70 protein-coding genes (1 of these 70 cut by a window edge) are annotated in these 53,680 nt (G+C 64.8%); 13 read left to right on the forward strand and 57 right to left on the reverse strand.

From position 1 onward, the window contains the following. Positions 1-308 precede the first annotated feature (308 nt). Together HMPREF3174_RS09550 and HMPREF3174_RS04085 are read left to right on the forward strand one after the other, a co-directional pair. Entirely contained in the window at positions 309-584 is a 276-nt protein-coding gene (locus HMPREF3174_RS09550) for an ATP-binding protein (RefSeq protein WP_244899250.1), read from the forward strand. After that, entirely contained in the window at positions 568-1,419 is an 852-nt protein-coding gene (locus HMPREF3174_RS04085; RefSeq protein WP_246783059.1) for an ATP-binding protein, read from the forward strand. The genes HMPREF3174_RS09550 and HMPREF3174_RS04085 overlap by 17 nt, the downstream gene beginning before the upstream one ends. A 27-nt stretch (positions 1,420-1,446) precedes the next feature. Here HMPREF3174_RS04085 and HMPREF3174_RS04090 read toward each other — a convergent pair whose 3' ends face one another. From HMPREF3174_RS04090 to groES, 11 genes are all read right to left on the reverse strand, one after another. Further along, the gene (locus tag HMPREF3174_RS04090) at positions 1,447-5,181 is read right to left on the reverse strand and encodes a phosphoribosylformylglycinamidine synthase (RefSeq protein ID WP_246783060.1); all 3,735 of its coding nucleotides are present in this window, start codon (positions 5,179-5,181) and stop codon (positions 1,447-1,449) included. A 9-nt stretch (positions 5,182-5,190) separates the two neighbouring features. Next, positions 5,191-6,465 (reverse strand): phosphoribosylamine--glycine ligase, encoded by a 1,275-nt coding sequence (gene purD / locus HMPREF3174_RS04095; RefSeq protein WP_068538506.1) that lies wholly within the window; start codon positions 6,463-6,465, stop codon positions 5,191-5,193. Further along, on the reverse strand, positions 6,462-7,031 hold the full coding sequence (gene purN / locus HMPREF3174_RS04100; protein WP_068538507.1) for a phosphoribosylglycinamide formyltransferase: 570 nt from the start codon (positions 7,029-7,031) through the stop codon (positions 6,462-6,464). Before purN ends, purD begins: the two co-directional genes overlap by 4 nt. Then, positions 7,028-8,059, reverse strand: a complete 1,032-nt coding sequence (purM, locus tag HMPREF3174_RS04105) for a phosphoribosylformylglycinamidine cyclo-ligase (protein WP_062613866.1) — start codon at positions 8,057-8,059, stop codon at positions 7,028-7,030. The genes purN and purM overlap by 4 nt, the downstream gene beginning before the upstream one ends. Next, positions 8,056-9,555 carry an amidophosphoribosyltransferase gene (gene purF / locus HMPREF3174_RS04110; protein ID WP_070448038.1) on the reverse strand — a complete coding sequence of 500 codons (1,500 nt, stop codon included), beginning with the start codon at positions 9,553-9,555 and terminating at the stop codon, positions 8,056-8,058. The genes purM and purF overlap by 4 nt, the downstream gene beginning before the upstream one ends. 25 nt (positions 9,556-9,580) lie before the next feature. After that, entirely contained in the window at positions 9,581-10,291 is a 711-nt protein-coding gene (gene purC, locus HMPREF3174_RS04115; protein ID WP_070444876.1) for a phosphoribosylaminoimidazolesuccinocarboxamide synthase, read from the reverse strand. 86 nt (positions 10,292-10,377) lie between these two features. Further along, entirely contained in the window at positions 10,378-10,869 is a 492-nt protein-coding gene (gene purE, locus HMPREF3174_RS04120) for a 5-(carboxyamino)imidazole ribonucleotide mutase (protein ID WP_062613864.1), read from the reverse strand. Between the two features lie 196 nt (positions 10,870-11,065). After that, positions 11,066-11,425: a hypothetical protein gene (locus HMPREF3174_RS04125; RefSeq protein ID WP_062613863.1), complete on the reverse strand. Its 360-nt coding sequence runs from the start codon at positions 11,423-11,425 to the stop codon at positions 11,066-11,068. Positions 11,426-11,526: 101 nt separating this feature from the next. Then, entirely contained in the window at positions 11,527-12,078 is a 552-nt protein-coding gene (locus tag HMPREF3174_RS09660) for an amidase domain-containing protein (protein ID WP_145989875.1), read from the reverse strand. After that, positions 12,038-12,649, reverse strand: coding sequence for a hypothetical protein (locus tag HMPREF3174_RS09230; protein WP_145989874.1), 612 nt, complete (start codon positions 12,647-12,649; stop codon positions 12,038-12,040). The genes HMPREF3174_RS09660 and HMPREF3174_RS09230 overlap by 41 nt, the downstream gene beginning before the upstream one ends. A 428-nt stretch (positions 12,650-13,077) precedes the next feature. Next, positions 13,078-13,374 (reverse strand): co-chaperone GroES, encoded by a 297-nt coding sequence (gene groES, locus HMPREF3174_RS04135; protein ID WP_062613530.1) that lies wholly within the window; start codon positions 13,372-13,374, stop codon positions 13,078-13,080. Between the two features lie 181 nt (positions 13,375-13,555). Between groES and HMPREF3174_RS04140 the strand changes: the two genes are divergently transcribed. Then, entirely contained in the window at positions 13,556-14,734 is a 1,179-nt protein-coding gene (locus HMPREF3174_RS04140) for a class I SAM-dependent methyltransferase (RefSeq protein WP_101923786.1), read from the forward strand. A gap of 56 nt (positions 14,735-14,790) precedes the next feature. Next, positions 14,791-15,609 carry a zinc transporter ZupT gene (zupT, locus tag HMPREF3174_RS04145; RefSeq protein ID WP_070448040.1) on the forward strand — a complete coding sequence of 273 codons (819 nt, stop codon included), beginning with the start codon at positions 14,791-14,793 and terminating at the stop codon, positions 15,607-15,609. Positions 15,610-15,716: 107 nt separating this feature from the next. Here zupT and tsaD read toward each other — a convergent pair whose 3' ends face one another. Beyond that, positions 15,717-16,760 (reverse strand): tRNA (adenosine(37)-N6)-threonylcarbamoyltransferase complex transferase subunit TsaD, encoded by a 1,044-nt coding sequence (gene tsaD / locus HMPREF3174_RS04150; protein WP_070448042.1) that lies wholly within the window; start codon positions 16,758-16,760, stop codon positions 15,717-15,719. Positions 16,761-16,765: 5 nt separating this feature from the next. Beyond that, positions 16,766-16,951 carry a hypothetical protein gene (locus HMPREF3174_RS04155; protein ID WP_062613534.1) on the reverse strand — a complete coding sequence of 62 codons (186 nt, stop codon included), beginning with the start codon at positions 16,949-16,951 and terminating at the stop codon, positions 16,766-16,768. Positions 16,952-16,971: 20 nt separating this feature from the next. Here HMPREF3174_RS04155 and HMPREF3174_RS04160 point away from each other — a divergent pair, with 20 nt between their 5' ends. Together HMPREF3174_RS04160 and HMPREF3174_RS09235 are read left to right on the forward strand one after the other, a co-directional pair. Next, positions 16,972-18,510: a sodium-dependent transporter gene (locus HMPREF3174_RS04160; protein WP_070448046.1), complete on the forward strand. Its 1,539-nt coding sequence runs from the start codon at positions 16,972-16,974 to the stop codon at positions 18,508-18,510. Positions 18,511-18,520: 10 nt separating this feature from the next. Then, entirely contained in the window at positions 18,521-18,625 is a 105-nt protein-coding gene (locus HMPREF3174_RS09235) for a methionine/alanine import family NSS transporter small subunit (protein ID WP_143602046.1), read from the forward strand. 107 nt (positions 18,626-18,732) lie between these two features. On the opposite strand, the gene HMPREF3174_RS04165 is transcribed toward HMPREF3174_RS09235, so the two are convergent. The 9 genes from HMPREF3174_RS04165 to HMPREF3174_RS04205 form a co-directional block, all read right to left on the reverse strand. Further along, positions 18,733-19,476, reverse strand: coding sequence for a succinate dehydrogenase/fumarate reductase iron-sulfur subunit (locus HMPREF3174_RS04165; protein WP_062613536.1), 744 nt, complete (start codon positions 19,474-19,476; stop codon positions 18,733-18,735). Further along, positions 19,473-21,443: a fumarate reductase/succinate dehydrogenase flavoprotein subunit gene (locus HMPREF3174_RS04170; protein ID WP_062613537.1), complete on the reverse strand. Its 1,971-nt coding sequence runs from the start codon at positions 21,441-21,443 to the stop codon at positions 19,473-19,475. Before HMPREF3174_RS04170 ends, HMPREF3174_RS04165 begins: the two co-directional genes overlap by 4 nt. 13 nt (positions 21,444-21,456) lie before the next feature. Further along, entirely contained in the window at positions 21,457-22,182 is a 726-nt protein-coding gene (locus tag HMPREF3174_RS04175) for a succinate dehydrogenase cytochrome b subunit (protein ID WP_236698670.1), read from the reverse strand. 175 nt (positions 22,183-22,357) lie between these two features. Next, positions 22,358-22,870 (reverse strand): GNAT family N-acetyltransferase, encoded by a 513-nt coding sequence (locus HMPREF3174_RS04180; protein WP_083200579.1) that lies wholly within the window; start codon positions 22,868-22,870, stop codon positions 22,358-22,360. Then, positions 22,870-23,529: a tRNA (adenosine(37)-N6)-threonylcarbamoyltransferase complex dimerization subunit type 1 TsaB gene (gene tsaB / locus HMPREF3174_RS04185; protein ID WP_062613540.1), complete on the reverse strand. Its 660-nt coding sequence runs from the start codon at positions 23,527-23,529 to the stop codon at positions 22,870-22,872. Before tsaB ends, HMPREF3174_RS04180 begins: the two co-directional genes overlap by 1 nt. After that, positions 23,510-24,364 carry a hypothetical protein gene (locus HMPREF3174_RS09390; RefSeq protein WP_062613541.1) on the reverse strand — a complete coding sequence of 285 codons (855 nt, stop codon included), beginning with the start codon at positions 24,362-24,364 and terminating at the stop codon, positions 23,510-23,512. The genes tsaB and HMPREF3174_RS09390 overlap by 20 nt, the downstream gene beginning before the upstream one ends. Continuing rightward, positions 24,364-24,870: a tRNA (adenosine(37)-N6)-threonylcarbamoyltransferase complex ATPase subunit type 1 TsaE gene (gene tsaE / locus HMPREF3174_RS04195; RefSeq protein WP_062613542.1), complete on the reverse strand. Its 507-nt coding sequence runs from the start codon at positions 24,868-24,870 to the stop codon at positions 24,364-24,366. The genes HMPREF3174_RS09390 and tsaE overlap by 1 nt, the downstream gene beginning before the upstream one ends. A gap of 38 nt (positions 24,871-24,908) precedes the next feature. After that, a complete protein-coding gene (gene alr / locus HMPREF3174_RS04200) occupies positions 24,909-26,006 on the reverse strand; it encodes an alanine racemase (protein ID WP_068538844.1) in 1,098 nt (365 codons plus the stop codon). After that, the gene (locus tag HMPREF3174_RS04205) at positions 25,999-27,465 is read right to left on the reverse strand and encodes an NAD(P)H-hydrate epimerase (protein ID WP_062613544.1); all 1,467 of its coding nucleotides are present in this window, start codon (positions 27,463-27,465) and stop codon (positions 25,999-26,001) included. The genes alr and HMPREF3174_RS04205 overlap by 8 nt, the downstream gene beginning before the upstream one ends. Before the next feature lie 87 nt (positions 27,466-27,552). Here HMPREF3174_RS04205 and coaA point away from each other — a divergent pair, with 87 nt between their 5' ends. Then, entirely contained in the window at positions 27,553-28,488 is a 936-nt protein-coding gene (gene coaA, locus HMPREF3174_RS04210; RefSeq protein ID WP_062613545.1) for a type I pantothenate kinase, read from the forward strand. A 72-nt stretch (positions 28,489-28,560) separates the two neighbouring features. On the opposite strand, the gene glmM is transcribed toward coaA, so the two are convergent. The 4 genes from glmM to HMPREF3174_RS04230 all read right to left on the reverse strand — a co-directional run bounded on the left by glmM (position 28,561) and on the right by HMPREF3174_RS04230 (position 32,118). Then, a complete protein-coding gene (gene glmM / locus HMPREF3174_RS04215) occupies positions 28,561-29,889 on the reverse strand; it encodes a phosphoglucosamine mutase (RefSeq protein ID WP_062613546.1) in 1,329 nt (442 codons plus the stop codon). Positions 29,890-30,057: 168 nt separating this feature from the next. Next, positions 30,058-30,540 carry a 30S ribosomal protein S9 gene (rpsI, locus tag HMPREF3174_RS04220; RefSeq protein ID WP_062613547.1) on the reverse strand — a complete coding sequence of 161 codons (483 nt, stop codon included), beginning with the start codon at positions 30,538-30,540 and terminating at the stop codon, positions 30,058-30,060. Between the two features lie 21 nt (positions 30,541-30,561). Next, positions 30,562-31,002, reverse strand: coding sequence for a 50S ribosomal protein L13 (gene rplM, locus HMPREF3174_RS04225; RefSeq protein ID WP_062613548.1), 441 nt, complete (start codon positions 31,000-31,002; stop codon positions 30,562-30,564). Positions 31,003-31,185: 183 nt separating this feature from the next. Then, complete coding sequence (locus HMPREF3174_RS04230; protein WP_062613549.1) at positions 31,186-32,118, reverse strand: LysR family transcriptional regulator; 933 nt, start codon at positions 32,116-32,118, stop codon at positions 31,186-31,188. Positions 32,119-32,189: 71 nt separating this feature from the next. Between HMPREF3174_RS04230 and HMPREF3174_RS04235 the strand changes: the two genes are divergently transcribed. Beyond that, on the forward strand, positions 32,190-32,573 hold the full coding sequence (locus HMPREF3174_RS04235) for a CBU_0592 family membrane protein (protein ID WP_143602044.1): 384 nt from the start codon (positions 32,190-32,192) through the stop codon (positions 32,571-32,573). Positions 32,574-32,651: 78 nt separating this feature from the next. Here HMPREF3174_RS04235 and HMPREF3174_RS04240 read toward each other — a convergent pair whose 3' ends face one another. Then, positions 32,652-33,095 carry a methylglyoxal synthase gene (locus tag HMPREF3174_RS04240; protein ID WP_062613551.1) on the reverse strand — a complete coding sequence of 148 codons (444 nt, stop codon included), beginning with the start codon at positions 33,093-33,095 and terminating at the stop codon, positions 32,652-32,654. Between the two features lie 335 nt (positions 33,096-33,430). Beyond that, positions 33,431-34,273: a tRNA pseudouridine(38-40) synthase TruA gene (truA, locus tag HMPREF3174_RS04245; RefSeq protein ID WP_062613552.1), complete on the reverse strand. Its 843-nt coding sequence runs from the start codon at positions 34,271-34,273 to the stop codon at positions 33,431-33,433. A gap of 73 nt (positions 34,274-34,346) precedes the next feature. On the opposite strand from truA, the gene HMPREF3174_RS04250 reads away from it, so the two are divergent. The 5 genes from HMPREF3174_RS04250 (at position 34,347) to HMPREF3174_RS04270 (ending at position 38,986) form a co-directional block, all read left to right on the forward strand. Next, positions 34,347-35,114, forward strand: a complete 768-nt coding sequence (locus tag HMPREF3174_RS04250) for an ROK family protein (RefSeq protein ID WP_070448048.1) — start codon at positions 34,347-34,349, stop codon at positions 35,112-35,114. 174 nt (positions 35,115-35,288) lie between these two features. Beyond that, on the forward strand, positions 35,289-36,188 hold the full coding sequence (locus HMPREF3174_RS04255) for an ABC transporter substrate-binding protein (protein WP_062613554.1): 900 nt from the start codon (positions 35,289-35,291) through the stop codon (positions 36,186-36,188). Between the two features lie 79 nt (positions 36,189-36,267). Further along, the gene (locus HMPREF3174_RS04260; protein ID WP_062613555.1) at positions 36,268-37,245 is read left to right on the forward strand and encodes an amino acid ABC transporter permease; all 978 of its coding nucleotides are present in this window, start codon (positions 36,268-36,270) and stop codon (positions 37,243-37,245) included. A 44-nt stretch (positions 37,246-37,289) separates the two neighbouring features. Next, complete coding sequence (locus HMPREF3174_RS04265; RefSeq protein ID WP_062613556.1) at positions 37,290-38,048, forward strand: amino acid ABC transporter ATP-binding protein; 759 nt, start codon at positions 37,290-37,292, stop codon at positions 38,046-38,048. A 161-nt stretch (positions 38,049-38,209) separates the two neighbouring features. Continuing rightward, on the forward strand, positions 38,210-38,986 hold the full coding sequence (locus tag HMPREF3174_RS04270) for a MerR family transcriptional regulator (protein ID WP_068538843.1): 777 nt from the start codon (positions 38,210-38,212) through the stop codon (positions 38,984-38,986). Between the two features lie 169 nt (positions 38,987-39,155). Here the strand turns inward: HMPREF3174_RS04270 and rplQ are convergent, their stop codons facing one another. From rplQ to rplC, 29 genes are all read right to left on the reverse strand, one after another. Beyond that, a complete protein-coding gene (gene rplQ / locus HMPREF3174_RS04275; protein ID WP_062613558.1) occupies positions 39,156-39,662 on the reverse strand; it encodes a 50S ribosomal protein L17 in 507 nt (168 codons plus the stop codon). Between the two features lie 93 nt (positions 39,663-39,755). Next, positions 39,756-40,751, reverse strand: coding sequence for a DNA-directed RNA polymerase subunit alpha (locus HMPREF3174_RS04280; protein ID WP_062613559.1), 996 nt, complete (start codon positions 40,749-40,751; stop codon positions 39,756-39,758). A gap of 110 nt (positions 40,752-40,861) precedes the next feature. Then, positions 40,862-41,254 carry a 30S ribosomal protein S11 gene (rpsK, locus tag HMPREF3174_RS04285; RefSeq protein ID WP_062613560.1) on the reverse strand — a complete coding sequence of 131 codons (393 nt, stop codon included), beginning with the start codon at positions 41,252-41,254 and terminating at the stop codon, positions 40,862-40,864. A gap of 17 nt (positions 41,255-41,271) precedes the next feature. After that, positions 41,272-41,640: a 30S ribosomal protein S13 gene (gene rpsM, locus HMPREF3174_RS04290; protein ID WP_062613561.1), complete on the reverse strand. Its 369-nt coding sequence runs from the start codon at positions 41,638-41,640 to the stop codon at positions 41,272-41,274. Positions 41,641-41,773: 133 nt separating this feature from the next. Continuing rightward, positions 41,774-41,887, reverse strand: coding sequence for a 50S ribosomal protein L36 (rpmJ, locus tag HMPREF3174_RS08995; protein ID WP_009748913.1), 114 nt, complete (start codon positions 41,885-41,887; stop codon positions 41,774-41,776). A 40-nt stretch (positions 41,888-41,927) separates the two neighbouring features. Continuing rightward, on the reverse strand, positions 41,928-42,149 hold the full coding sequence (gene infA, locus HMPREF3174_RS04295) for a translation initiation factor IF-1 (RefSeq protein WP_062613562.1): 222 nt from the start codon (positions 42,147-42,149) through the stop codon (positions 41,928-41,930). Positions 42,150-42,269: 120 nt separating this feature from the next. Next, entirely contained in the window at positions 42,270-43,097 is an 828-nt protein-coding gene (map, locus tag HMPREF3174_RS04300; RefSeq protein ID WP_083200578.1) for a type I methionyl aminopeptidase, read from the reverse strand. Further along, a complete protein-coding gene (locus tag HMPREF3174_RS04305) occupies positions 43,094-43,678 on the reverse strand; it encodes an adenylate kinase (RefSeq protein ID WP_062613563.1) in 585 nt (194 codons plus the stop codon). The genes map and HMPREF3174_RS04305 overlap by 4 nt, the downstream gene beginning before the upstream one ends. After that, the gene (gene secY / locus HMPREF3174_RS04310) at positions 43,675-44,961 is read right to left on the reverse strand and encodes a preprotein translocase subunit SecY (protein WP_062613564.1); all 1,287 of its coding nucleotides are present in this window, start codon (positions 44,959-44,961) and stop codon (positions 43,675-43,677) included. Before secY ends, HMPREF3174_RS04305 begins: the two co-directional genes overlap by 4 nt. A gap of 218 nt (positions 44,962-45,179) precedes the next feature. Continuing rightward, positions 45,180-45,653, reverse strand: coding sequence for a 50S ribosomal protein L15 (rplO, locus tag HMPREF3174_RS04315; protein WP_068538839.1), 474 nt, complete (start codon positions 45,651-45,653; stop codon positions 45,180-45,182). Beyond that, positions 45,653-45,832, reverse strand: coding sequence for a 50S ribosomal protein L30 (gene rpmD / locus HMPREF3174_RS04320; RefSeq protein ID WP_068538838.1), 180 nt, complete (start codon positions 45,830-45,832; stop codon positions 45,653-45,655). Before rpmD ends, rplO begins: the two co-directional genes overlap by 1 nt. Further along, positions 45,829-46,518, reverse strand: coding sequence for a 30S ribosomal protein S5 (rpsE, locus tag HMPREF3174_RS04325; protein ID WP_062613567.1), 690 nt, complete (start codon positions 46,516-46,518; stop codon positions 45,829-45,831). The genes rpmD and rpsE overlap by 4 nt, the downstream gene beginning before the upstream one ends. 22 nt (positions 46,519-46,540) lie before the next feature. Continuing rightward, positions 46,541-46,897: a 50S ribosomal protein L18 gene (gene rplR / locus HMPREF3174_RS04330; protein WP_062613568.1), complete on the reverse strand. Its 357-nt coding sequence runs from the start codon at positions 46,895-46,897 to the stop codon at positions 46,541-46,543. Beyond that, a complete protein-coding gene (rplF, locus tag HMPREF3174_RS04335; RefSeq protein WP_062613569.1) occupies positions 46,897-47,433 on the reverse strand; it encodes a 50S ribosomal protein L6 in 537 nt (178 codons plus the stop codon). The genes rplR and rplF overlap by 1 nt, the downstream gene beginning before the upstream one ends. A gap of 14 nt (positions 47,434-47,447) precedes the next feature. Next, on the reverse strand, positions 47,448-47,846 hold the full coding sequence (rpsH, locus tag HMPREF3174_RS04340; protein WP_062613570.1) for a 30S ribosomal protein S8: 399 nt from the start codon (positions 47,844-47,846) through the stop codon (positions 47,448-47,450). A 55-nt stretch (positions 47,847-47,901) separates the two neighbouring features. Beyond that, positions 47,902-48,087: a type Z 30S ribosomal protein S14 gene (locus HMPREF3174_RS04345; protein WP_024963318.1), complete on the reverse strand. Its 186-nt coding sequence runs from the start codon at positions 48,085-48,087 to the stop codon at positions 47,902-47,904. Continuing rightward, positions 48,087-48,632: a 50S ribosomal protein L5 gene (gene rplE / locus HMPREF3174_RS04350; RefSeq protein ID WP_062613571.1), complete on the reverse strand. Its 546-nt coding sequence runs from the start codon at positions 48,630-48,632 to the stop codon at positions 48,087-48,089. Before rplE ends, HMPREF3174_RS04345 begins: the two co-directional genes overlap by 1 nt. Continuing rightward, entirely contained in the window at positions 48,629-48,967 is a 339-nt protein-coding gene (rplX, locus tag HMPREF3174_RS04355; protein ID WP_062613572.1) for a 50S ribosomal protein L24, read from the reverse strand. Before rplX ends, rplE begins: the two co-directional genes overlap by 4 nt. A 1-nt stretch (position 48,968) precedes the next feature. Next, complete coding sequence (rplN, locus tag HMPREF3174_RS04360; RefSeq protein WP_062613573.1) at positions 48,969-49,337, reverse strand: 50S ribosomal protein L14; 369 nt, start codon at positions 49,335-49,337, stop codon at positions 48,969-48,971. Positions 49,338-49,418: 81 nt separating this feature from the next. Next, positions 49,419-49,700 (reverse strand): 30S ribosomal protein S17, encoded by a 282-nt coding sequence (gene rpsQ, locus HMPREF3174_RS04365; protein WP_062613574.1) that lies wholly within the window; start codon positions 49,698-49,700, stop codon positions 49,419-49,421. 10 nt (positions 49,701-49,710) lie between these two features. Continuing rightward, positions 49,711-49,944 (reverse strand): 50S ribosomal protein L29, encoded by a 234-nt coding sequence (gene rpmC, locus HMPREF3174_RS04370; protein WP_062613575.1) that lies wholly within the window; start codon positions 49,942-49,944, stop codon positions 49,711-49,713. Beyond that, entirely contained in the window at positions 49,944-50,360 is a 417-nt protein-coding gene (gene rplP, locus HMPREF3174_RS04375) for a 50S ribosomal protein L16 (RefSeq protein WP_070448050.1), read from the reverse strand. The genes rpmC and rplP overlap by 1 nt, the downstream gene beginning before the upstream one ends. Before the next feature lie 5 nt (positions 50,361-50,365). Continuing rightward, positions 50,366-51,187: a 30S ribosomal protein S3 gene (gene rpsC / locus HMPREF3174_RS04380; RefSeq protein WP_062613577.1), complete on the reverse strand. Its 822-nt coding sequence runs from the start codon at positions 51,185-51,187 to the stop codon at positions 50,366-50,368. A gap of 2 nt (positions 51,188-51,189) precedes the next feature. Continuing rightward, entirely contained in the window at positions 51,190-51,543 is a 354-nt protein-coding gene (rplV, locus tag HMPREF3174_RS04385; protein WP_062613578.1) for a 50S ribosomal protein L22, read from the reverse strand. 18 nt (positions 51,544-51,561) lie between these two features. Continuing rightward, complete coding sequence (rpsS, locus tag HMPREF3174_RS04390) at positions 51,562-51,843, reverse strand: 30S ribosomal protein S19 (RefSeq protein WP_024963327.1); 282 nt, start codon at positions 51,841-51,843, stop codon at positions 51,562-51,564. Between the two features lie 12 nt (positions 51,844-51,855). After that, entirely contained in the window at positions 51,856-52,695 is an 840-nt protein-coding gene (gene rplB / locus HMPREF3174_RS04395; RefSeq protein WP_070448052.1) for a 50S ribosomal protein L2, read from the reverse strand. 27 nt (positions 52,696-52,722) lie between these two features. Further along, complete coding sequence (gene rplW / locus HMPREF3174_RS04400; RefSeq protein ID WP_236698671.1) at positions 52,723-53,034, reverse strand: 50S ribosomal protein L23; 312 nt, start codon at positions 53,032-53,034, stop codon at positions 52,723-52,725. Then, positions 53,031-53,669 carry a 50S ribosomal protein L4 gene (gene rplD, locus HMPREF3174_RS04405; RefSeq protein WP_062613581.1) on the reverse strand — a complete coding sequence of 213 codons (639 nt, stop codon included), beginning with the start codon at positions 53,667-53,669 and terminating at the stop codon, positions 53,031-53,033. The genes rplW and rplD overlap by 4 nt, the downstream gene beginning before the upstream one ends. A 2-nt stretch (positions 53,670-53,671) precedes the next feature. Then, positions 53,672-53,680, reverse strand: partial view of a 50S ribosomal protein L3 gene (gene rplC / locus HMPREF3174_RS04410; protein WP_062613582.1) — the 3' end only. 654 nt of this gene lie beyond the right edge of the window; 9 of the gene's 663 nt are visible here — the last part of the coding sequence; the start codon falls outside the window, past its right edge; it ends in the stop codon at positions 53,672-53,674.

The raw sequence follows: 53,680 nt of genomic DNA on the forward strand, positions 1-53,680 counted from the left end.
CATATGGGGAGATCGCCCCGAAAACGTCCAAGATATTTTAATCCGGCGCCGGCGGCGAGGGTGATTCACCCGAGGCGACATAGCCACACAGCCTCGAACCGACCGATTTTATCCATTTATCGCTATTTTATGTATTTATGGGCGCTTTAGCTTAGTTAGATAAAATGCCCATAAATGCATAAACCTGATAAAATTAGTACGTACAGTACGTCGATGACCCGTACACCCCCAATGCAGGTGCGAAACCCACCGTTCTTGCTGGCCGTGAGGATGAACTGAATAGATTTGAGATTCTCTTGGCTAGGAGCATGAAAGGCCGCCCCGCCCGCTCGATGATCATCACCGGGTTGCGCGGAGTTGGCAAGACTGTTCTGCTTAACGAGTTTCGTGAGCGCGCCGAGTATTCGGGGTGGGTCACTGTCGAGTTCGAAGCATCAAAACACGATGAGAATCGGTTCCGGCAGCAGATTGCCATGAGGCTTCGTACCACACTGTTGCGTATTTCGCCCTCGAAAAAGATGGGACGCTCGCCTCGAAAGGGCGGCACGGGTCCTCGGCTCATTTTCTATGAGCTTCGATCCTGATGGAGCTATCAGCGCAGGCCTCAATATCACTGATTTTGACGGTCTAGCTGATTCACAAGTACTCGAATATGACTTGACCGAGCTTCTCGTGAGCGTCGGAGAAGCAGCCCAAGCACATAAGTGCGGAGTGGTCCTACTGATCGATGAAATCCAGTTCCTGGATCGCAACCAGTTGGAATCCCTCATCATGGCCATTCACAAGACCGTTCAGCGCGCTCTGCCTATCACTTTGGTGGGAGCTGGCCTACCACAGATCGCCGAGTTGGCTGGAGATGCGAAATCGTATTCGGAGCGCCTGTTTACTTTTCCAAAGATTGACTCGCTTGACGAAGACGATGCACGCAAAGCGTTCGCTGATCCAGCACGCCAAGAAGGTGTGATTTGGGAAGAAGACGCACTGCAATGCGCGATCGACGTCACTGAGGGGTACCCCTATTTTATTCAGGAGCTTGGATCTGCTGTGTGGGGGGTGGCACCGGAATCCCCGATTCGACGCCACGATGTCGAGAGGTCGATCCCGATTTTCGAGTCAGGTTTGGATGTGTCGTTCTTCCGCGTTCGCCTTGACCGCGCCACCCCACTTCAAGCTGCTTATCTCCGCGCTATGGCAGAGCTCGGACCCGGTCCTCAAAAGGCTAGTGCTGTAGCTAAGGTGATGCATCGCGATTCACAAAGCCTCGGGCCCACGCGGTCAGAGTTGATCAACATGGGCTTGCTTTACACTCCTACACACGGCTACGCGTCACTCACGGTCCCCCAGTTTGACCGCTTCATGCAACGCGAGATACCCGACGTCGTCGTACCCCAGAAGCGCCACCGCAAGGGGCAAAAGTAGGTTTGTGCGCCGGTGTCGGTGGCCTCCCTACCCCAGGTAGGCCACCGCCGACTCGAAGAGCCTCATGTCGTAGCGGCCCGGCACGTTGCGGTAGAGGTTTGCACCGATGCGCTCGGCGTGGCCCATCTTGCCAAATACACGCCCGTCGGGCGAGGTGATGCCCTCGATCGCGGCCACTGAGCCGTTGGGGTTGGCGGCGATGTCCATGGTGGGCTCCCCCGCCAGGTCAACGTAGCGGGTGGCGATCTGCCCACCCGCGATCATCGCCTGCAGGTCCTGGTCCGACACGTGGAAACGGCCCTCGCCGTGGGAGATCGGCACCGAGTAGACCTCCCCCGGCTTGACCCCGGCCAGCCACGGGCTGGAAGTGTTCTCCACCCGCACCCGCACGATGCTCGACTGGTGGCGGCCGATCCGGTTGAAGGTGAGCGTGGGTGCCTCGGGGCGCGGCTCCACAATCTTGCCGTACGGCACCAGCCCGAGCTTGACCAGGGCCTGAAAGCCGTTGCAGATGCCAAGGATGAGACCGTCGCGATCCAGCAGTTGGCCCACGCCCTCCACCAGAGCCTCGTTGCGCAGGAACGAGGTGATGAACTTGGCTGAGCCGTCGGGCTCGTCGCCGCCGGAGAATCCGCCGGGGATGACGAGCATCTGGGAATCGGCGAGCGCGGCGGCGAATCCTTCCACCGAGCGCGCGATGTCCTCCTCGCTACGGTTCTTCACCACGAACACGTTTGCCTTGCCGCCCGCGGCTTGAACGGCCCGCGCGGTGTCGTATTCGCAGTTCGTGCCAGGGAACACGGGGATGAGGGCGCTCACGCCGGCCCTTGCCGCCCCCTTCGTATTGACGACGCGCGGCTGGCTCCCCACGTTCGCCGGCACCTCGCCGGGCTGGTCGGCGTGGCGGGGGTAGACGACGTCGAGCACGGACTCGTTGAGCTCGAAGATCTCGGCGCTGGCCACGCGCTCCTCGCCGAAGGAGAAGCCCTCCGGCGCCACGGTTCCGAGCACCTCGCCGACGACGCCGTCCGCGCCACCCCCTGCGGTACCGCCGACCCCCTCAGCCCCCACACCGTCGGCCCACTCGAGCACGAAGGCCCCGTAGGCGTAGTCGAAGAGCGAGTCGAGGTCGGCGCCCTCGAAGTCAAAACCAAGCCCCTCACCGGCGGCCATCTTCACCACGGCCTCGGCGAGGCCGCCGCGGCCGGGCGTGTATGCACTGACCACCGCACCGCTGCGTAGCAGCTCGGTGACCTGGGTAAAAACCTCGAGCAGCGACTCAGGCTCGGGCAGGCCCGCGAGCGCCCCGCCCTCAGCCATCCGCGGGCGGAGCACCGTCACCCGGTTGCCGGCGGCCTTAAATTGGTTGGGGACCATGTGCCCGGCGTCGTCCACCGCGAGCGCGAAGGACACGAGCGTGGGCGGCACGGTCAGGTCCTGGAAGGAGCCGGACATCGAGTCCTTGCCGCCGATCGCGCCGGTGCCGAGCCCGATCTGGGCCTCGAGCGCGCCGAGCAGGGCGGCCACGGGCTTGCCCCAGCGGGCCGGGTCCTCGCCCAGGCCCTCGAAGTATTCCTGGAAGGAGAGGTAGACGTCGTCGGCGCTGGCCCCCGTGGCCACGAGCTTGGCCACGGACTCGATCACCGCGAGGTAGGCGCCGTGGAAGGGGCTGGCCTCGCTGAGGTAGGGGTTGTAGCCCCAGGCCATGACGGTCGCGGCGTCGGTGGCGGCGAAGGCGGGCAGGCGGTGGGCCATCGCCTGGATCGGGGTGGCCTGGCGGGTGCCGCCGTAGGGCATGAGCACGGTGCCGGCGCCCACGGTGGAGTCGAAGCGGTCGGAGAGCCCCTTCTTGGAGGCCACGTTGAGGTCGCCCGCCACCTCGGCCAGGCGCTCGGCGAACGATCCGGCACGCCCCAGGGCGGTGGCGCGCCAGTCTCCCGCGGGCGCGACATCGGCACGAGCGCGCTGCTCGGCGCCGTTCGTGTCGAGGAAGGACCGGGCGATGTCCACGATCGGCGCCCCGCGCCAGAACATGCGCAGGCGGGCCGAATCGGTGACAGTTGCGATGATCGTGCCCTGCAGATTTTCGGAGGCGGCGAGCTCGATGAACTCCTCGGCGTCGGTGGCCTCGACCACCACGGCCATGCGCTCCTGGCTTTCGGAGATCGCGATCTCGGTGCCGTCCAGGCCCTCGTACTTCTTGGGCACGGCGTCGAGGTTGATGTCGAGCCCGTCGGTGAGTTCACCCACAGCCACGGCGACGCCGCCCGCGCCGAAGTCGTTGCATCGCTTGATGAGGCGGGAGGCGTCCGGGTTGCGGAAGAGGCGCTGGAGCTTGCGTTCCTCGGGCGCGTTGCCCTTCTGGACCTCGGCGCCGGCCGTAGTGAGGGACTCGGTGGTGTGTGTCTTGGACGAGCCGGTGGCCCCGCCGATGCCGTCGCGCCCGGTGGCGCCGCCAACTAGCACAACGACGTCGCCCGCCGTCGGCTCCTCGCGCCGCACCTGGTCGGCCGGCACGGCCGCGACCACGGCACCGAGTTCCATGTGCTTGGCCACGTAGCCGGGGTGGTAGATCTCATCTACGATGCCGGTGGCCAGCCCGATCTGGTTGCCGTAGGAGGAGTAGCCCGCGGCCGCGCGCTGGGCGATCGCGCGCTGGGGCAGCTTGCCCTCGAGGGTGTCGGACAGGGGCGTGCGCGGGTCGCCGGAGCCGGTCAGGCGCATGGCGCCGTGCACGTAGCCGCGCCCGGACAGCGGATCGCGGATGGCACCGCCGATGCAGGTGGCTGCCCCGCCGAAGGGCTCGATCTCGGTGGGGTGGTTGTGCGTTTCGTTCTTGAACAGGATGAGCCACGGCTCGGCCCTGCCGTCCACCTCCACGTCGCGGCGGATCGTGCAGGCGTTGATCTCCTCCGACTCGTCGAGATGGACGAGCTTGCCGCGCGAGCGCAGCACCTTCGCACCGATCGTGCCCATGTCCATGAGGGTGACGGGCTTGGTGCGCCCGAGCTCGGCGCGCGCGTCCACGTAGGTCTGGAAGGCCTGCTCGACCTGCGGGGCGGCGAAGGTTACCTCGTCCAAGATCGTGTTGAACGTGGTGTGCCGGCAGTGGTCCGACCAGTACGTGTCCACCACCTTGACCTCGGTCATCGTGGGCTGGCGGCCCTCGGCGGCGAAGTAGTCGCGCAGCATCGCCAGGTCCGCCTCGCTCATAGCGAGCCCCAACTCGGCGCGTAGAGCAACAAGATCGGCATCCGTCGCGCCGACCAGCTCCACGCTCACGACGTCGGCCGGCTCCGTCACGTCCGCCTCCAGGCTCTCGGGCTGGGCCAGGTCGCCCTCCCGCGCCTCCACCGGGTTGATGACGTAGCCCTTGATCGCCGCGAGCGCCGCCTCGTCCGCCTCGATCGCATAGACCTTCGCGGCCCGCACGGCCGGGCGTTGCCCGGACAGCTGGATCTGGATGCACTGGGCGGCCGAGTCGGCGCGCTGATCAAACTGGCCCGGCAGCGACTCGACGGCAAAGACGTGACCGGCCAGGTCGGCGTCGTCAAGCGAGGAGAACGTGACGTCCACGGGCGGCTCGGACAGGATCGTGGGGACGACGGCGGCAAACTCGGTGTCGGTGAGCCCATCCACGTCGTAGCGGTTGAGCACGCGCACTTGGCCGACGTTCAGGCCGAGGACGTCGCGCAGTTCGGACGCGAGGGCCGCCGCCTCGAGGCGTTCGGTGGGCTTCTTTTCGACGTAGATGCGGTGCATGATTTTCCTTTACGGGTGGCGGAACTGGTGGGCGATGTCGGTACGGTAGTGGGCTCCGGCGAAGGAGATGCGCGCGGTGCGCTCGTAGGCGAGGTCGAGGGCGCCGGCGAGGGTATCGGCTTGGCCGACGACGCCGAGCACGCGGCCCCCGTTCGTCACCAGCTGGCCCTCGTTCTCGGCCACGCCGGCCATGACCACGTGCTCCTCGAGGTCGGCGGGCAGGTCGATCGGGTCGCCCCGGCGCGGCGAGGCCGGGTATCCCTCAGCGGACATGACCACGCAGGCGGCGGCGCCGGGTGCGAAGTCGACGTCGACTTCGCCCAGCGTCCCATTCGTCGTGGCCTCAAAGATGGTGAGCAGGTCGGACTCGAGGAGTGGGAGGACCACCTGGGTCTCGGGGTCGCCGAAGCGGCAGTTGTACTCGATGACCTTCGGGCCGTCCTCGGTAAGGATCAGGCCGAAGTAGAGGCAGCCGGTGAAGGGCGTGCCCTCCTCGGCCAGGCCGTCCACGGTGGGGCGGAAGATCTCGCGCTCGCACCGCTGCGCGACCTCAGGCGTGTAGAGCGGGCTCGGGGCAATGACGCCCATGCCGCCGGTGTTCGGGCCCTGGTCGCCGTCGAGCAGGCGCTTGTGATCCATGGCGGACACCATCGGGCGGATCGCCTTACCGTCCGTGAAGGCCAGCACGGTCACTTCCGGGCCGGTCAGGAATTCCTCGATCACCAGGCGCTTGCCGGACTCGCCGAAGCGGCCCGCCATCGCCTCGCGCACGGCCGACTCGGCATCCTCACGCGTGAGTGCCACGGTCACGCCCTTGCCGAGCGCCAGGCCGTCAGCCTTGACCACCACGGGCAGCGGGCAGGTGGCGATGTGGGCGAGGGCCGCCGCCTCGTCGTCGTAGACGGCGTAACCGGCGGTGGGGATGGCGTGGCGGGCCATGAAGGCCTTCGCGAACGACTTCGAGCCCTCGATCTGGGCGGCGGCCGCGTTCGGGCCGAAGGCGGGGATCCCGGCGGCGGCGAAGGCGTCCACCGCGCCGGCCACGAGCGGGTCGTCCGGGGCGACGACGGCGAAGTCTACCGCGTTCGATGCGGCGTAGGTGACCAGCTCATCGATGTCGAGCGCGCCGATCGGCACGCGGGTGACGGCGGCTCCCCGGCCGTCCTCGCGGGCGATGCCGGCATTGCCCGGCGCCACCACGATCTCGCTCACGCGCGGGCTTTGCGCCAGCTTGCGCACGATCGCGTGCTCGCGCCCGCCCGACCCAATGACCATGACCTTCATCGGCCAGCCCCTTCCAGCTTCTGCGTTAGTTCCGCGAGCGCGGCCGGCAACAGACGCCACTCGGCCTGCTCCATCACACGCGCCTGCAACGACTGCGGGGTGTCCCCCGGCTCGACCTTCACCTCGGCCTGGCACAGGATCGGCCCGCCGTCCACCTCGTCGGTGACCAGGTGTACAGTGGCGCCCGTGACCTCCTCGCCCGCGGCCAACACGGCCTCGTGGACGCGCAGGCCGTACATGCCCGGGCCGCCATAGGCCGGCAGGAGCGAGGGGTGGATGTTGATCATGCGGCCCGCGTAGGCGCTCGTGACCTCGGCCGGCACGATCGCCAGGTACCCGGCCAGCACCACGACGTCGATCGCGGCCTCCTCGAGCACCCGGGCCAAGTCGCTGGTCGCCACGCGCACGGCGCAGATCCCGGCCCGCTCGGCGCGCTCAAGCGCGAAGCAGTCCCGGTCCGCGCCCACGAGCGCCAGCTGCGCGTGCTGGAGGCGGCCATCGGCCGCGGCGTCAATGAGCGCCTGGAGGTTGGTTCCCCCGCCCGAGCAGAGCACAGCTACCCTCACAGCTCGATGCCCTCCGACGCGGTGACCTCGCCGATCACGGTGCCCGGCTCGCCCGCGGCGGCCAGGGCGGAAAGTGCCCCATCGACGTCGTCGGGGCTGACCACCACGGCCATGCCCAGGCCCATGTTGAACGTGTTGTACATGTCGCGCTCGGGGATGTCACCCTCGCGCGCGATGAGGTCGAAGATCGGCGGGCGGGCGATCGCGGCTGTGTCGATCCGCATGCCAAGCCCGGCGGGCAGGGCGCGCGGCAGATTCTCGTACAGGCCGCCGCCGGTGATGTGGCTGACCGCCTTGACGTCCACCGCCTCGGCCAGCGCCAGGATGGGCCTCACGTAGATCTTCGTCGGCTCGATGAGCGCCTCGCCGAGCGTGCGGCCCAACTCCGGGTAGTGCGTGCCGAGGGCCTCCGGGTCCATGTCGAACACGCGGCGCACCAGCGAAAAGCCATTCGAATGCACGCCGGAGGACGCAAGCCCGATCACGACGTCGCCCGGCAGGGCCTCGTTCTTCATCATCTTCGCCTCGTCCACCATGCCCACCGCGAAGCCGGCGAGGTCGTACTCATCCTCGGGGTAGAAGCCCGGCATCTCGGCCGTCTCCCCGCCGATCAGCGCCGCGCCCGCCTGCACGCAGCCCTCGGCGATGCCGGCCACGATCTGCTCGATGCGCTCGGGAACATTCTTGCCACACGCGATGTAGTCGAGGAAAAACAGCGGGCGGGCGCCAGAGCACACGATGTCGTTGACGCACATTGCCACGCAGTCGACACCCACCGTGTCGTGGCGGTCGAGCGCAAAGGCAAGCTTGAGCTTCGTGCCCACGCCGTCCGTGCCCGATACGAGGATCGGGCGCTCCATGCCCGCCACCTCCGGGGCGAACAGGCCCCCAAACCCGCCCAAACCTGAGACCACGCCCGGGGTGCGGGTGCGCTCCACGTGCCGGGCCATGAGCTCCACAGCCCGATAACCGGCCGTGATATCGACCCCGGCCTCCGCGTAGGAATCGGAATGGGAATCGCTCGTCATGGGCGAGCCTCCTTCATCTGCCACATCGTGGGGGTGTCGTCGGTCTTGACCACGCCCGTCCTAATCGTCCGCTTGTAGCGGCTCACCTCCGGGTCGCTCACCGGGGTGGGGTAATTGCCGTCGAAGCACGCCGTGCAAAAGCCACCGATCTTCGCCGGCTCGGCCATCCGCCGCGCGTCCTCGATCGAGAGGTAGCCAAGCGAATCGGCGTCGATATCCTGCCGGATCTCCTCCTCGCTCATATGGCACGCGATGAGCTTCTCGCGCGAATCGATGTCCGTGCCGTAGTAGCACGGGTTGAGGAACGGCGGTGCCGAGACCCGGAAGTGGACCTCCGTGGCGCCTGCCTCGCGCAGCAGGCGGATGATGCGCTTGCAGGTAGTGCCACGCACGATCGAATCATCCACCAACACCACGCGCTTGCCCGCCACCACCGACGGCACCGGGTTGAGCTTGATCCGCACCCCACGCTCACGGCTGGACTGGCCCGGGGAGATGAAGGTACGCCCGATGTACTTATTCTTGATGAATCCCGTGTCGTATGGAATACCGGACTCCTGGGAGAAGCCCATCGCGGCGTCAAGCCCCGAATCGGGCACGCCCACCACGATGTCCGCCTCCGCCGGGTGTGACTGGGCGAGGAAGCGGCCCGCGCGCTGGCGGGCGGTATGCACGCTCATCCCATCCACGTCCGAATCCGGGCGCGCAAAGTAGATGTATTCAAACACGCAGGCCGTGTGCGGGGTCGTGCCGCAGTGCGTGCGAATCGAACGCAGCGAAATCGGGGCCTGCGCCCCCTCCGGCGCGCGCTCGGCGATGACGATCTCCCCCGGCTCCACATCCCGCAGGTAGGTGGCGCCCACCGCGTGCAACGCACACGTCTCCGACGCGAAGACGACTCCACCGTCGTCGAGCGTGCCGATACACAGCGGGCGAAAACCGTGCGGATCGCGAATCGCCAGCAGCTTCTGCGGCGACATCACCACCAACGAATACGCCCCCACCAGGTAGTTCATCGCCGACTCGACAGCGGCCTCGATCGACTTGGTGCGCAGACGCTCGTGGATGATCTCGTACGAGATCACCTCGGTGTCCGTGGTCGTTTGGAAGATCGAGCCGCGCATCTCCAACTCCCGGCGGAGCTCGGAGGCGTTGGCCAGATTGCCGTTGTGGGCGATCGCCAGCGTGCCCTTCATGTGGTTGACCACGAGCGGCTGGGCGTTGATCCGGCTACGCGAGCCCGTCGTGCCGTAGCGCACATGGCCCGTCGCCATCTCGCCCGTCCCCAGGCGCTCCAACACAGGGGCAGTAAAGACGTCACCGACCAGGCCGACGTCGCGGTGCTCGGCGAACACGCCGTCGTCGTTGACCACGATCCCGCAGCTCTCCTGCCCGCGGTGCTGCAAGGCGTAAAGGGCGTAGTACGAATCGTGCGCGACATAACCGGCCTCGGGCCGGAAAACCCCGAAGACCCCGCATTCCTCTTCAAGAGCCATTGGTGGCCTAAACTCCCGCTACTTGTTACTTGTTGCCCAGGGCGCGCGCCATGACCTCGGCGTAGGCCTCTTCGACGCCGCCCAGGTCGCGGCGGAAACGATCCTTGTCCAGCTTCTCGCCCGTATCCAGGTCCCACAGGCGGCACGTGTCCGGGGAGATCTCATCCGCCAGCACGATCGTGCCATCCGCGAGGCGGCCGAACTCGACCTTGAAGTCCACCAGGCGCAGGTTGAGGGTGGCGAAGTACTCGGACAGGACGCGGTTGACCGTGAACGTGTAGTCCTTGATCTGCTCGATCTCCTCAGCGGTGGCAAGCTTGAGAGCGAGGGCGTGGTAGGAGTTGATGAGCGGATCGCCCAGGGCGTCGTCCTTGAGGGAGAACTCGATCGTGGGGGCGTCGAAGACGATGCCCTCCTCCACGCCGTAGCGCTTGGCGAACGAGCCGGCCGACACGTTGCGGATGATGACCTCGAGCGGGACGATGTCCACCTTCTTCACGATCGTGTCACGGTCGCTCAGCTCCTCCACGTAGTGGGTGGGCACGCCGTGCTCCTCGAGGATGCGCATCACCAGGTTCGACATGCGGTTGTTGACCACACCCTTGCCCGCGATCGTGCCCTTCTTCTGGCCGTCGAACGCCGTGGCGTCATCCTTGTAGGACACCACAACCTGCTCCGGATTGTCCGTTGCGTAAACCTTCTTTGCCTTGCCTTCGTAAAGCTGGGGACCGTACATGTTCCTGCGATTCTCTTGATAGGTGATGGTTATCGATAAGCGCGCAACGCGCACGTGATAAGGGGCGCCTGCTGGCGCCCCTGCACTTAGTTAAACTCGGCCTCGACTTCGGCGTTCTTCTCGAGGATGGCGGCCCTTGTGGCCTCGCGATCGGCCTCGATGCGTGCGGCGAGCTCCGGGTCGGTCAGGGAAATGATCTGGGCGGCGAGGATGGCCGCGTTCTTCGCACCGTTGATCGCGACCGTGGCCACCGGCATCCCCGGGGGCATCTGGACGGTGGACAGGAGGGCGTCCATGCCATCAAGGTTGGAGGAGGTGAGCGGAATGCCGATCACGGGCAGCGTGGTGTTCGCCGCCACGGCACCCGCGAGGTGGGCCGCCATGCCGGCCGCAGCGATAATCACACCGATCCCGTTCGCGCGGGCATTCCGGGTGAAATCCGCCGCCTGATCGGGCGTGCGGTGTGCCGAGTACACGTGGACCTCGTAGGGGACTTCCAGCGTATCGAGCATGTCTGCCGCCTTGCGGACAATCGGCAGATCGCTCGCGCTTCCCATGACGATTCCAACCTTGAGCACTGTCTCTCCCTTGCTTGGCGAAGCCCCGACTCGCGCCGGCGCTCTACTATTCCAGCTCAGACGGGAGGGCTAAGCAAATTCTGTCTCAAGGGTCGAAATGCCGGTTCGACATCAGGTCTCACACCTTAGGACGGCTGGCCAGCCCGGCGTCGGTGAACCTGGGCCCACGCCCAGGCTCACCGACCGACCTTGGGCACTATCCAATCGACCGGAAATAGCGCGCCGCCTCATCGTGGCGCGCATCCATCTCAGGTGAGGGGCGATCTTCCAAGTAGTCTCCGTAGAGCGTGGCGCAATACTCGCCATCCTGGAGAGACTTAACCAGGATAAATCGACCATTGACTGCCGTGTTGCCATCCGAATCCATAGCCAGTGACGCCGCATCAACCTCGGTAGCAAGCATTCCAGTCTCGGAAGCAAAGACGAGCCTTTCACGGTCGGTGATCTCTATGATGCTCATGCAGCCATCACTGACACCCAAACCGGCCGACTCCAACCTATCGAGATAACCTTGATCCGTCGGCTCAAAGGATGTCGCGTATCCGCCATCGATCATCGCCCGAGAGAGTTTATCAAGACGTTCCTCGCTACTCGCACACGCGCTAAGTAGAAGACAGGCAGAGATAAGTACACCGACCTGCAGTAGCACACCGCCCCTCATGGCGTCACCCACCTACCTTGATCACGCCAACGCCTTGCAGCCCCACCGTCCATTGACCCGTAATAGCCATCGGTGTGTTGTGCAATTGTTAACGGTCGATACGACACACCATGATAAGAGGACGAGCCACTCTTTCCCATCACGTATCCAACATGATAGATCCGGGTGTTATTATATAATGCCACCGGCCGCCCGACGACAGCACGAGAAGTAAACGTCGTCAAAGATGTGGTCTTCCTCGTCACTCCAAATCTATTGGCAAGGCCATTCGCCACCGACCACGAATGAGTCGGATTCCCTGCGCGATAACTCCAAACTGCATTCTCTTTAAAACCACCGGCCTTCATGATCTGCGACAAAAAGTTCGCACAGTCACGACCCGCATAATACTCGTATTGCGGATTATGCGAATACGCCCAACGCTTTGCGTAGTTGTTCGCCCTCGTTAAAGAGAAACTGCTTCCATCAATTCCAGGCGTCGCAGAAAAGGGGACTACAGCACTACGGCTAGAGAGAAAAAACCTGAGCATCCTGTACAAAGTCAGCATTGTCACCTGCAAGCGCTGGCGCGTAGGTAGAAACCCGATCAAGGCTCAATGCAAATTCCTCAGATGAAGGATCCAGCCCGTCGATTACCCCGAGGGCATCATCCAATAGATCGGAGTTCTCGCCTCCTAAGAGCAAGAAACACATACTAAGGATTGAGTTCGCATCCTGAACATCACGAGGCGTAATAGCATTGCCTTCGTATTCGGTGGCAGTCATCACCGGGATAAGCGCCGTTACGTAGTCGTCTACGTTATCCATTGTCAGTGCCGAGAATCTAACTATCTCCGACATCCGATCGAGAGCAAGTTGATTCTCCGCACGAAAACGATCCAAAACTGCTTCTTCATCAAGTAGTCGAGCATCAGAGACAATGGTATAACTCTTACCACTCAACTTAACCTTATACTTGTTTGTCACCTCAACGAATCCGTCTTCATTGACGGCACTGTCACTCTGAAATCGATCAACGTGTACGACGGAATCCATTTCAGTATTCTCTTGTGATGCCAACGGCATAGGCTGAACCGCCAGCGTAAACATAGCGGCTAAGGCTAAAACTCCACGTAACATAGAGCCGCCTCATACTAACGGCGGCACCGTTGCCACCTCAACAGGAGCATGTAGCTGCTCGCGTGCTGGCGATCATATTTCAGAAATAACCACCACTTCTACACATATTTGGCAACCTTTCTACACCTCTGGTATTACGCCCCCAAACCTCAAGGCGGTAGAGGGACTCCACGAGAGTCGACATGGAAGTGGCCGCAGCAAACCGGCTCAAGGGCGGTAATTCACACCGCCCGAACCGCTTTCCATTCTATTCGGTGTGCTGGTTGCCGACGAGAGCGTTTGGCAAAGAGCGCCAAGCGAGGGCACACCCAGCGCCGAAGATATGGGCAGGGATGCCCATCTCACCCCTCCAGCGAGCCCGGGCCCACGCCAGGAGGTGGCGAGGCTCCCCGGGGCTGAACCCCGGGGAGCCTTCACCTCAGCATTACTTAGCGCGTCACGACCGCCAGCACGTCACGCTGGGAGAGGATGATGTACTCATCCGAGCCGTACTTGACCTCGGTGCCTCCGTACTTGGAGTAGATCACGGTGTCACCTACCGCGACCTCCATGGCAACGCGGTTGCCGTTGTCGTCAATCCGGCCGGGGCCAACGGCCACAACCGTGCCCTCCTGTGGCTTGTCCTTGGCGGTGTCCGGCAGAACAAGGCCAGATGCGGTGGTTTCCTCAGCTTCAACCTGCTGGATGACGATGCGGTCATCGAGCGGCTTAATGGAGACCGTCATGCGGCTCCTCCTTCTCGTCTCACAAAACTGTTCGCTGGCTAACCGCCGTCGCGGGGGCCGGTACCAGGCCGTAGCGTTTGCTACCGACATAAAGAGTAACGCCCTTTTGGCACTCCTTCAAGTAGAGTGCCAGGGAGCACGCTGAGCGCGAACACTGTGAGACGATGGGGGCGTGAGCGCGATGCTATTGACCCCCGACGGCTTGGAACTCCTCGAGTCCCTCCCGCCCTATGACCACTCCCAGGTCCTTCCCCTCTCCGAGCGCCTGCAGCGCGAGGGCTACGATCCGGACCTCATTGCCGAGGCCCTCACCCAAAGCCGTCTGCGCGAGCGCGCCCACGACAAGTTCGGCCCGTTCGCAGGGCGCATGATCTTCACGCGCGACGGCCTGGAGCAGGCCACCCGGCTCAGCGTGGGCGCCTTCCATGCCGCCCGCCTGCGCGACGCCGGCGCCACCCACGTGATCGACCTCGGCTGCGGGATCGGCGCCGACTCCCTGGCCTTCGCGGGCCTCGGCCTGCTCACCACCTCGATTGAGATGGATCCCGACGCCGCCGCGGCGGCCACCTACAACCTCACGCCCTTCCCGGAGGCGCGCGTCCTGCACGCTGACGCCCGCGACATCGACCTCGCCTCCCTCGGCGCCAACGCCGTGTGGATCGACCCCGCCCGCCGGCGCGACGGCAAGCGGCTGAAGAATCCCGAGGACTGGGCCCCACCCCTGAGCGAGGCGATTGAGATTGCCCGCACATTCCCCACCGCCGGCATCAAGGTCGCCCCCGGCATCGACTACGCCGCGATCCCCGAGGACGCGCTCGTGGAGTGGATCTCGGTGGACGGCTCGCTCGTCGAGGCCGTCATCTGGCTCGGCGACGCCGCCCCCTCCCCTGGCCGCCGCGCGCTCGTCGTCGCCGGCGCCACCAACGCAACCTGGGATGCCGGCGTCGTGAACCCGCACGTACCTCCCACGCTTCTGTCCCCCGAGCCCGTGGGGGCGTTCATCTTCGAGCCGGACCCGGCGATCATCCGCTCCGGCTCGATCGCTTCGATCTGCGCCCACCACGGCCTCGCCCCTATCGCGCCCGGGATCGCCTACCTCACGGGTAACGAACCAATCGACTCACCCTTCCTCACGCGCTTCACCGTGCTCGGCACGTACACCACGGAGCCCAAGCCGCTGCGCAAGGCGCTGGCGAAACTGAACGTCGGGCGGGCGGAGATCAAGAAGCGCGGCACCGAGCTCGAGCCGGAGGCCTTCCGCAAAAAGCTCAAGCTCGACCCGAAGCGCCCCGGCGAGGCCACCCTCATCGCCTCCCCCACGCTCACGGGCAAGCACCGCGTCTTCCTCTGCGAACGCTAGTTTGACACGACGCCCCCATCGGGCAAGACTTTCGGTGTACCGAAAAAGGGGTGCCCATGTCCAACGAAGTCTTCGCCTTCATGCTCACGCTACTCGCCGGCCTCGCCACGGGCATCGGAGCCGGCGCGGCCTTCCTCATCCGTACGCCCACCCCACGCTTCCTCTCCCTCGCCCTTGGATTTTCCGCGGGCGTCATGCTGTACGTGTCCTTCATGGAGATCATGCCCAACGCGGTGGACATTCTCTCCCGTGTCAGCGATAACGCCGAGTGGCTCATGGCGGGCGGATTCTTCGCCGGCATCGCCGTGATCGCGCTCATCGACTGGCTGGTCCCCGACGCCTCGAACCCGCACGAGTTCCACGACGCCGACGACTTCCTCTCCCAGCCCGGCGACCAGACCCTCGTCATCAAAGACGGCGCGCAGGCCAAGCTCATGCGCATGGGCCTCATGACCGCCCTCGCACTCGCCATCCACAACTTCCCCGAAGGCTTCGCCACCTTCATGTCCGGCCTGTACAGCCCCGAACTGGCGATCCCCGTGGCGGTGGCCATCGCGATCCACAACATCCCCGAGGGCATTGCGGTCTCCGTGCCGATCTACTACGCCACCGGCTCGCGCCGCCGCGCCTTCATACTTTCCTCCGCCTCCGGACTGTCCGAGCCCGTGGGCGCGCTCGTGGGCTACATCGTGTTGCGCCAGGTCATGAACGACACGATCTTCGGCATGACCTTCGCTGGCATCGCCGGTGTCATGGTCTACATCTCGCTCAACGAGCTGTTGCCCTCGGCCGAGAAATTCGGCCAGCACCACCACGCGATTGTCGGCCTCATCTCTGGCATGGCCGTCATGGCGCTGTCGCTCCTTCTGCTCTAGAGCGCGCCCGACACAACTCGTGAATCTGAGGTCCACCGGGCGCCTCTACGATCGGCAGCCGGTATATTCACGAGTTCTGACGGCCACACCCCGCGGGGAAGAGCCGGTTAGCGCAGCACCACCGTCTGGCGCGGAAGGCCCGTGTTAACTGTGACGTCAAGCGGCGAGGGCAGGCCGCCGGCGCGGACCACCGACCAGCCGAGCGCCGCGATCATTGCGCCGTTGTCAGTGCAATAGCGGATCGGCGGGATGCGCACGGTGATCCCGTACTCCTGCGCTCGCTCCTCGGCCATGGCACGCAACATGGAGTTGGCGGAGAAGCCGCCGCCCACCACTAGCGTGTCACAGCCGTGGATCTGGCAGGCCGCGAACGCCTTCTCCACCAACACGTCGCACACAGCGAAGGAGAAGCTGGCCGCGATGTCTTCCTTCGGCAGCTCCTCGCCGCGCGCTTCGAGGCCCTCAATGTAGCGGGCCACCGCCGTCTTGACTCCGGAGAAGGAGTAGTCGTACTGGTGGCGGGCCTTGAACTTGCCGCGCGAGAGGCCGCGCGGGAAGGCGATCGCGTGCGGGTCGCCCTTCTGGGAGAGCTTGTCGATATGGGGGCCGCCCGGGTAGGGCAAGCCGAGCAGGCGGCCGACCTTGTCGAAGGCCTCGCCGGCGGCGTCGTCGAGCGTGCCGCCCAGCTCCTCGATCGAGTCCGCAATGGAGTCCACCTTGAGCAGGTGGGAGTGACCGCCGGAGACCACGAGCCCGATGAAGCGCTCGGGAAACTCGCCGTGAACGAGCTGGTCCACCGCGATGTGGCCCACGATGTGGTTGACGGCGTACAGCGGCTTTTTCAGCGCCAGCGACAGGGCCTTCGCAGCCGAGACGCCGATGGTGAGCGGGCCGACCAGCCCGGGGCCGGCCGTGACCGCGATTGCGTCGACGTCGTCAAGCGCCACGCCCGCCTTCTCAAGCGCGGCATCCAGGGTGGGAACGAAGGACTCCAGGTGGGCGCGCGAGGCGATCTCTGGGATGATACCGCCGTAGCGGGCGTATTCGTCCATCGACGTGGCGGTGACGTCGGCCAGCAGCTCGCCGTCGCGCACGAGCGCCACGCCCGTCTCATCACAGGAGGTCTCAATGCCAAGAATCAGTTCATTCACGCCGACTACTCTACCGCCACGCCCTCCCCGGCAACGGCGAGGGTGCGCGGGATCATAGCTCGCCCAGGGACCAAGAGGAGGGCTCCCGACGCCGACTCCACCCCGTCCCAGCCCGTAGGATCACCGTCCACCATCTGGGCAAGCTCGCGAATGTGGGCACAACTAAAGATGATGTGCTCAACAGATACCACGCACACGAAAAGAGGACACGATGAACCCGCCAGCGAAACGTGAGCAATGGTCGGGCCAATATGGCTTCATCCTTGCCGCCGTCGGATCCGCGATCGGCCTTGGCAACATCTGGCGATTCCCCGGGGTTGCCTACACCAACGGAGGAGGGGCATTCCTCGTCCCCTACCTCGTCGCACTCCTCACGGCAGGCATCCCGATCCTGCTCCTCGACTACTCCCTCGGCCACCGCTACCGCGGATCCTCCCCTACCGTCTTCCGCCGCATCTCGCGCAAGTGGGAGGCACTCGGCTGGTTCCACGTGCTCATCTGCCTGGTCATCATGGCCTACTACGCCGTGATTTTGGCGTGGGCCGTGCGTTACATGTTCTTCTCCGTCAACGAAGCCTGGGGAGAGAACACGCTGAACTTCTTCGTGGGCGACTTCCTCCAGCTGTCCGACCCCGGCGCCAGCTCCGAGGTCGTGCCCGGCATCTTCTGGCCGCTCGTGGCCGTGTGGGCCGCCGCCGCGATCGTCATTGCCCTCGGCGTCACCCGCGGTCTGGAAAAGCTCTCTCGCTTCTTCATCCCCTTCCTCATCGTCATCTTCGCCGCCCTCGTGGTCCGCGCCCTCTTCCTGCCCGGCGCCGCCGAGGGTCTCAACGCCTTCTTTACGCCCAACTGGTCCGCGCTCGCCAACCCGCAGGTGTGGATCGCGGCCTACTCACAGATCTTCTTCTCCCTGTCAGTGGCCTTCGGCATCATGCTCACCTACTCCAGCTACCTCGGCAAGCGCACCGACGTCACTTCCACCGGCTTCGTCACAGGCCTCGCGAACTCCTCCTTCGAGATCCTCGCCGGCATTGGCGTGTTCGCCACCCTGGGCTACATGGCGATGCAGAGCGGCGTGGGGGTCAGCGAGCTCGAGGGCATCACCGGCCCGATCCTGTCCTTCGTCACCTTCCCCGCGATTATCTCGCTCATGCCCGGTGGGCCCGTCTTCGGCTTCGTCTTCTTCGCCAGCCTCACGATCGCCGGCTTCACCTCGCTCGTCTCCCTCATCCAGGTGGTCTCCGCCGCGGTCCAGGAGAAGTTCGGGCTTCGGCGCCGCCTCGCCTCACTCATCGCCACCGGCGTCGCGGGCGTGGCCTCCGTCTTCGTTTTTTCGACGACGAACGGCCTCAACGCTCTCGACGTGGTGGACAAGTTCATCAACGAGCTCGGCATCGTCACCGCCGCGATCGTCATGACCGGCCTCATCACCTTCGTGGCGGAGAAGCTACCGGAGCTGCGCCACCACCTCAACTACTACTCGTCGATCAAGATCGGATCGTGGTGGTACGCGCTGGTCGGCGTGGTGACGCCCGCGATCCTCACGGTCACGCTCGTCCTGACCGCCTACAGCCTCATCACCGAGGGCTACGATTCCTACCCCCAGACCTTCGTCTACCAGTACGGCTGGTTCATGATCGTGGCAGTCGTCTTCATCTCGTTCATCTTGTCCTTCGTGCCGTGGCGAACCAACGTGGACGACTACGATCCGGTCGCCTTCCACGACGCCGGCGCCTCACTCACCAAATAAGGAGCACACCATGGGTACCTCAGCTATCGTCATGATGATCGTCGCCCTCGTCACCGTGTGGGGCGGCCTCGGACTCGCAATCGTCCACCACGTGCGCGCCGGTAAGCGCAACTAGGGCCGGGTGGCGGGGACGAGGCGCACCTCGTCCCCGCCACGGTACGCAGTACACAGAAGGGTGCCTCCCCGCACTGGGGAGGCACCCTTCTGTGTGGCTGAACTGTTTTAGCGGCCGTGCACCTGGGCCTTCATGAGCTCGCGGTTGAGCAACGAGATCAGCTCGAGTGGCACTTCCTTCGGGCAGGCCTCATGGCATGCGCCGACGTTCGTGCAGCCACCGAAGCCCTCGGCGTCGTGCTGGGAGAGCATGTTGACCACGCGGTCGTAGCGCTCGGGCTGGCCCTGCGGAAGCAGGCCGAGGTGCATGACCTTCGCGGACGTGAACAGCATGGCCGAACCGTTCGGGCACGCGGCCACGCACGCACCACAGCCGATGCAGGCGGCCGCCTCGAACGAGCGGTCAGCGTTCTCCTTCGGGATCGGCACCGAGTGGGCGTCCGGGGCCGCACCCGTGTTGACCGAGATGTAGCCGCCGGCCTGCACGATGCGGTCGAGCGCCGAGCGGTCGACCACCAGGTCCTTGAGGACGGGGAAGGCGGTGGAACGCCACGGCTCGATCGTGATCGTGTCGCCATCCTTGAAGGTGCGCATGTGGAGCTGGCAGGTGGTGGTCACCTTCGGGCCGTGCGGATCGCCGTTGATAACAATGCCACACTGGCCGCAGATGCCCTCACGGCAGTCGGAGTCGAACGCCACAGGCTCCTTACCCTCGGCAAACAACTCCTCGTTGAGCTGATCGAGCATCTCCAGGAAGGAGGCCGTGTCGTCAACGTCGTTGATCGTGTGCGTGTCGAAATGGCCCGCCTCTGACGGTCCATTCTGACGCCAAAATTCAAGGTTAATCTTCACTTGTAGCTCCGCTGCTTCATCTCGACGAATTCGTAGTTGAGGTCCTCCTTGTGGAGAATCGGGGCGTTTCCTTCGCCCGTCCACTCCCAGGCGGCTACATACGCGTACTTGTCATCGTGACGCAGCGCCTCGCCTTCCTCTGTCTGGGACTCGGCACGGAAGTGGCCGCCACAGGATTCCTCACGATGCAGGGCATCGACACACATGAGCTCGCCAAGCTCGAGGAAGTCGGCCACGCGGCCGGCCTTCTCCAGCGACTGGTTGAGCTCTGCGACCTGGCCCGGGACGCGGACGTTCTTCCAGAAGTCTGCGCGAAGCTCGCGGATCATGCCGATCGCCTTCTTCAGGCCCTCGGCGGTGCGCTCCATACCGCAGTACTCCCACATGATGTGGCCGAGTTCCTTGTGGTAGGAGTCAACCGACCGGTTGCCCGCGTTGTTCGTGAAGAACGCGACGCGCTCTTCCACGCCCTTGCGCGCCTCGACGACGGCCGGGTGGTTCTCGTCCACCTTCTCGAACGGGCCATCGGCCAGGTAGTCGTTGATCGTGTTCGGCAGGACGAAGTAGCCGTCTGCCAGGCCCTGCATGAGCGCGGACGCGCCCAGGCGGTTGGCGCCGTGGTCGGAGAAGTTCGCCTCGCCCGTCACGTACAGGCCGGGGACCGTGGACATGAGATCGTAGTCCACCCACAGGCCACCCATCGTGTAGTGGACGGCCGGGTAGATACGCATCGGAACCTCGTAGGGGTTCTCGTCCGTGATCTGCTGGTACATGTCGAACAGGTTGCCGTACTTGGCCGAGACCGCGGCCTTGCCCATGCGCTCGATCGCGTCGGCAAAGTCAAGGTAGACGCCCCGCGCGACGCCGCCGATCTCCGGGCCGACTCCGCGGCCCTCGTCGCACATGTTCTTCGCCTGGCGGGAGGCGATGTCACGCGGCACGAGGTTACCGAAGGACGGGTAGATGCGCTCGAGGTAGTAATCGCGATCCTCTTCCGGGATGTCGCGAGGATCCTTCTTGCAGTCCTCCGCCTTCTTGGGGACCCAGATGCGCCCGTCGTTACGCAGCGACTCCGACATGAGGGTCAGCTTCGACTGCGACTCGCCGTGCTGCGGGATGCAGGTGGGGTGGATCTGCGTGTAGCAGGGGTTGCCGAAGTAGGCGCCCTTGCGGTGCGCACGCCAAATCGCGGTGCCGTTGCAGCCCATGGCGTTGGTGGACAGGAAGAAGACGTTGCCGTAGCCGCCGGTGGCGAGCACCACCGCGTCGGCCAGGTGAGTTTCGATTTCACCGGTGACCATGTCACGGGCGATGATGCCACGCGCACGGCCGTCCACCACGATGAGCTCGACCATCTCGTGGCGGCTGTACGTCTTGACCGTGCCGGCCTTCACCTGCCGCATGAGCGCCTGGTAGGCGCCGATGAGCAGCTGCTGGCCAGTCTGGCCACGCGCGTAGAAAGTACGGGAGACCTGGACGCCGCCGAAGGAGCGGTTATCCAGCAGGCCACCGTACTCGCGGGCGAACGGGACACCCTGGGCCACGCACTGGTCGATGATGTTGGCGCTGACCTCGGCCAGGCGGTATACGTTCGATTCGCGAGCGCGGAAGTCGCCACCCTTGATCGTGTCATAGAACAGACGGTAGGTGGAGTCGTTGTCGTTCTTGTAGTTCTTCGCCGCGTTGATACCACCCTGCGCAGCGATCGAGTGCGCACGGCGGGCCGAATCCTGGTAGAAGAAGGCCTTGACGTTGTAGCCCATCTCGCCAAGCGAGGCGGCTCCAGCGCCGCCGGCCAGGCCCGTGCCGACCATGATGATGTCCAGCTTGCGGCGGTTGGCCGGGTTGACCAGGCGAGCCGAGAACTTGCGCTTCTCCCAGCGCTCAGCGAGCGGACCGGAAGGAGCCTTGGTGTCCGCGATTGCGTCGCCTTCGCGGTAGAGGCCCTGAATGAGGTTGTCAGTCATTTTTCCTCCTCCTTTAAGAAATGATGCCGAAGAGGATCGCGGTGGGCGGGGTCATGAAGCCAACGAAGATCGCCAAAGCGACCACGTCGGCGATAACCTTGTACGCCTTTTCGCGGTTGGAGCGCGACAGGCCGAGGGTGGCAAGCGCCGACCACACGCCATGATGCATGTGGAAAGCCAGCGCCGCGATCGCGATGAGGTAAATGACGTAAACCCACCAGTTCTCCGGCTGGAACGAACCGATCATGCGGTAGTAGGGGCCAAGCGCCACGTAGTCCGCGCGGGTTCCACCCACAGCGTTGATGTGCAGACTGGTGAACTGCAGGATGTGGAAGACGATGAAGAAGGCGAGCGCGATGCCGCCCCAGCGCATGAGCGAACCGGTGTAGGAGTGGATCGCCGTGATCTTCTTGCCGGTGTTGACTTTGTACGCCTGACCGCGGGCCTTGCCAGCGCGCTTCCACAGCGTCACGGCTGCCCAGACGTGGATCAGGATCGAGGCAAGAAGCACAAAGCGCAGGACCCACAGGGTGCCTTCGTGCGGCAACACCGGGTAGAGGATCGTGCGCATCCAGTGCGCGTAGCCATCGTATGCCTCAGGCCCGACGAACATCTTGAGATTTCCGTACATGTGCATGAGGAGGAAGAGGACAAAAAACAGGCCCGTCACAGCCATCGCGATCTTTAATGCGACCGTGGTGCGACGACCCTTCACAGAATCAACAGTTGAAGTAGCCACGTTTTTGAATCTATCAAAAGAATAACGGGGGATATCGTTCGAACGGCCCAGATTCGCGCGGCCGTAACACCTGTCAAAGCCCGGCTTTCCCCGGTTTTCCGCGCCAATCATGGCCAAAGTGCGACTTTCGGCCCGCCTGGGCCTCCGGACCCATTTTCGTGACAATCCGAGTGCGTTAATCGCTATCCGTTTTTCCTTGGCATTCCAACGCTTGCTCCCCTTCGCGCGGGTTCAGATCCAGGCGCATGATGAGCGCGTCGTCGTCGGAGTAATACCCCTTGCGCAGGCCCACCGAGGCAAAGCCGGCGCGTTCGTAGAGACGCCGGGCTCCGGCGTCGTGGGCGCGCACCTCGAGGAAGACGACGTCGGCGCCGTGCTCGCACGGAATCTCCAGCAGCCGCGCGAGCAGGAAGGCGCCCAGGCCGCGCCCGCGCATGTGCGAGGCCACCGCGATCGTCAGGACCTCGGCCTCCGGCCCGTGCGAGATCCCGCCGAGCCCCACGACCGTGCCCTCCCCCAGCACGTCGGTGACGAGCGCGAGGTAGGTGCGGCCGGGCGCGGCTAGCTCGCTCTCCCACACGGGGGCGGGCCAGGAGTCCTGGCCAAAGTTCGCCGCGTCGAAGCTGGCGGCCTTAGGCCACCACGCCTGCGGCGGGCGGACCAGCCTCACCCCGGCGGGCGCGTCCATTAGCCCTGGTGGATGTCGGGGCGGCGCAGGTAGAGTGGCTCTGTGTCGAGCGAGAGCTCCTCACCTGCCTCGATCCGGGCCAGGCGCGAGGAGGCGATGCGGGCCATGACGGACGGGCGCGGCGCGACGACGAGGCGCTCGCCCAACTCGGGGTAGAGGTCAGCGGACATCGCGGCCAGGATCGCCGGCTCGTGGCGCAGGCGCTCGGCCAATTCGGCCGGGGTGAGGACCTCGGGCGCTTCGATGACGGCGACGTCGTCGGCACCCATTGGCCGCACGCGCATCGCGTAGACCTCTTTACGCCGCGCGTCGATAATCGGCACGACCTCCTGCGCACCCTGGTCAGAGGCGGCCAGGCCCAGAATCTCCAGGGTGGACACGCCGTAGAGCGGCACGCCCCAGGCGCGGGCAAGCGTGCGGGCGGTGACGAGCCCGGCGCGCAGGCCAGTGAAGGCTCCCGGGCCGGTGCCGACCACGATCGCGTCGGGGCGCTCGATCCCGGCCTTGGCGAGCGCGCCCTGGATGAGGGGCGTGAGCTTCTCGGCGTGCTCGCGGGTGGAGGCCGAGGTGGCCACCGCGAGGTCGCGCACCATCCCCAGCTCCTCGTGGCACACGCCAGCCTCAATGCCGGTCGATGAATCAATCGTCAGAAAGTGCACGGGATTCGTCCTTCTTCTTCGGTGACTTATACACGTTGATCTTCTTCGCCGAATCGCGAAAGCGCATCTTCGATTCGCCGATCCCCACCAGGCCTTTGCGGAGAACCGTGGAAAGCTCGCTCTGCTCGGCTTCCTCGTCCTCATCGGTGCCCTGCTCCGAGCGCAGCCACACGAGCGAACCGATGATCAGGCCGAGCACCACGAGCACGAGCATGATCGTCACCGGCAGGTTGCGCCCCGTTTCGGCCGGGGCCACGGCGCTTACCGACGGCGACTCGGGCACGGGCGTGGAGCTGGACAGGATCCGGGCGCGCTGGGCGAGGAAATCGGTGAGCGGAATCGCGCCGAGCACGATGCTGGCACCCGCGGAACCGGCGGGTTCGATGGTTGACTCGCGCATGGCGAACCAGGCTCTCAGGCGCGGGTCCCACACGAAGGTGACGTCGGCTTCGCCGCGCGCAATCGCGGTTCCCAGCCGTTCGTCCCCGCGCACGATCTCATCGGCGGCGATCCCGGAAGCGAAGTCGACCGAGACGGCGCCCACGGCGTCCGAGCCGCTCATGATGGGCGCGATCCAGCGGTCGGAGGTTTGAATGGCGTTGACTCCCGAGGTGTCGGCGAACACGGCCGTCTTTTGGGGCGCGCCCACCTTCATCGCAGCCACCTCCTCCGCGCTCGCGTCCGGGAACGCCTCGGAGGCGTGGGAACGGACGGTGGCGAGCGCCTTGTCGTTAAACCAGGCGGCCACGGACTCGGGGATCTCCGCGGGGTCGGTGGTGGCGGCGATGGGCGCCAGTGGGAGGGAGAGCACGAGCAGGAGAAGGAGGCGGTGCATTAGCGGCTCTCTAAATCTGGAACCTCGGCCCTTACAGCGCGCGCCAGCTCCTCGGCCCGCTCGCCGTAGGGGTGGAAGGTGAGGGTACGCGGCTCGTCCTCGCCAAGCTCGCCCACCGCCGCGTCAGCCCCGGTGGGGCGCACGATGTCGATCTCGAGGCGCGAGCCGGTGAGGGTTTCCACCTTGCCGCTGCCCCACTCGACCACAGTGAGCGACTCGTCGAGCGAGGCGTCCAGGTCAAGCGCGTCGAGTTCCTCCATGGAGGTGAGCCGGTAGGCGTCCACGTGCACGAGGTCGAAGCGGCCGGGGTGGATCTGAGCGATGACGAACGTGGGCGAGGACACGGCGTCCGTGACCCCGAGCCCGTCCGCGATCCCCTGCGTCATCGTGGTCTTGCCGGCGCCGAGGGGGCCGTTGAGCATGACGAGGTCCCCCGGCTGGGCGTGTGCGCCGAGGGCGCGCCCTACGCGGTGGATGTCATCAACAGTGGGTACGAGAAGCTTCATCAGCCATCCTTTCCTCCCCACATTCTACGCGGCCCCTCCTAGGGGGCGTCCACGCGGGGAACGTGGGATCCGATACGGGTGACGATCTCATAGCCGATGGTGGAGGTCGCCTCCGCCCAGTCGTCGGCGGTGGCGGCGGTGGCGGCGTCGCCGAACAGGACGGCCACGTCGCCCGGGGCCAGCTCCCCCTCCACGACGAACTGGTCCATGCACACCTTGCCGCGGATCGGACAGGTTTGGCCGGCCACGGTGACGGCGGCCGTGTTGGAGGCCATCCGCGGGATTCCGTCCGCATACCCGAGGGGCACGACGCCGAGGTGAGCGTCCCCGCCCGTGACGTACGTGTGACCATAGGACACGCCGGTGCCGGCCGGCACGTCGCGCACGGTCATGACGTCGGCCTCAAGCTGCATGACGGCCCGCAGCCCGAGTTCGGCAGCGGTGGCGACCTCCGGGTTGGGGCTGAGCCCGTAGAGCGCGATGCCGGGGCGGACCATGTCGTAGTGCGCGGCAGGGTGCCACAGCGTGCCGGCGGAAGCCGCCAGGTGCAGGCGCTGCGGGACCACGCCGGCGTCGGCGAGCACCTGCCGGGCCCGCTCGAAGCGCTCGATCTGCCGGGCGGTCTCCTCGCTGTCCGGTTCGTCGGCGCGCGCCAGGTGCGACCACAGCCCGACGACGTCGATCCGGCCTTCGCGCTCGAGGCTCGCAATGCGCTCGGCGCAACTTTCGAGTTCCGCCATGGTGAGCCCGCCGCGGGCCATGCCGGTGTCGACTTTGATGTGGACGCGGGCTCGATCGGCCCCCGCTAGCTTCTCTAGTGCCCACTGCGACCCGACCGAGAGGTCGAGTCCGGCCGCGAGCGCCTCGGCCAGATCGTCAGACGGGCTGTAGATCCACGTGAGGATTCGGGCGTCCGGGAGGTAGCCGCGCAGCTCGAGGGCCTCGGCGAGCTGTGCTACGCCGAACCAGCGCACGCCCTCCTCCCAGGCCCAACGCGCCACGCGCTCCAGGCCGTGGCCGTAGGCGTTGGCCTTGACGATCGCCATGACTTCGGCGTCAGTTGCGGCCCGCACGCGTGCGACGTTGTGGGCGAAGGCGCTGCGGGAGATGAGGGCGCGAGAAGGGAAGCTAGTCATTCATCGATCCGATCGTGGAGGCGAGCTTGCGGGCAATGTCCGTGGCGGTGATGGGGTGGCCAACCTGGCCGCCCGTCGTGCCCGCGGCGCGTGCGGCTGCTCGGGCGTGGACGTGGACGGCGGCGGCCGCATACAGCGTCGTCAGGCCGGGGTCGCGGGCGAGGGCATCGGCGTGAGCGGCGAGGATGGTGCCGGTGAGCCCGGCGAGCACGTCGCCCGAGCCCGCCGTGCCGGCCCAACCCGGCGCGCCGCTCTGCGCATAGAGCGCACCGGGGCCGGCGATGATCGTGGTGGCGAATTTGGCAACTACCGTGGCACCGGTGCGGGCGGCGGCCTCACGCGCCGCCCGCACCGGGGCGGACTCCACGCGCGTGCGATCCCACTCCTCGCCGGAGATTGCGGACATGAGCTCGGCCAGCTCGCCGGCGTGCGGGGTGAGCACCACGCGGGTGGGAAGCTCCCGATCGTAGACCAGGGCGATCGCCCCGGCGTCCAGCACCACGGGCAGGCCCTCGGCCAGCGCCTGCTCGAAAACCTCGCCGGCGCCCTCGAGGTCGGTCAGCCCCGACCCGATCACCCACGCCTGCACGCGGCCCTCGCCGGGCACCACCTCCGGGTGGGCGGCCATGACGTCCGGACTGCTCCCGAGGTAGCGCACCATGCCGGGCCCGCCGCCCAGCGCCCCGGCCGCGCTCAGCACGCCGGCTCCCGGGTAGTCGCGCGAGCCGGTGAGCAGCCCGACCACGCCGCGCGTGTACTTGTGATCCTCCCGCCCCGGCACGCGCCACAAGCCGGCCACGTCCGCGTCCGTCAGCTGCCGCGCCGCCGGCTCGCCCAGGTGCGGCCCGAGCCCGAGCTCCACCACCTCCACGGCCCCGCACGCATACCGCGCGGGCGGCAGGAGGTGGGCGGGCTTGAGGCATCCCATGGCTAGCGTGAGGTCGGCGCAAAGGACGGGACCGTGTAGATCGGCGTCGTCAGCGGCAACGCCGGAGGGCACGTCCACCGCAACGACGATTCGCCCGGCCCGCTCCTCGTTCAGCACCCGAATCCAGGAGGCATACGGCTCGCGGATAGGACCGCAGGCGCCGATCCCGAGCAGGCCGTCGATCCAGATGTCCGCACCGCGCGCGATCTCGCGCAGGGCCGCCACGCCATCGATCTCACAGATCTGCACCCCGGCACGCCTGGCGGCAGCTAGGCCCTCCGCGTGGACGTCACCCGCAATAGCGGCGCTCACCGACACCCCGCGCCGGGTGAGGTAGGCGGCAGCAAAGAGCGCGTCCCCGCCGTTGTTGCCCCGGCCCACGAGCGCCAGCGCCCGCTCACCGGGCAGCCGCAACGTAGCCACCTTTGTGGCCAGCGCGTAGGAGGCGCGATCCATGAGGGGCACGCCCGAGGCAAGCAGCGGCTCCTCGGCACGCCGCACCACATCCGCGGCAAACGCTTGATCCATCATTCCCCCTTGTCTCCCCTACTCTACGCCTGCGCGTCCACTCCAGCCCCGCGGCGTGCGAAAACCAGCACACCTTGGCACACTTAAGGAATGACCGATCTGCACTCCCCATACGTCTCCTTCACCCACGACGAGTGGGCGGAGCTCGCGGACAAGGCGCCACTGCCCCTCACCCAGCACGACCTCGACCGCATCTCCTCCCTCGGCGACCCCATCGACCTCACCGAGGCCGACGCGATCTACCGGCCACTATCCGCCCTCATGCAGACCTACGCCACGTGCACCTCCAACCTGCGCAAAGACACCAGCGCCTTCTTCGAGCGCAAAACCGAACGAACGCCCTGGATCGTGGGGATCGCCGGCTCGGTCGCTGTCGGAAAATCCACCGCCGCGCGTCTCCTGCGCGAACTGCTCTCGCGCTGGCCCTACACGCCCAACGTCGAGCTCGTGCCCACCGACGGCTTCCTCTACCCCAACGCGGTGCTCACCGAGCGCGGGATCATGGGCCGCAAGGGTTTCCCCGAATCCTACGACCGCCGGGCACTCCTCGACTTCCTCCAGCAGGTCAAATCCGGCGAGCCCCACATCGAGGTGCCGGTCTACGATCACATCACCTACGACATCGTCCCCGGCGAAACGATCGTAGTCAGCAGACCCGACATCCTCATCGTCGAAGGCCTCAACGTCCTCCAACCCGCGCGTACCGACGCGGCCCAGCAGCTCGCCGTCTCCGACTACTTCGACTTCTCCATCTACATCGACGCCGCCGAAGCTGACCTCGAAGAGTGGTACATCTCCCGCTTCCGCTCCCTGCGCACCACAGCGTTCTCTCACAAGGACTCCTACTTCCGCTCGTACGCCAACCTCACCGACGAGGAGGCCACCGCCACGGCTCGCCAGATCTGGGCCTCAATCAACCTGCCCAACCTGCGCGAGAACATCGCCCCCACGCGCTCGCGCGCCACGGTGACCCTCACCAAGGGCCCCGACCACCGCATCGAGCAGATCCAGCTGCGCAAGATCTAGCGACGCCGGGCGGCGGCAAGCATACGACAGCGCCCCGGATCCCTCCGGGGCGCCCGTGTCAATACTCGCGTTTTAGAGTGCGAGACGCTCAGCGACGACGGCCGCGAGATTCTCGGCCACCCGGTCAGTCTGCTCCTGGGTCTGGGCCTCGACCATGACGCGCACCAGCGGCTCCGTGCCCGACGCACGCAGCAGCACACGGCCGGTCTCGCCCAGCTCGGCCTCCGCGGCCGCCACCTCGGCAGCGATTTCGTCGGTGCGGTTCTTGTCCACGTTCGGCACGTTGATGAGGCGCTGGGGCAGCTCGTGCACCCACTCCACTGCGCGGTGTAGCGCCTCCTTGCGGCGGGCCACCTCCGAGGCCACGAGGATCGCAGTCAGCGTGCCATCGCCCGTGGTGGCATGGTTGAGGTTGATGACGTGCCCGGACTGCTCGCCGCCCAGCACGTAGCCGTTGGCCAGCATGTTCTCCAGCACGTAGCGGTCGCCCACGCCCGTGATCGCGTAGTCGATCCCCTTCTCATCGAGCGCCAGGCGCAGGCCCAGGTTCGACATGACCGTGATGACCAGCGTGTTGCCCGCCAGCTCGCCCTTATCCTTCATCGACTGCGCCAGCAGGCCCATGATCTCATCCCCGTTGACCAGCTTGCCGTTCGTGTCCACGGCCATGCAACGGTCGGCGTCGCCGTCGAACGCGAATCCCATGTCGGCGTCGGCGGCCTTGACCATCTGCTGGAGACGGTAGGGGTGGGTCGAGCCGGCATTACGGTTGATGTTACGCCCGTCGGGGCTGGCGTTGATGACGACGACGTCCGCGCCCAGCTCCTGGAACACCTTCGGCGCCACGCGGGAGGCCGCACCGTTCGCGCAATCGAGCACGATGGACAGGCCCGTGAGGTCCGCGCCCACGGACACGAGGTGGTCCATGTAGACCCGGTCGGAGACGGCGGCGGACTCGTCGATCATGCCCACGTCGGCGCCCACCGGGCGCTCCCAGTCGGAGGACATGGTGGCCTCAATGCGGTCCTCGATCGCGTCGTCCAGCTTAAAGCCGTTCGCGTTGATGAACTTTATCCCGTTGTCCGGCATCGCGTTGTGCGAGGCGGAAATCATGACGCCCAGGTCGTAGCCGCGCGCCGACGTGAGGTAGGCGATGCCCGGGGTGGGGATCTCACGCACGTGCTCCACGTCCACGCCCGCCGACGCCAGGCCCGCGCCCACCGCATGCGAGAGCATCGCGGAGGACTGGCGCGTGTCGCGCCCGACGATCGCCTTGGGGCGGCCCTCGGCTTCCTCGGCCAGCACGCGCGCGGCGGCCTGCCCAAGCTGGAGCGCAAATTCGGGCGTGATTTCGCGATTCGCGAGGCCACGCACACCGTCGGTACCAAACAAACGAGCCACGTTTACTCCTTTACCAAACACGTATGTCCCACCAATTATCGCACGCGGCCCGCCCGGGCCGGAGAACCCGGCGGCCCACTTTCGTGAGATAGCCTTCTTGTCCGACGAATGCAAAGGCCCCGCCCGGGCCGGCATGCGGCATGGGCGGGGCCAATGAAAAAGGTGCGATTAACGCTTCGAGAACTGCGAGGCCTTGCGCGCCTTCTTGAGGCCGGCCTTCTTGCGCTCGACAGCGCGGGCGTCGCGGGTGAGGAAGCCAGCCTTCTTCAGGGCCGGGCGGTTCGCCTCACGGTCGATCTCGTTCAGCGCGCGCGAGATGCCAAGGCGGAGCGCGCCAGCCTGGCCGGACGTGCCGCCGCCACGGATGCGGGCGACCACGTCGAAGCGACCCTTGAGGTCAAGCAGGGTGAACGGATCATTGACGAGCTGCTGGTGCAGCTTGTTCGGGAAGTAGTCCTCCAGCGAGCGACCGTTGATGGTCCACTGGCCGGTGCCAGGAACGAGGCGGACGCGAGCAACTGCTTCCTTGCGGCGGCCGAGACCAGCGCCCGGGGCGGTCAGGGAGGTACCCTGGCCGGTCTGCTCCTCGGCGGTCTCGGTAGTGTACGAGCTCAGCTCCTCGAGCTCTTCAGTTTCGGTGGTCTGTGCCACGGTTCTCCTTAAGTAAAGTGGTTACTTGGCAGCCTTGAGCTCGTAGACCTCGGGCTTCTGAGCGGAATGCGGGTGCTCAGCGCCACGGTAGATCTTGAGCTTGCTCAGCTGCTGACGTCCGAGGGTGCCCTTGGGGAGCATGCCGGCGACAGCCTTGTAGACGGCGCGCTCGGGATTCTCCTCTAGAAGCTCTGCGTACGAGGTAGCCTTCAGCCCGCCCGGGAAACCGGAGTGGCGGTAGGCCATCTTCTGCGTATGCTTCATACCGGTCAGAGCGACCTTGTCAGCATTGATAACAATGACGAAGTCACCCGTGTCAACGTGCGGAGCAAAGGTCGGCTTATGCTTCCCACGGAGCAGGGGGGCAACCTGGGCTGCCAGTCGGCCAAGGACAACATCGGTGGCGTCAATGACGTACCACTTCTTCTCGATGTCACCGGGCTTCGGTGTAAAAGTGCGCACTTGCGTAGCCTTTTCTATTCATGTTTGGCTAGCGGATGGCTTTGCCGCTATGTGCCAAATGGTCGGATTCGCCGCCGTGCCAAGACGAGTGGGAAAAGCATCAGGGCACAACGGTTTTTTATTTTAATCAGCGCGGCTTAGCGGCGTCAAAGGTGCCGCGGGCGGTGTGGCCAGTTCCACCACCTACGCACCGCCCGCCGGCGGGGTGTGCATGTTGCCCTGCTCGGAGGCCGTGAGTGCGATCTGCCGCAGGACCTTGCACGTGTGGTCAATGGTATCGGATTGGCGTGACAGGGCTGCGGACACACACAAGACGAGCCGGCGGGTGCCGAGCCCAGTGAGCATCCGCACCTGGACCCCACCCGGGAGCACCCCCAGCCCGAGTTTGGGGAGCACGGCGATGCCGAGGCCCGCGGCGACCATGTGGAGGGCGACGTCGTAGTCCTCATACACATACTTCCCCGACGGCGTGAACCCCCACTGGTGGGCCAGGCGCGTGGTGGCGATCCCGGCGGCTGTGTCCGGGTCGACTCCGAGCCAAGTCTCGCTGGCGAACTCGCGCGGATCAGCCGGCTCAGCATAGGAGGAGGGGTAGACCATGTACCACGGCTCTTGCAGGAGCGGTAGCACGTTGACCCCGCGGGGGCCACGCGGGATCTCCGAGTCATATTCGAGCACGGCGATGTCGGCCCGCCCACGACGCACGGCGGCCAGCGCGGCGTCGGTGGTGGATTCGCGCAGATGGAGGTCGATGCCGGGGGCCATCTCGGCGAAGAGGTCCAGGTTGGGCAGGACGAGACCACGGATGACGGTCTGGAAGGAGGCGAGGCGGACGATTCCGGTGGGCACCCCCTCGGCTTCGAGCAGCTCGCGCACAGTGCGATCGAGTTCACTTTCGATGCGTTCGGCACCCGCGACGACGATCTTGCCCGCCTCCGTCAGCACCGCGCCGGAGTGCGTGCGCACGAGCAGCTCGACCCCGCATTCCCGCTCCAGCTTGCGGATTTGCTGGCTTACCGCCGAGGGCGAGACACGCAGGGCGTCGGCCGCCGCTTGGATGCCACCTTCCCTCGAGACGGCCAAGAGAACGTCAAGACGTTGCACCGAAATAGCCATGAAGTAAAACTTAACCCCAACTCCAGCTAATTTCAATTGTCATTAACCTTCTGGGCCGTCACTATAGAGCTGTGAACGAAACAATGCAGACCATCGCACAGTGTCTTGGATGGATCGGCGCCGCGCTCTACCTCGGCGGGTACTACCTCGTCTCCACCGGCAAGCTCGCGGCCGATTCACTGCGCTACCAGCTCATGTGCATCAGCTCGGGGCTATTCATGGTCATCCTCGCCTCCGCCACCGGCGCCTGGCCCTCGGTGTTTTCCAACGCCATGTTCGTTCTCATCGGCTTTTACGTGGTGCTCACCGTCAAGCGCGCCTACCTGCGCCAGCTCATCGCCACCAAGGCCCGCCGCCCGCGCCGCGAGCCCCTCTACGAGCTGCCCTCCGACGACGCCCACATCACCTTCTCCTACATTGACGAGGTGGTGACCGCCCACGCCCTGGGCAAATAGGGATCAAGTGTGCGATACGGACGATCGCAACGAAAAAGCGGCGAGGAACACTCGCCGCTTTTGTTTGTTCGCTTTCCCTTAGGCCTCGACGATATCGAGCACCTCGTAGGGATCACGCAGCGCCGGATCGTACATGGCGCGCTCGTAGCCCTCGTTGTAGAACAGGGGGCTGCCGATGATGATGTCCGCAGTCGCGCGGTTCATCGCCACCGGGATGTTGTACTGGGTGGCCAGGCGCAGGAGCGCCTTGACGTCCGGATCGTGAGGCTGGGCAGCCTCCGGGTCCCAGAAGAAGAACATCGCGTCCAGACGATCTTCGACAATGCGGGCGCCGATCTGGGCGTCGCCACCCTTGGGGCCCGACTTGAGGATTTCGACGTCGAGGCCGGTTTCGTTGCGAATCAGAGTCGCGGTGGTTCCCGTACCACACAGGATGTGCTCCTTCAGCACGGGGAAGTTGTACTGAGCCCACTCGAGGAGCTCCTGCTTCTTGCGGTCATGTGCGACCAGTGCAATTCTCATCTGACACCTCCTAGGATGCCACTCATGCGGCACGTTGCCGCGCTTTCCCACCAGGGATACCCCGGGCAGGACAAAGCCCCTTGGCCATTCGACCAAGGGGCTTCCTTGCACCTTCCACGCTAGCAGGACCACCAGCCTAGGTGAAGCTGGAAAACTGTGAAGCTAACCTCCACCCACACCCAAGACGGGCCCGATCGACCGCTTCCTCAACTTCATCGAGTGGTCGGGCAACCGGTTGCCCGCCACGATCATCATCACCGCCAGCGCGTCGCACACCCATAGCCGCCGGCCGGCAGGACTAGCCACCCACTACCGCCCCTCCCTCGCGCGGGGCGCTATCCTCGGTAGCGCCGCGTGAGGGTGGCCTGCTGCCCGTAGAGCTCGGGTGCGGGGTAGCCGATTTCCTCGAGCGTGAGGGGATGAGGAGCGGCGACTACCACCTCCCCGTTACGCACCGCCTCCTTCAGGCGCGCGGCCGGCCAGCCCTCGTCGCGGGCCCCACGGCCGACCTCGATGAGGGTTCCCATGAGCGTGCGCACCTGCGAGTGGCAAAACGCGTCAGCCTTGGCATACCCCACGACCATCCCGCCCGTGCGCTCGAAGCCGAGCTCGAGCAGCGTGCGCACGGTCGACGCCCCCTCGCGCGGCTTGCAGAAGGACAGGAAGTCGTGCTCACCGAGCAGGCCCTGCGCCGCCCGGTTCATCGCGTCGACGTCGAGCGGATAGTCGAGCCAGAGCACGTCGCGCCGGCGCGGATCCCAGGCGCCCACCCCGTCGGCGATCCGGTAGGAGTATCGCCGCCACAGCGCGGAAAAACGAGCGTCGAAGTCCTGCGGGACCGCCCGGGCGTCGCCCACGATGACATCCGTGTAGCCCGGCGCCCCGCCCGCCCCGCGCGCCGTGATCGCGTTGACCTTCGCCACCAGCGCCTCGCCCGGGGTGCGACTGGAGCGCCCGGGCAGTGCCTCCCAGGCCGCGGGGGCGACGTCGAGGTGCGCGCATTGTCCGGCGGCGTGGACCCCGGCGTCGGTGCGGCCCGCCACCGTGAGCGCCACATCCTGGCGCAGGATCATCGCGAGCGCCGACTCGAGTTCGCCCTGGACCGTGCGCAGGCCGGGCTGGGCGGCCCAGCCGTGGAAGCCGGTGCCGTCGTAGGACAGATCGATGCGAATCCTCATGCCCCCAGACTACGGGGCCGGGCGGGCCTGTAGAAACTATCGAATGTCTAGACTTTTGCGCTACCGTCTAAGCATGGACGCATCCCAGATTTACACGCTCGCCGTCGACTGCGGCGGTGGCGGCATCAAGTCCTGCGTCCTGGACGCGGGCGGGTTCCAGCGCAGCGACGTGGTGCGCACCCCGGTCCCCTACCCCTTCTCCCCCGAGGACCTGCTTCAGGTCATCGAGGCCCAGCTTTCCCAGCTCGGCGCGCCGCACATCGACCGCATGACGCTTGGCATGCCCGGCATGATCCGCCACGGCGTGGTGGCCTACACCCCGCACTACATCCGCCGCGCCGGCCCCCACACGCGCATCCTGCCCAACCTCGAGCACGCCTGGAACGGGCAGGACATGCAAACCGCGCTCGAGGCGCGCTTCGGCGTGCCCGCGCTCGTACTCAATGACGCCGAGGTTGCCGCCGCGGGGATCGTGTCCGGCAAGGGGCTCGAACTCGTGCTGACCCTCGGCACCGGTCTCGGCTCGGCCTTCCTCGACAACGGCCGCCTCGCACCCCATCTCGAAATCTCACACGCCACCGTGCGCTGGGGACTCACCTTCGACGACATCCTCGGCGAACACGAGCGCGTCCGCCTCGGCGATTCGGCCTGGTCGCGCCGCGTGGCCAAGGCCGTGGAGACCCTGTGGCCCGTCTTCCGCTGGGACTCGTTGTATATCGGCGGGGGCAACGCCGCGCGCGTGACCGACTCCGTGCGCGCCCGCATGCCGCAGGCGAACTGGGTGCCCAACATGGCCGGGATGGCCGGGGGCGTGCGCGCCTGGTCGATGGTCGGCAGGTAGCCAGGCGCCATCGCGAGACCGCGTACCCGCGAAAGCCGCGCGACGGCGTCGTGAACCCTCCGAAGCGCAAGTACTGTGGGCGACCACACCATGGAACAGTTGCATACTTATTCGCTCCAACGCATATACTTGTGAGTGCGCCACGCAGGCGCACCCACGTTCTACGGAGGAATCATGAAGCGCACGATCTCGGCCATCGCAGCCGCCACCCTTGCACTCACGCTCGCGGCCTGCTCCAACGACGACGTCAACGCAAGCGACGCCACGAGCGAGGGTATGCTCGCCGCCGACCTGTCCGGCATCACCAAGGACGACAAGATCGCCGCCATGGTCCCCGAGGCGATCGCCGCCGACGGCAAGCTGGTGGTCGGCACCAACATCTTCTTTGCCCCCGCCGAGTTCTACGCCCCCGACGGCGTCACCCCGCTCGGCTACGACATCGACATGGGCAACGCGATCGGCAAGGTCTTTGGACTCGACGTCGAATTCCAGCAAGCCGAATTCGCCGCGATCATCCCCGGCATCGGCACCCGCTACGAGATCGGCATCGCGAACTTCACCATCAACGCCGACCGCCAAGACGTGGTCGACATGATCAAATACCTCCAGGCCGGCTCGTCCTGGGCCGTGCCCGCCGGCAACCCCAACGGCTTTGACCAGACCCAGCCGTGCGGCAAAGTGGTGGGCGTCCAGACCGGCACCTACCAGGAAGAAGTCCTCGCCGACATGAACGAGGGCCAGTGCAAGGACGACCCGATCCAGATCCAGTCCTTGTCCGAACAGTCCGCCGTCACCCTGCGCGTGGCGTCGGGCCAGGTGGACGCCATGTACACCGACTCCCCCGTGGCCGACTACGCCATTTCCCTCAACGAGGGCAAGATCGAGCGCATCGGCGAGGTCGAGGACTCCGCCTCGTACGGCATCGTCACCCCCAAGGACAGCGCCGAGCTCACCGCCGCCATCCAGGCCGCACTCCAAAAGCTCATGGACGACGGCCAGCTCAAGGCCATCTTCGACACCTGGGGCATCTCCGAGGGCGTAGCCGACCAGGCCGTGCTCAACCCCGCCTCCTAATCGCGCAACCCCGGGTCGGCGGCTTGGTTGCCGCCCGGGGCCTTTGCCCACCCCTCCCGTGGTCCTCAGAAAGCACACCATGCACGACAACATCGAAATCATCGACGCCGTCCCCGTCCGGCACTGGGGGCGCATCGTCTCCGCCGTCGTCGTGGGCATCTTCGCCCTCATGATCATCAACGTGCTCATCACCAACCCCAACTGGCACTGGGACGTGGTGTGGGCCAACCTCTTCCGCCCCGAAGTCATCAGGGCGGTGGGCTGGACCCTCGCACTCACCGTGGGGGCCATGGTGCTTGGCATCATCCTTGCCGTCACCATGGCCGTCATGCGCCGCTCCCAAAACCCCGTGCTGCGCTGGGTGGCGATGGCCTACATCTGGTTCTTCCGCGGCACCCCGATCTACACCCAGCTCATCTTCTGGGGTCTCATCGGCACCCTGTTCACCACGATTACCGTGGGCATCCCATGGACGGACATCAACTTCTTCACCCTCAACCCCAACCGGCTAGTCCCCGGCGACCTCCAGCGCACGATGTTCATTTACGCCGTGCTCGGGCTCGGCCTCAACGAGGGCGCCTACCTGTCCGAGATCGTCCGCTCCGGCCTCAACTCTGTCGACGCCGGCCAGGAGGAGGCCGCCAAAGCGCTCGGCATGTCGCGCGGCCAGGTGCTGCGCCGGATCGTGTTCCCGCAGGCCATGCGCGTCATCATCCCGCCCACCGGCAACGAGACGATCTCCATGCTCAAGACCACCTCGCTCGTCTCCGCCGTCCCCTTCACCCTCGACCTTACCTACGTCACCAACGCCCTCGGCTTCGCCTCCCTGCGCCAAATCCCGTGGCTGCTCATCGCCGTCATCTGGTATCTCGCCATCACCTCTATCCTCATGGTCGGCCAGCACTACATCGAGGCCTACTACGGGCGCGGGGTCAAGGACGGCGACGTCGACCGGCTCTCCCGGCGCGCAAAGGCCAAGCAACGCCGCTCGCGCCAGGCCGCGATCAACGCCGCCGGCACCACGGTTGACAACCCGATGATCGAATACACGCCCTAAGGCGCGCCGCCCTGCTAACTGAGACTTTGGGAAAAGAGAACGCTATGAACATGGTTGAGGTCCACGACGTCCACAAGTTCTTCGACAACCTCCACGTCCTGCGCGGGGTCAGCTTCGACGTGCCGCGTGGGTCGGTCACCACCATCCTCGGCCCCTCCGGCTCCGGCAAGTCCACCATCTTGCGGTGCATCAACGTACTGGAGACGATTCAGGCCGGGTCGATCATCGTCGACGGGCAGCTCATGGGCTACCGGAAGGTGGACGGCAAACTCCACGAGCTCACCGAAAAGCAGGTGGCCGTCCAGCGCACGCAAATTGGGATGGTCTTCCAGCGCTTCAACCTCTTCCCGCACATGACCGCGCTCGAGAACGTCATGGAGGCCCCGATCCAGGTCAAAGGCGTGGAGAAAGCGGCCGCGAAGAAGCGCGCCGAGGAGCTGCTCGCCCAGGTCGGGCTCGCCGACCGCGCCAGCCACTACCCCGCCGAGCTCTCCGGCGGCCAGCAGCAGCGCGTCGCCATCGCCCGGGCGCTCGCCATGCAACCGGAGCTCATGCTCTTCGACGAGCCCACCTCCGCGCTCGACCCCGAGCTTGTGGGCGAGGTGCTCGCCGTCATGAAAAACCTCGCCGCCCAGGGCATGACCATGGTGGTGGTCACCCACGAGATCGGCTTCGCCCGCGAAGTCTCCGACCAGGTGATCCTTATGGACGAGGGCCAGATCGTCGAATCCGGCACCCCCGCCGACGTCTTCGACCACCCCTCCCACCCTCGCACCAAGGAATTCCTGGCGAAGGTGCTCTAGCGCGCACTGTGCCGCCCCGCCTTCCTACGCGAGTACGTGGCGATCCTGGTCAAGTTCAAGTGGGTACTCATCGGGATGACCGGCGCATTCGGACTGTTCCTGTTCATCACACTCTAAGTCTCCCTTGACCCTCACGCCGCGTCAGGAACCATGATCGAGATATGAGAACAGTTGGTGACGTAGCCCAGCTCCTGGGAATCTCGGTACGAACGCTCCACTATTGGGAGGAGCGCGGGCTCGTGGTTCCCGAGCGCACCTGGTCCGACTACCGCCTCTACTCCGACACCGACATCGCCCGTCTCCAGCAGGTCATGGCCTACCGAGCCACTGGCATGAGCCTTGACGCGATCCGAGATCTGCTCGCCGGGCCGGGTACCGGCGTCGACCACCTACGCCGCCAGCGCCAGCTTCTCATGGAAAAACAGGGCGAACTGACACGCATGATCGACGCCCTCGACTACCTTCTGGAGGATGCCATGAACAATCACGAACTTAGCGTCGACGAGGTCGCCGCAATCCTGGGCGAGGCCAACTTCCCCGCCTACCAGGCCGAAGCCGAGGAGGCCTACGGCGAAACATCTGACTGGGAGATCTCAGCCAAGCGCCAAGCCCGCATGACCAAGGCCGACTGGGAGAGGGTGGCCAGGTGCCAGCACGACGTCGAAACCCGGCTCGCCCAGGCCATGCAGGCCGGCGTCGTCCCCGGCTCTGAGGAGGCAAACGCCCTTGCCGAGGAGCATCGGGCACTTCTATCCGAGGGCTTCTTCCCCGTCACACACGCCAAACACGTCATCCTTGGGCGTGGCTATGTCGCTGACCGGCGCTTCCGCGCCCACTACGACGACGTCGCCCCCGGGCTCACCCACTGGCTCCACCAGGTGATCGACGCCAACGCGGCAGCCCACGGTGTCGACCTCGAGCGGGTCGAGTGGGTCTGAATTCAAGCGACGTCAGGCTCGACCCACTAAAAACTTTTGGACGATTCCGGGGAGATCTTCGTATATGAGGAGATCACCCCGGAATCGTCCAGTTCATTTAAATCGGTCCGAACCGCACCCGTGATACAACGATGCCCGGCTTATGCCGGGCATCGTTCATGCGAGCTTCTTACTCGGTGTCCTCCGCCGGAGCGTCCTCAGCCTCAGCCGGGGCCTCCTCGGCCTCGACTGCGGCCTCCTCAACCTCGGCCTCCTCAGCCTCAGCGGCCTTCTGGGCAGCCTTCTCGGCCTCCTTGACAACGGCCTGCTTGGGCGAGACCGGCTCGAGAACGAGCTCGATCAGGGCCATCGGAGCGTTGTCACCCTTGCGGTTCGGCAGCTTGGTGGTACGGGTGTAGCCACCGTTGCGCTCGGCGAACTTCGGGGCGAGCTCCTCGAACAGGACGTAGGCAACCTCGCGGTCGCCGAGGACCTTGAGGGCGAGGCGACGGTTGTAGGTGTCGCCCTTCTTCGCCTTCGTGATGAGCTTCTCGATGTGCGGACGCACGCGCTTGGCACGGGCCTCCGTGGTCACAACCTGCTCATTCATGATGAGCGACTTGCACAGGTTGGCAATAATCTTGCGCTCGTGGGACGGGCTGCCCCCGAGGCGCGGACCCTTTGCGGGCTTGGGCATATTTACTCCTCAATAACTGTGCGGGCAAGCTCTGCGAGCTCTTCCGCGCCTTCGCCTGCGGCGTCCTAGTCCCAGGCGAAGGTAATTCCTAAATTACGCGTCGTCGCTGAACTGCATGCCGTAGTCGTCACCGAAACCGGACATGAAGCCCGTGGGCGAATCCTTCAGACGAAGATCGAGCTTGGCCAGCTCATCCTTGACATCCTCAATCGACTTGGCGCCGAAGTTACGGATATCGAGGAGGTCAGCCTCCGAGCGCATGACGAGCTCACCGATCGTGTGGATGCCCTCGCGCTGCAGGCAATTCTGCGAGCGGGCGGGCAGGTTCAGGATCGTGATCGGGCGCTGCAGATCCGAGGACTGCTGCTCGACAACAGGGGCTTCCTTGAGCTCCAGGCCCTCCACCTCTTCATTGAGCTCCGTGCACAGCGTAAAGAGCTCGACAAGGGTCTTGCCGGCGGACGCGAACGCGTCACGCGGCTGGGTGGACGGCTTGGTCTCCACGTCGACAATGAGCTTGTCGAAGTCGGTACGCTGGCCCACACGCGTGGCCTCGACCTTGTAGGAAACCTTCACCACCGGCGAGTAGATCGAATCGATCGGAATACGACCGATCTCGTAATCCGGCGAGTTGTTCTGCGCAGCGGACACGTAACCGCGGCCGCGCTCGACAGTCAGGTCAACCTCGATCTTGCCCTTCTCATTGAGGGTGGCGATCACGAGGTCCGGGTTGTGGATCTCCACGCCCGACGGGGGCGTGATGTCCGAGGCCAGGACCTGACCCGGGCCCTGCTTGCGCAGGTACATGAGAACCGGCTCATCGTGCTCGGAGGTCACAACGAGCTCCTTGAGGTTCAAGATGATCTCGGCGACATCTTCCTTGCAGCCGGGAACAGTCGAGAACTCGTGCAGGACGCCGTCGATGTGAATCGAGGTGATGGCTGCGCCGGGGATCGAGGACAGCAGCGTACGACGCAGGGAGTTACCCAGCGTGTAGCCGAAGCCGGGCTCGAGCGGGTCGAGCGTGAAACGCGAACGTGTATCGGAAAGCTTCTCTTCCGTCAGCGTGGGTCGCTGTTCAATGATCACTGGTGATGTCCTTTCAACGGGTGCCCGCTATATGACACCCTGATTCTCTGATGTGGGTTCATCCCCTGCAGGGCGTGGCCCTGCGGCTTGAGGCCCCAAAGGGCCTGCGATCACACACGACGGCGCTTGGGCGGGCGGCAGCCGTTATGCGCCTGCGGGGTCACGTCGGAAATCGAGGTGACCTCCAGGCCGGACGCGGTCAGCGAACGAATCGCGGTCTCGCGGCCGGAGCCCGGGCCCTTGACGAAGACGTCGACCTTCTTCAGGCCCATGTCCATCGCACGACGCGCGGCATTCTCAGCGGCGAGCTGAGCGGCGTACGGCGTGGACTTACGCGAACCCTTGAAGCCGACCATGCCCGCCGACGCCGTAGCGAGGACCTCGCCCTTGGCATCGGTGATCGAGACGATCGTGTTATTGAAGGTGGACTTGATGTGCGCCTGTCCGTTGAGGACGTTCTTACGCGCAGCCTTACGCGGGCGGCGCTGAGTCTTAGGTGGCATGTTTAAACTCCTCTACCCTACTTCTTCTTGCCTGCGACAGTCCGCTTCGGACCCTTGCGGGTACGCGCGTTCGTCTTCGTACGCTGACCGTGCACGGGCAGGCCACGACGGTGGCGGATACCCTGGTAGCAACCAATCTCGACCTTGCGGCGAATGTCGGCCTGGATCTCGCGGCGAAGATCGCCCTCGACCTTGTAGTGCTCGTCGATGTGGTTCTTGAGTTTAACCAGATCCTCCTCGGTCAGATCCTTCACGCGGATGTCCGGATTCACACCGGTGGCCGCGAGGGTCTCCTGAGAACGGGTCCGGCCGATGCCGAAAATGTACGTAAGCGCAATCTCGACGCGCTTTTCGCGCGGGAGATCAACGCCGGAAAGACGTGCCATGTTGTGGCTCCCTATTGTCTTCTTCCGAAGGTGTGGAGCATTACTGTCCCTGATCGGGCCTCAGCCTTCGGACTGAGGGTTGTGCTTTCGCACTAGTAATGCAATTGCTGCGGGTTACCCCGCGATCTGTGACTTAGCCTTGGCGCTGCTTGTGGCGCGGGTTATCGCAGATAACCATGACGCGACCGTGGCGACGAATCACCTTGCAGTTGTCGCAGATCTTCTTAACACTAGGCTTGACCTTCATTCGGGTGCTTCCTGTTGCCAAAGTGGCGGTAGAGTGCGGTTTACTTGTAGCGATAAACGATCCGGCCGCGGCTGAGATCGTAGGGCGTGAGCTCTACAACCACCCGGTCTTCCGGAAGGATCCTGATGTAGTGCTGACGCATCTTGCCAGAGATGTGTGCGAGCACCATATGCCCGTTTTCCAACTCGACACGAAACATCGCGTTAGGCAAGGCCTCAGTGACCGTGCCCTCTACCTCGATGACGCCTTCTTTTTTCGCCATGTTCCCCGCTTAACTGAAATTGCTATCGCCGGACGGATCCGACGGGTACCGACGTGGCACCAACGTTCAATACTACGGGATCGGCCCAACCGTTCGAAAGGGCGTTCGCGGTGTATCTCGTCACGCCTCGAGCGGGACGGGAACAATGCCGTACGGCGCGAGCCCTTCGACTCCCCCGTCCGGCGCGGTCAGCACCCAGATGCCACCCTTGTGCTTGGCCACCATGTGCTCCCAGTGGCAGGCGTCCGAGCCGTCCTGCGTGCGCACCGTCCACTCGTCGTCGTCGACGCTCGTGGCCTGGTTGCCCGCCGCCAGCATCGGCTCGATGCACAGCACCATTCCGCGCTTGAGCTTCGGGCTACGCCCCGACGTGCGATAATTGAGGACCTCCGGGTCCTGATGCATCGACGTGCCAATCCCGTGGCCGACGTAGTCGAGCAGGATGTCGGGCTGGTCGGCGTCGTCGAGGCCGGTGACGTAGTCGTCGATCGCGTTGCCGATGTCCGCCACACGCTTCCCGGTGGCCATCGCCGCAATCCCTACCCACATCGATTCACGTGTGATGTCATTCAGCCGCTCGCGCGCCTCCCGCACCTGCGGGTCTCCCCCGGGCAGGACCACCGAAATCGCGGCATCCCCGTGCCACCCATCGACGACGGCGCCGCAGTCCATCGACACCAGGTCCCCCGGCTGCAACTCGAGCGGGCCGGGGATACCGTGGACGACGACGTCGTTGACCGACGTGCAAATCTGGCCCGGGTAGTCGTAGTACCCGTAAAAATTGGAGACCGCGCCGTGGGCTTGCAGGACGTCGAGGGCAATCGCGTCGAGGTCCGCCGTGGTCATGCCCGCACGAATCTGATCGCGCAACGCCGTGTGAATCGCCGCCACCACAAGGCCAGCCTTGCGCATGGCGACGATCTGGGCGTCAGACTTGTACTCGATCACTTTGAGCCCAGGAAAGCCCGGCAGCCGGCAATCAGGCGGTCGCGCACTTCTTCGATCGTGCCGCGGCCGTCGATCGGCACGAGGATCCCGCGCTTGCGGTAGACGTCCAAAAGCGGCTGGGTCTTCTCGTGGTAGACCTCAATACGGTGGCGGATGACCTCTTCCGTGTCATCCTCGCGCCCCTCAACCTCGGCTCGCTTGAGAAGACGATCCACGATCGCCTCCTCCGGGAAGTCGAGCTCAATCACGGCGTCGAGCGGAGCATCCCGCTCCTCGAGCATCTTGTCCAACGCCTCGACCTGCGCGAGCGTTCGCGGATACCCATCAAGGAGGAAGCCATTCTCCGCGCCCGTTTCATCCAGGCGAGAGGCCACAAGGCGATCCGTCAGCTCGTCAGGCACGAGGTTGCCCTCATTGATGTAGGAGGCGATCAGATCGCCGAGCTCGGAACCGGACGTAATGACGTCGCGAAACGCCTGGCCGGTAGAAAGCCACGGAATGCCCAGGCGTTCAGAGACGCCGGCTGCCTGCGTGCCCTTGCCAGCCCCGGGAGGGCCAACAATGACGAGACGGTAATTCATCGGAGGAATCCTTCATAGTGACGCTGTTGGAGCTGAGCGTCGATGTCCTTCACGGTCTGGAGGCCGACGCCCACGAGAATAATAATCGACGTTCCACCGAAGGATAGGGAATTAATACCCATGGAGTTGAAGACGATCTGCGGAATGAGCGCGATAATCGCGAGGTACATCGCACCCACCCAGTTGATGCGGTTAATGACGTAGCGCAGGTAGTCGGCGGTCGGCTGCCCGGCGCGTATGCCCGGCACGAAGCCGCCGTAACGCTTCATGTTGTCCGCGATCTCCTCCGGGTTAAACGTGATGGAGGTGTAGAAGAACGCGAAGAAGATGATGAGGAGCGCATACATGACCAGGTACCAGCCCGAGCCGTGCGAGAAGTTCTCCGCCACCCAGCGTGTCCAGCCGGAGTTCTGGTCACCGAACTGGGCGATCATTTGCGGCAGGCCAAGGATGGAGGACGCGAAGATCACGGGGATCACGTTCGCCATGTTGATCTTCAGCGGAATGTAGGTGGAGGTGCCGCCGTAAGTACGACGACCGACCACGCGCTTGGCGTACTGGACCGGGATGCGACGCTGGGACTGCTCCACGAACACGACCACGAGCGTGATCGCCAGGAACATCGCGAGCACGATGAGGAGGCGGGAGACGCCGCCGTCGGAACGGTAGACGTTCGTGAGCATCGTGGGGAACGACGCCGCGATACCCGTGAAGATGAGCAGCGACATGCCGTTGCCAACTCCGCGCTCGGTGATCAGCTCGCCCAGCCACATGATGAGGCCCGTACCGGCGGTCACCGCGAGGATGGTCAGCAGGTATTTGCCCGGGTTCGCGTTCGGGATCGGGTCAACCGTGCACAGCTGGAAGATCGAAGAATTAGCCACCGACACGATCACCGAGGCCTGGAGGACAGCCAAAAAGATCGTGAGGTAACGGGTGTACTCGGTCAGCTTCGCCTGACCGGTCTGCCCTTCCTTGTGTAGCTCCTCGAAGCGCGGGATGACCACTCGCATGAGCTGGACGATAATCGACGCCGTAATGTAGGGCATGATGCCCAGGGCGAAGATCGACAGCTGCAGGAAGCCACCGCCCGAGAACATATTCAACATCGTCAACAGATCAGCGCTACCCTGCTCGTCCAGACACTGCTTGACGTTGGCGTACGACACAAACGGTGCAGGCATGTAGGTACCGAGGCGATAGATCGCCATGATAAACATCGTAAAAAGAAGCTTGCGCCTCAGATCCGGTGTACGGAATGCCGATACCAGTGCTTTGAACAAAACAATCCTCCAAATGCCAGCCCGTGGGCCGTCGCGTGGTGCCCGATCAATCGAGCTCGTGAGATCTGCGCATGCAGATCTTGCCGGTGTCTAGGCAGACACCGTTTCACTATACCTACTCCCACCCTGATACAAATAACCAAAATGGACGGATGTGCGACAAATCGCGGTGAAACGCAATTGGCCCCCACAGGTTGTGGGGGCCAATTGACTAAGTGTTAGGCATCTCGCTTCGCCAGCGTTCCGCCAGCGGCCTCGATCTTGGCCTGGGCCGACGCCGACCAGGAGTCGACCACGGCGTTGATCTTGACCGTGATCTCACCGGTGCCAAGAATCTTGACCGGGCGGTTCTTGCGAACCGCGCCCTTGGCCACGAGCTGCTCGACGGTGACGTCGCCACCCTCGGGGAACAACTCGTTCAGGGCGTCAAGGTTGACAACCTGGTAGTAGACCTTGGCCGGGTTCTTGAAGCCGCGCAGCTTCGGCAAACGCATGTGGAGCGGCATCTGGCCACCCTCAAAGCCCGGACGAACCGTGTTGCGGGCGTGCGTACCCTTGGTGCCACGGCCCGCGGTCTTACCGCGCTTGCCGCCCTCACCGCGACCAGCGCGGATCTTGGCTTTGTTCGAGCCCGGGGCCGGACGCAGGTCGTGAATCTTCAGCGGCTCCGACTTGGTCGTCGAATCAGTCATTACTCGACCTCCTCCACATCGACCAGGTGTGTCACCTTACGGATCTGGCCGCGGATCGCGGCGTTGTCCTGGTGGGTCACGCTCTGGTGAATCTTGTGCAGGCCAAGGGAGGCGATGGTCGCCTTCTGGGACTGCGTGGCCCCAACGAGGCCCTTCTTCTGCGTAATCTTCAGCATCATGCACCAACTCCCGCGGCGGCAGCCTCGTTCTCTTCGCGCTTAGCTTCGAGCTCGGCGTCCTCGCGCTCCTTGGCCTCGTGCTCGGCACGGACCCGGAGCATCGCAGCCGGGGCAACCTGGTCAACAGGCAGGCCACGGCGAGCCGCAACCGCCTCGGGCTGCTCAAGCTGCTTGAGCGCCGCGACGGTGGCGTGCACGATGTTGATCGCGTTGGACGAGCCAAGCGACTTCGACAGGATGTCATGGATGCCAGCGGCCTCCATGACGGCGCGAACCGGGCCACCCGCGATAACGCCGGTACCGGCGGACGCCGGACGCAGGAGGACGACGCCGGCGGCGTCCTCGCCCTGCACCAGGTGCGGGATGGTGGTGCCGATGCGCGGAACCTTGAAGAAGTTCTTCTTCGCCTTCTCGGTGCCCTTCGCAATAGCGGCCGGCACTTCCTTGGCCTTGCCGTAGCCGACGCCAACGGTGCCGTTGCCATCGCCCACCACGACGAGCGCGGTGAAGGCCATGCGACGGCCGCCCTTGACGGTCTTGGCAACACGGTTAATGGTCACGACGCGCTCGATGTAGGCATTCCTGTCATCTGCGCGACGATCGGTACGACGCTCGTTGCGACGCTCGCGGTTGCCGCGCTCCTCGCGGTCACCCTCGGAGCGGCGTCCACGCTGCTCTGCAGCCATGTCTATATCCTCTCGTTTCAGATCACAGGTTCAGGCCGGCTTCGCGGGCGCCATCGGCAACCGCGGCCACGCGACCGTGATACTTGTTTCCACCGCGGTCGAGAACGACGGCGGAAACGCCGGCCTCGATCGCGCGCTTACCAATGCGCTCACCCACGATGCGGGCGGCGCCCACCTTGCCCTCGGTGTCCGACGGGAAGTCGGCCTCGAGCGTGGAGGCGTAGGCCAGGGTCTTGCCCTCCGAATCGTCGATGACCTGGGCGATCATGTGACGGTTCGAACGGGAGACGGCCAGACGGGGACGCTCAGCGGTTCCAACGACGCGCTTGCGAAGGCGCTGGTGGCGGCGCTTACGCGCAGCAAACTTGTGACTAGACATTACTTACCAGCCTTTCCAGCCTTGCGACGCACCTGCTCGCCAGCGTAACGAATACCCTTGCCCTTGTATGGTTCGGGCTTGCGCAGCTTGCGAATAGAGGCGGCCATCTCGCCAACCTTCTGCTTGTCGATACCGACGACCGAGAACTTGGTCGGCCCTTCAACCACGAAGGAGATGCCCTCGGTGGCCTTGACCAGGATCGTGTGCGAGTAGCCGAGGGAGAACTCGAGGTCCGAGCCCTTAGCCAGCACGCGGTAACCGGTACCGTGAATCTCAAGGTCCTTCTTGTAACCCTCGGTCACGCCAATGATGTTATTAGCCACGAGGGTACGGGTCAGGCCGTGAAGCGAACGCGACTCGCGCTCGTCATTCGGACGGGTGACGACGATCTGGCCGTCCTCCACCTTGACCTCGATCGGGGACGCGACGGTGAGCTCAAGCTCGCCCTTCGGTCCCTTGACCTTGACGTTGTTGCCATCAATGGCGACGTCGACGCCGGACGGGATAGAAATTGGGAGCTTACCAATACGTGACATTGCAGCCCTTCCTTCTACCAGATGTAGGCGAGGACTTCCCCACCTACGCCCTTGTCCTTGGCCTCGCGGTCGGTGAGGAGGCCGGAGGACGTGGACAAGATTGCCACGCCCAGGCCGCCCAGGACCTGAGGGAGATTGGTCGACTTGGCGTACACGCGAAGTCCCGGCTTCGAAATGCGGCGCAGGCCGGCGAGCGAGCGCTCGCGGTTCGGGCCGTACTTCAGGGTCAGGGTGAGCGTCTTGCCCACCTTGGCGTCTTCGACGGTGAAACCGTCAATGTAACCCTCACGCTTGAGGATGTCGGCGATCGACGCCTTCATCTTCGAGTACGGCATTTCAACCGACTCGTGGAACGCCGAGTTGGCGTTGCGCAGACGCGTGAGCATATCTGCAATGGGGTCTGTCATAGACATCGGGCCACAGCCCTTCCTCGTCGTGGTTTCCTTACCGGACCTGCGACGTAGTTTCTTACCAGCTTGCCTTCTTTACGCCCGGGAGCTCGCCCGCGAGGGCCATCTCACGAACACAGACTCGGCACAGGCCGAACTTACGGTAGACGGAGTGCGGACGACCGCAACGCTGACAGCGCGTGTAGGCGCGAACAGCGTACTTCGGCTTCCGGGCCGCCTTTTGCTTGAGAGCAGTCTTTGCCATTAGTCCTCCTTGAACGGGAAGCCGAGGTGGCGCAGGAGCGCGCGGCCCTCGTCGTCGGTCGTCGCGGTGGTGACAAAGGTGATATCCATGCCGCGGACGCGATCAATCTTGTCCATGTCGATCTCGTGGAACACGGTCTGCTCGGTCAGGCCGAACGTGTAGTTCCCGTTGCCGTCGAACTGCTTGGGCGACAGGCCGCGGAAGTCGCGGATGCGCGGCAGCGCGGTGGACAGAAGACGGTCCAGGAACTCCCACATGCGGTCACCGCGGAGGGTGACGTGGCAACCGATGGCCTGACCCTCACGCAGCTTGAACTGCGCGATGGACTTGCGGGCCTTCGTCACCTGGGGCTTCTGGCCGGTGATCGCGGTGATGTCCGCAATCGCGCCGTCGAGGATCTTGGAATCGCGAGCGGCTTCGCCCACGCCCATGTTGACGACGATCTTGTCCAGACCACCCACGTTGTTCACGTTGGTGTGGTTGAACTCCTTCTGCAGCGCCGGGAGGATCTCCTCGCGGTACTTGGTCTTCAGACGAGGGGTCACAGCTCGATCTCCTCTCCGCCACGGCGGCCGATGCGCTCGCGCATGATCTTCTTGCGGCCGTTACGCTCCACCTCAACCTCGCGGAATCCCACGCGGATAGGCTTCTTGTCCGGGCCAACAAGCATCACGTTCGAGATGTGAATCGGCGCCTCGACGGTCTCAATGCCACCGGTCGTACCACCACGGTCGGTACGGCCAACCCGGGTGTGCTTCTTGACGCGCTGGACGCCCTCAACCACGACGCGATCGTCACGGACCTGCAGGACTCGGCCCTGCATGCCCTTGTCACGGCCTGCGATGACCTGGACGAGGTCACCCTTCTTGATCTTCGCCATGTTAGATCACCTCCGGCGCGAGCGAAACGATGCGCATGAACTGCTTGTCGCGAAGCTCGCGTGCGACGGGGCCGAAGATACGGGTGCCGCGCGGCTCGGTGTCATTCTTCAAAATGACAGCAGCGTTCTCATCGAACTTAATGTACGAGCCGTCTGCACGGCGCGTGTGCTTCTTCGTGCGGACGACGACGGCCTTGACCACGTCGCCCTTCTTGACATTGCCGCCAGGGATTGCATCCTTGACAGCGGCGACGATCACGTCGCCAATTCCGGCGTAGCGCCGACCAGAACCGCCGAGCACACGCATGCAAAGAATTTCCTTCGCACCCGTGTTATCAGCGATCTTCAGTCGCGTCTCCTGCTGGATCATTTACTTATCTCCTGTCGTCGTGCCGGTTCTCAATATTGAGCCTTGCCGAACGGATGTTTTCTCAGGTAAAGATACCTGAGATTACTTGGCCTTCTCGATGACCTCGACCACACGGAAGTGCTTGGTCGCGGACAGCGGTCGGGTCTCCATGATGCGCACGAGATCGCCCTCGCGAACCTCGTTCGTCTCATCATGAGCCTTGATGCGCTTGGACCGGGTCATAACCTTGCCGTAAAGCGCGTGCTTGCGGCGATCTTCGACCTCGACCACGACGGTCTTGTCCATCTTGTCGGACACGACGTAGCCGGTGCGAACCTTGCGGTAGTTGCGCTGCGTCTGTACGTTCTTTTCCTGCTCGCTCATCGCGCTTCCTCTACTTCTTCTTAGCCGTCGGGGCGGTGCGGATTCCGAGCTCGCGCTCGCGGGCGACCGTGTAGATGCGCGCAATGGAGCGACGCACCTCCTTCAGACGGCCGGAGTCTTCCAGGCGATGGGTCACGGCCGAGAAACGAAGGTTGAACAGTTCAGCCTTCGCCTCCTGGAGGCGCTCGGCGAGCTCAACATCGGTGAGCTGATCGAGCTCTTCAGTGGTAATGCCCTTAGCCATTATTCACCATCCTCACGGGTAATAAAACGAGTCTTCATGGGGAGCTTGTGCTGGGCGCGGGACATGGCCTCACGAGCCAGCTGCTCGTCAACACCGGCCAGCTCGAACAGAACGCGGCCGGGCTTGACGTTGGCAACCCACCATTCGACTGAGCCCTTACCAGAACCCATACGGGTTTCGGCCGGCTTCTTCGTAAGCGGGCGATCCGGGAAGATGTTGATCCAGACCTTGCCGCCTCGCTTGACGTGACGGGTCATCGCGATACGGGCAGCCTCGATCTGGCGGTTGGTCACGTAGGCCGGCTCGAGAGCCTGGATGCCGTACTCACCGAAAGCCAGGGTGCTGCCACCCTTGGCCATGCCATGACGGTTCGGGCGGTGCTGCTTGCGATGCTTGGTTCGGCGGGGAATGAGCATGTAACTCAGGCCTCCGTTTCCTGGGTAGCGGGCGCCTCAGCTGCCGGAGCGGCGGGCGCCTCGGTGGTGGCCTGCTCGGCCTGATTCTGACGACCACGGTTACCGCCACGACGCTCACCACGGCGCTCGCCACGGCCACGGCCGCCGCGACCACGCGGGGCCTCGGTCAGGGAGCGGTAGTACTCGACGTCGGTGACGTCACCGCGGTAGATCCACACCTTCACGCCGATGCGGCCGAAAGTGGTGCGGGCCTCGTAGAAGCCGTAGTCGATGTTGGCGCGCAGGGTGTGCAGCGGCACACGGCCCTCACGGTAGAACTCCGAGCGGGACATCTCGGCGCCGCCGAGACGACCGGAGCACTGCACGCGGATGCCCTTGGCACCGGCGCGCTGCGCGGACTGGATGCCCTTGCGCATGGCGCGCCGGAAGGAGACGCGGGATGCGAGCTGCTCGGCGATGCCCTGAGCCACGAGCTGGGCGTCGGCTTCCGGGTTCTTAACCTCGAGGATATTGAGCTGGACGGACTTGCCGGTCAGCTTCTCCAGGTCCTGGCGGAGGCGGTCAGCCTCGGCGCCACGGCGGCCGATGACGATGCCGGGGCGAGCGGTGTGGATGTCGATGACCACGCGCTCGTTGCGACGCTCGATGTTGACGCGGGACACGCCCGCGCGCTCGAGGTTCTTCTCGATCATCTTGCGGATCTTGATGTCCTCACCGAGGAAGTCGGCGTAGGTCTTGCCGGCCTCGTTGGAGTCCGTGAACCACTTCGAGCGGTGGTCCGTGGTGATACCAAGACGGAAACCTACCGGATTAACTTTCTGTCCCATTCTTAGGCCTCCTTGGTTCCGACGATGACGGTGATGTGACTCGTACGCTTCATGATCCGATTCGCACGCCCCTGGGCGCGCGGCTGGATGCGCTTCATGGTCGGGCCCTCATCCACGTAGGTCTCGAGGATCTCGAGAGCGGACTCATCGAAGCGCTCGCCGGCCTGGCCGGCTGCGTAACGGGCGTTGGCGATTGCCGACTGGACGATCTTGCGAACGTCGCGGGCAACAGCCTGGGGTGCAAACTCGAGCACGTCCAAGGCGTTGGTTGCATTCAAACCGCGGATCTCGTTGATCACTCGGCGAGCCTTCTGCGGCGTGACGCGGACGTAGCGCGCCTGTGCCTTTGCTTCCATTATTCTGCCTCTCCTGCCTTATCGGCGACGGCCCTTGCGATCGTCCTTCTCGTGACCCTTGAAGGTGCGAGTCGGAGCGAATTCGCCGAGCTTGTGGCCGACCATGGACTCGGTGATGAACACCGGCACATGCTTGCGGCCGTCGTGGACTGCGAACGTGTGACCAAGGAAGTCCGGGGTGATGACCGAACGGCGCGACCAGGTCTTGATGACGTTGTGGGTGCCCTTCTCGTTCTGCTCATCAACCTTCTTCTGAAGGTGATCGTCGACGAAGGGGCCCTTCTTCAAACTACGCGGCATAGCTGACTACTCCTATCGAGACTTCTTGCCGGTCTTGCGACGGCGCACGATGAGCTTGTCGCTGGGCTTGTTCGGATGACGGGTGCGAGATTCCTTCTGGCCCCACGGGGAGACCGGGTGACGTCCACCGGACGTCTTGCCCTCGCCACCACCGTGCGGGTGGTCGAACGGGTTCATGACGACACCGCGGACGGTCGGGCGGACGCCCTTCCAGCGCATGCGGCCAGCCTTGCCCCAGTTGATGTTCGACTGCTCGGCGTTGCCGACCTCACCAACGGTGGCGCGGCAGCGGGTGTCGACCAGGCGGATTTCGCCCGACGGCAGGCGCAGGTGGGCGTACTTACCTTCCTTCGCGACCAGCTGGACGGACGAGCCGGCCGAGCGGGCGAGCTTGGCGCCGCCACCCGGGCGGAGCTCCACGGCGTGGATAACCGTACCGACCGGGATGTTACGGATCGGGAGGTTGTTGCCGGGCTTGATGTCCGCGTTCGGACCGTTCTCCACCATCGTGCCCTGCTTGACGCCTTCGGGGGCGAGGATGTAGCGCTTCTCGCCGTCGACGTAGTGCAGCAGCGCGATGCGCGCGGTGCGGTTCGGATCGTACTCGATGTGAGCGACCTTGGCGGGCACGCCGTCCTTGTCGTGACGACGGAAATCGATCACGCGGTACTGGCGCTTGTGGCCACCACCGATGTGACGCGTGGTGATACGACCGTGGTTGTTACGACCACCGGTCTTCGGCAGCGGGCGCAGCAGCGACTTCTCCGGCGTAGATCGGGTGATCTCGACGAAGTCGGCAACGCTCGAACCGCGACGACCCGGGGTCGTCGGCTTGTACTTGCGAATTCCCATGAGTGTTCCTCAATACTTCCCGTCGGCTTAGCCGACGATATCGCCGTAGATGTCGATGGTGCCCTCGCGCAGGGTGACGATGGCGCGCTTGGTGGCCTTGCGGCGGCCAATGCCATCGCGAGTGCGGCGGGCCTTGCCCTGACGGTTCTGGGTGTTAACCGAAGCAACCTTGACACCGAAGATCTTCTCGATCGCGATCTTGATCTCGGTCTTGTTGGCGCGCGGGTCAACGATGAACGTGTACTTGCCCTCGTCCTCGAGGCGGGCGGCCTTTTCGGAGGCTACCGGCTCGATGATGACGTCGCGAGGATCCTTGTTCTGGAACGCAGCGTGAGTCACTTCGTCTCCTCCTTGTTCGTCCATGCCTCGTAAGCAGCTTCGGTGAACACGACGTCGTCGGCGACGAGGACGTCGTACGCGTTGAGCTGGTCAAAGTAGAGCAAGTGTGCTTCCTGGGCGTTACGCAGCGACAGGATCGTCAGCTCGTCCGTGCGATCGACGACGACCAGCGCCTTGCGGCCCTCGGTCACCTCGAGCAGGAACTTGAGTGCGACCTTGGTGGACGGCTTGTCGCCCTCCACGAAGCCCTTGACGATGTGCACGCGGTCATGCTTGGCACGATCCGAGAGCGACTGACGCAGAGCGGCAGCGATCATCTTCTTGGGGGTGCGCTGCGAGTAGTCGCGCGGGACGGGGCCGTGAACGACGCCGCCGCCGGTCCAGTGCGGCGCACGGATCGAGCCCTGGCGGGCGCGGCCAGTGCCCTTCTGGCGCCACGGCTTGATGCCGCCGCCGGAAACCTCACCGCGGGTCTTGGTCTTCGCGGTACCCGCGCGACGAGCGGCGAGCTGGGCGTTAACCACCTGGTGAAGCAGCGGAATGTTCGGCTCGAGACCGAAGACGGCCGAGTCGAGTTCCACGTTGCCGGCCTTCTTGCCGGTCAGATCAATAACGTCAACCTTGAGGTCCGCCATCGTTAGGCTCC

This window comes from Trueperella sp. HMSC08H06 (genome assembly GCF_001808465.1).
Lineage (GTDB): Bacteria > Actinomycetota > Actinomycetes > Actinomycetales > Actinomycetaceae > Trueperella > Trueperella bernardiae.

Bases quoted from the DNA above. Each gene is read 5' to 3' on its own strand.
- HMPREF3174_RS09550 (WP_244899250.1), top strand. From the start codon at position 309: ATGAAAGGCCGCCCCGCCCGCTCGATGATCATCACCGGGTTGCGCGGA.
- HMPREF3174_RS04085 (WP_246783059.1), top strand. From the start codon at position 568: ATGAGCTTCGATCCTGATGGAGCTATCAGCGCAGGCCTCAATATCACT.
- HMPREF3174_RS04090 (WP_246783060.1), bottom strand. From the start codon at position 5,181: ATGCACCGCATCTACGTCGAAAAGAAGCCCACCGAACGCCTCGAGGCG.
- purD (WP_068538506.1), bottom strand. From the start codon at position 6,465: ATGAAGGTCATGGTCATTGGGTCGGGCGGGCGCGAGCACGCGATCGTG.
- purM (WP_062613866.1), bottom strand. From the start codon at position 8,059: ATGACGAGCGATTCCCATTCCGATTCCTACGCGGAGGCCGGGGTCGAT.
- purF (WP_070448038.1), bottom strand. From the start codon at position 9,555: ATGGCTCTTGAAGAGGAATGCGGGGTCTTCGGGGTTTTCCGGCCCGAG.
- purC (WP_070444876.1), bottom strand. From the start codon at position 10,291: ATGTACGGTCCCCAGCTTTACGAAGGCAAGGCAAAGAAGGTTTACGCA.
- HMPREF3174_RS04125 (WP_062613863.1), bottom strand. From the start codon at position 11,425: ATGATCGATGGCGGATACGCGACATCCTTTGAGCCGACGGATCAAGGT.
- HMPREF3174_RS09660 (WP_145989875.1), bottom strand. From the start codon at position 12,078: ATGCTGACTTTGTACAGGATGCTCAGGTTTTTTCTCTCTAGCCGTAGT.
- HMPREF3174_RS09230 (WP_145989874.1), bottom strand. From the start codon at position 12,649: ATGTTACGTGGAGTTTTAGCCTTAGCCGCTATGTTTACGCTGGCGGTT.
- groES (WP_062613530.1), bottom strand. From the start codon at position 13,374: ATGACGGTCTCCATTAAGCCGCTCGATGACCGCATCGTCATCCAGCAG.
- HMPREF3174_RS04140 (WP_101923786.1), top strand. From the start codon at position 13,556: ATGCTATTGACCCCCGACGGCTTGGAACTCCTCGAGTCCCTCCCGCCC.
- zupT (WP_070448040.1), top strand. From the start codon at position 14,791: ATGTCCAACGAAGTCTTCGCCTTCATGCTCACGCTACTCGCCGGCCTC.
- HMPREF3174_RS04160 (WP_070448046.1), top strand. From the start codon at position 16,972: ATGAACCCGCCAGCGAAACGTGAGCAATGGTCGGGCCAATATGGCTTC.
- HMPREF3174_RS09235 (WP_143602046.1), top strand. From the start codon at position 18,521: ATGGGTACCTCAGCTATCGTCATGATGATCGTCGCCCTCGTCACCGTG.
- HMPREF3174_RS04170 (WP_062613537.1), bottom strand. From the start codon at position 21,443: ATGACTGACAACCTCATTCAGGGCCTCTACCGCGAAGGCGACGCAATC.
- HMPREF3174_RS04180 (WP_083200579.1), bottom strand. From the start codon at position 22,870: ATGGACGCGCCCGCCGGGGTGAGGCTGGTCCGCCCGCCGCAGGCGTGG.
- HMPREF3174_RS09390 (WP_062613541.1), bottom strand. From the start codon at position 24,364: ATGCACCGCCTCCTTCTCCTGCTCGTGCTCTCCCTCCCACTGGCGCCC.
- tsaE (WP_062613542.1), bottom strand. From the start codon at position 24,870: ATGAAGCTTCTCGTACCCACTGTTGATGACATCCACCGCGTAGGGCGC.
- alr (WP_068538844.1), bottom strand. From the start codon at position 26,006: ATGACTAGCTTCCCTTCTCGCGCCCTCATCTCCCGCAGCGCCTTCGCC.
- HMPREF3174_RS04205 (WP_062613544.1), bottom strand. From the start codon at position 27,465: ATGATGGATCAAGCGTTTGCCGCGGATGTGGTGCGGCGTGCCGAGGAG.
- coaA (WP_062613545.1), top strand. From the start codon at position 27,553: ATGACCGATCTGCACTCCCCATACGTCTCCTTCACCCACGACGAGTGG.
- HMPREF3174_RS04230 (WP_062613549.1), bottom strand. From the start codon at position 32,118: ATGGCTATTTCGGTGCAACGTCTTGACGTTCTCTTGGCCGTCTCGAGG.
- HMPREF3174_RS04240 (WP_062613551.1), bottom strand. From the start codon at position 33,095: ATGAGAATTGCACTGGTCGCACATGACCGCAAGAAGCAGGAGCTCCTC.
- truA (WP_062613552.1), bottom strand. From the start codon at position 34,273: ATGAGGATTCGCATCGATCTGTCCTACGACGGCACCGGCTTCCACGGC.
- HMPREF3174_RS04250 (WP_070448048.1), top strand. From the start codon at position 34,347: ATGGACGCATCCCAGATTTACACGCTCGCCGTCGACTGCGGCGGTGGC.
- HMPREF3174_RS04255 (WP_062613554.1), top strand. From the start codon at position 35,289: ATGAAGCGCACGATCTCGGCCATCGCAGCCGCCACCCTTGCACTCACG.
- HMPREF3174_RS04260 (WP_062613555.1), top strand. From the start codon at position 36,268: ATGCACGACAACATCGAAATCATCGACGCCGTCCCCGTCCGGCACTGG.
- HMPREF3174_RS04265 (WP_062613556.1), top strand. From the start codon at position 37,290: ATGAACATGGTTGAGGTCCACGACGTCCACAAGTTCTTCGACAACCTC.
- HMPREF3174_RS04270 (WP_068538843.1), top strand. From the start codon at position 38,210: ATGAGAACAGTTGGTGACGTAGCCCAGCTCCTGGGAATCTCGGTACGA.
- rplQ (WP_062613558.1), bottom strand. From the start codon at position 39,662: ATGCCCAAGCCCGCAAAGGGTCCGCGCCTCGGGGGCAGCCCGTCCCAC.
- rpsK (WP_062613560.1), bottom strand. From the start codon at position 41,254: ATGCCACCTAAGACTCAGCGCCGCCCGCGTAAGGCTGCGCGTAAGAAC.
- rpsM (WP_062613561.1), bottom strand. From the start codon at position 41,640: ATGGCACGTCTTTCCGGCGTTGATCTCCCGCGCGAAAAGCGCGTCGAG.
- rpmJ (WP_009748913.1), bottom strand. From the start codon at position 41,887: ATGAAGGTCAAGCCTAGTGTTAAGAAGATCTGCGACAACTGCAAGGTG.
- infA (WP_062613562.1), bottom strand. From the start codon at position 42,149: ATGGCGAAAAAAGAAGGCGTCATCGAGGTAGAGGGCACGGTCACTGAG.
- HMPREF3174_RS04305 (WP_062613563.1), bottom strand. From the start codon at position 43,678: ATGAATTACCGTCTCGTCATTGTTGGCCCTCCCGGGGCTGGCAAGGGC.
- rplO (WP_068538839.1), bottom strand. From the start codon at position 45,653: ATGACTGATTCGACGACCAAGTCGGAGCCGCTGAAGATTCACGACCTG.
- rpmD (WP_068538838.1), bottom strand. From the start codon at position 45,832: ATGATGCTGAAGATTACGCAGAAGAAGGGCCTCGTTGGGGCCACGCAG.
- rpsE (WP_062613567.1), bottom strand. From the start codon at position 46,518: ATGGCTGCAGAGCAGCGTGGACGCCGCTCCGAGGGTGACCGCGAGGAG.
- rplR (WP_062613568.1), bottom strand. From the start codon at position 46,897: ATGTCTAGTCACAAGTTTGCTGCGCGTAAGCGCCGCCACCAGCGCCTT.
- rplF (WP_062613569.1), bottom strand. From the start codon at position 47,433: ATGTCACGTATTGGTAAGCTCCCAATTTCTATCCCGTCCGGCGTCGAC.
- rpsH (WP_062613570.1), bottom strand. From the start codon at position 47,846: ATGTCTATGACAGACCCCATTGCAGATATGCTCACGCGTCTGCGCAAC.
- HMPREF3174_RS04345 (WP_024963318.1), bottom strand. From the start codon at position 48,087: ATGGCAAAGACTGCTCTCAAGCAAAAGGCGGCCCGGAAGCCGAAGTAC.
- rplX (WP_062613572.1), bottom strand. From the start codon at position 48,967: ATGGCGAAGATCAAGAAGGGTGACCTCGTCCAGGTCATCGCAGGCCGT.
- rplN (WP_062613573.1), bottom strand. From the start codon at position 49,337: ATGATCCAGCAGGAGACGCGACTGAAGATCGCTGATAACACGGGTGCG.
- rpsQ (WP_062613574.1), bottom strand. From the start codon at position 49,700: ATGAGCGAGCAGGAAAAGAACGTACAGACGCAGCGCAACTACCGCAAG.
- rpmC (WP_062613575.1), bottom strand. From the start codon at position 49,944: ATGGCTAAGGGCATTACCACTGAAGAGCTCGATCAGCTCACCGATGTT.
- rplP (WP_070448050.1), bottom strand. From the start codon at position 50,360: ATGCTCATTCCCCGCCGAACCAAGCATCGCAAGCAGCACCGCCCGAAC.
- rpsC (WP_062613577.1), bottom strand. From the start codon at position 51,187: ATGGGACAGAAAGTTAATCCGGTAGGTTTCCGTCTTGGTATCACCACG.
- rplV (WP_062613578.1), bottom strand. From the start codon at position 51,543: ATGGAAGCAAAGGCACAGGCGCGCTACGTCCGCGTCACGCCGCAGAAG.
- rpsS (WP_024963327.1), bottom strand. From the start codon at position 51,843: ATGCCGCGTAGTTTGAAGAAGGGCCCCTTCGTCGACGATCACCTTCAG.
- rplB (WP_070448052.1), bottom strand. From the start codon at position 52,695: ATGGGAATTCGCAAGTACAAGCCGACGACCCCGGGTCGTCGCGGTTCG.
- rplD (WP_062613581.1), bottom strand. From the start codon at position 53,669: ATGGCGGACCTCAAGGTTGACGTTATTGATCTGACCGGCAAGAAGGCC.